Here is a 57,671-nt window from a genome sequence, read left to right on the forward strand (position 1 = left end):
GATCACGTGGCTGTCACTGTTCATGGTCTGGCCGGGTCTCTCTGGCAGAGGGGCGCGAGCGGCGCCGGGGGCCGGGCGTCGCGACGGATACGGACACGCTACTCAGCCGGCGACCCGGGTGAGGGCGAGGAACTCGCCGCGGGAGCGCGAGTCGTGGCGCAGCCGCCCCTGCGGCGCCGGACGTGAGCCGGCTGCCCCGACGCCGCGCAGGGCCCTGCCGCGCCGCACGACGCCCGCCCCGGACCGCTCACACCGAGGGGATGAGCCCTGTGCGGTCCGCTTTACACACCGCGTCCGCGGGGTGTGACGGCCCGGTAATGCGGCCCTCCTACGATCTTGGTCGTGGGAGCCTCCCACCCCTGTCGCAGCTCACCCGGTGTGCGTGGGGCGACGACTGTGATCCTGGGGGAGGGAGTCCCGGTGACGACGACGCCAGGCTCGAAGGCGGAGGGCATCCGGACGGTCTGCTCGTACTGCGGCGTCGGCTGCGGCATCGTGCTCGACGTCGGCCGGGACCCCTCCACCGGCAGGCGTACGGCCACCAGGGCCTCCGGGGACAAACTCCACCCCACGAACTTCGGGCGGCTCTGCACGAAGGGGTCGACCAGCGCGGACATGATGGCCGCGCCCGGACGCGCCGCCAAGGCGCTGATCCGCACCGAGCGGGGCACCGAGCCCGCCGAAGCGGATGTGGACGCGGCGATCACGGCCGTTGCCGGGCGGCTGCGCGCGCTCCTGGACGAGCACGGCACCGACGCCCTCGCCTTCTACGTCTCCGGGCAGATGTCCCTGGAGGCCCAGTACTTGGCGAACAAGCTCGCCAAGGGCTTCGTACGCACCAACCGGATCGAGTCCAACTCCCGCCTGTGCATGGCCAGCGCGGGCTCCGGCTACAAGCTCTCACTGGGTGCCGACGGACCCCCCGGCTCCTACCAGGACTTCGACCGGGCCGACGCCTTCTTCGTGATCGGCGCGAACATGGCCGACTGCCACCCGATCCTCTTCCTGCGGATGATGGACCGGCTCAAGTCGGCCGGGGCGAAGCTCATCGTCGTCGACCCGCGGCGCAACGCCACCGCCGACAAGGCCGACCTGTTCCTCCAGATCAAGCCGGGCACGGACCTCGCTCTCCTCAACGGCATCCTCCACCTCCTCGTGGAGAACGGGCACGCCGACGAGGCCTTCATCGCCGAGTTCACCGACGGCTGGGAGGAGATGCCCTCCTTCCTGGCGGACTACCCGCCGGCGAGGGTCGCCGAAATCACCGGCCTGCCCGAGGCAGACATCCGGCAGGCCGCCCGGTGGATCGGCGAGGCGGGCGAGTGGATGAGCTGCTGGACGATGGGACTGAACCAGTCGACCCACGGCACCTGGAACACCAACGCCCTCGTCAACCTGCACCTCGCCACCGGGGCGATCTGCCGCCCGGGCTCCGGCCCGTTCTCGCTGACCGGCCAGCCGAACGCGATGGGCGGACGCGAGATGGGCTACATGGGCCCGGGTCTGCCCGGCCAGCGCTCGGTCCTCGTGGACGAGGAGCGGGCCTTCATCGAGGACCTGTGGGGTGTGGAGGCGGGCACGCTGCGCACCGAGGTGGGGCGCGGGACGGTGGAGATGTTCGAGCAGATGGCCGCCGGTGACATCAAGGCGTGCTGGATCATCTGCACCAACCCCGTCGCCTCGATCGCCAACCGCAAGACCGTCATCGCCGGTCTGGAGGCCGCCGACCTGGTCATCACGCAGGACGTGTTCGCCGAGACCGAGACGAACGCCTACGCCGACGTCGTACTGCCCGCCACCCTGTGGGCCGAGTCCGACGGCGTCATGGTCAACTCGGAGCGGAACCTCACCCTCGTCCAGGGCGTCCTCGATCCGCCCGGCCAGGCACTGCCCGACTGGCAGCTCATCGCCCGCGTCGCCTGCGAGATGGGTTTCGCCGACGCCTTCACCTACGCGAGCGCCGAGGAGGTCTTCGAGGAACTCAAGCGCGCCTGGAATCCGAAGACCGGCTGGGACCTGCGCGGCGTCAGCTACCGGCGCCTGCGCGAGGCCCCCGTGCAGTGGCCGGCCCCGTCGGCGGACGCCGGCGACCGCAACCCGATCCGCTACCTCAACGACGGCGTGAGCCAGACCCTGCTGGAACGCGCCGACGGCACCCGCCCCCGGCTGGTGTTCCCCACCTCCTCCGGCCGGGCCCGGTTCTTCGCCCGCCCGCATCTGCCCGCCGCGGAACTCCCCGACGACGACTACCCGTTCGTCCTGAACACGGGCCGTCTGCAACACCAGTGGCACACCCTCACCAAGACCGGAAAGGTCGCCAAACTGGGCAGGCTGAACCCGGGCCCGTTCGTCGAGCTCCATCCGGACGACGCCGCCGCGATGGAAGCCGAGGACGGGGACCACATCGAGGTCGCCTCCCGGCGCGGCCGCGCCGTCCTGCCCGCCGTCGTCACCGACCGGGTCCGCCCCGGGAACTGCTTCGCACCGTTCCACTGGAACGACCTGTTCGGGGAGTACCTCAGCATCAACGCCGTCACCAACGACGCCGTCGACCCGATCTCGTTCCAGCCCGAGTTCAAGGCCTGCGCCGTGGCGCTGCGCGTGGTGGCCGCCCCGGAGCCCGAGGAGAGCGCCTCGCTGCCCTCGGCGGCCGGCCCCGACCTCCCGGCGCGGCAGCCGCAGGACCCGCCGCCCACTGACGTGGCCCTGGCCCCGGCCGCGGCCGGCCAAGGGGTCACGGCCGTCTCCGCTCTCGCCACCCTCTTCGGCCTGACCGACGTCACCGGACCGGCCCTGGCAGAGCCGGAGCGCAGATACCTCTCCGGATACCTTGCCGGTCTCGCCGCGGCGCCGCCCGGCGGTGTCCCGGTACTGCCCGCGTCCGCGCCCTTCGCCCCCGGGGCGGCGCAGTGGGTGGACGGCGTGCTGGCCGGAATGTTCTCCCGCACCGCCGCGCCCGGCCCTCCCCCCGCCGCCCCGGGCCAGGCCCCCTCGGCCCGCGAGGCAGCCCCGTCCCGGCAGCTGATCGTGCTGTGGGCCTCGCAGACCGGCAACGCCGAGGAGTTCGCCGCCGCCGCGGCAGCCCGCCTCACCGAGACCGGCCACACCCCGGCCCTGCTCGCCATGGCCGACACCACCCCCGCGCAGCTCACCGCCGGTACCGACCTGCTGATCGTCACCAGCACCTTCGGCGACGGCGACAGCCCCGACAACGGCGCCGGCTTCTGGCAGGCGCTCACCGCCCCCGATGCCGCCCGGCTGGACGGCCTGCGCTACTCCGTCCTGGCCTTCGGCGACTCCAGCTACGACGACTTCTGCGGCCACGGCCGCCGCCTGGACGAACGCCTCGCGGAGCTCGGCGCCGCCCGCCTGCACCCGCGCACCGACTGCGAGCCCGACTACGAAGAAGCCGCCGGGCAGTGGCTGGACCGGATCGCCACCGCCCTCGCCCCAGCGGCCGGCCGCCAGTCCGCGACGGCCCTGCCGGACACGGCGGTCACCGCGGCGCCCCCGACGGCGAAGCCCGCCGCCGCGGCGACCGCGCCCCGGCCCGCGGCATCCGCCGGCTACTCCAAGGCATCCCCGTTCGCGACGCTCCTGATCGGGAACCGGCTGCTCAGCCTGCCCGGATCACAAAAGGAGATACGGCAGTTCGCCTTCGACACCCGCGGCGGCGAGCTCGCCTACGAGGCCGGAGACGCCCTCGGCGTATGGCCGGCCAACGGCTCCGGACTCGTGGCCGAGTGGCTCGCCCTCACCGGCCTGGACCCCGACGAGAGCATCGCCCTTCCCGACAGCGGCGACGTCACCCTCGGCGAAGCCCTGCGGACCCGCCTCGACATCGCCCGCATCACCCCGGACCTCCTCAAATTCGTCGCCGCGCGCACCGGGGACCGCGACCTCCAACGGCTGCTGCGCCCGGACAACAAGGGCGAGCTGGCCAAATGGAGCTGGGGCCGGCAGGCCGCCGACGTCATCGGCGCCTTCCCGGTCCGGGCCTCCGCGACCGAGTGGGCCGGAGTCCTCAAGCGACTCCAGCCCCGCCTGTACTCCATCTCCTCCAGCCCGCTGGTGCACCCGGGCGAGGTCCGCCTGACGGTGTCCGTCGTCCGCTACACCAACGGCCTGGGCCGGGACCGCGAGGGCGTGTGCTCCACCTACCTGGCGGACTGCGCCGACGACGGCCCGGTCCAGGTGTTCGTCCAGCGCTCGCCGCACTTCCGCCCGCCCGCCGGCCCCGCCACCCCGATGATCATGCTGGGTCCGGGTACCGGCGTCGCGCCGTTCATCGGCTTCCTGGAGGACCGCCGGGCCCGCGGTCACACCGGCCCCAACTGGCTGTTCTTCGGCGAGCAGCGCGAGGCCACCGACTTCTACTACCGCCAGGAGCTGGAGGACTTCGTCTCCTCCGGGCACCTGGACCGCCTCGACGTCGCCTTCTCGCGCGACCAGCGCAACAAGATCTACGTACAGGACCGGATGCGTGAGCACGGCCCGCGCCTGTGGCGTTGGCTGCGGGACGGCGCCCACTTCTACGTCTGCGGCGACGCCGGCCGGATGGCCAAGGACGTGGACCGGGCCCTGCACGAGATCGTCGCCACGCACGGCGGTATGGACGCGCAGTCGGCTGCCGCGTACGTGCGGCAGTTGGCCGCCGACAAGCGGTACGTGCGCGACGTCTACTGATCGGTCCCTTCGTACGACAAGGTGGTGTGCCCGGTGCAACCGCCACGAAGGAGGGCCGTCCACATGCCCGTGGGAGACGCCGCCGACCGTCCCGAAGCAAGCCCCAGCAGGCCGGCGCAGGTGCCGCCCGCCGCGGTCGCGGTGCCATGGAGGGAGACGTCCGACCCCCGCGACATCGCCCATCGGTACGGTGTGATCACCACGCTGCTGGAGGCGGGTGTCGACGCGGCCCGGATACAGGTGTTCGACGACCTGGAGGGCGGTGCCTACTGGGTCGTCACCCTGGACGGCGGGCGAGCGGTCGTACTGACCGACGACACGGAGGAGCACGTGGGCCACATCGAGGGACCCTGGCCGTTCAAGGCGGTGTTCCTCGGCCCGGACGGTGTCCGAACGAGGATCACCTACTCGATCGACGAACTCAAGGCCCGCGTCGTCACGTGGTACACCGAGGCCGAGGGCCCCGCGGACGACTCCCGCTGACCGGGGCATGTCTCCAGGGCGCCCCCGGCACCATCCTCGGGTCGCGTTCCCCGACCTGCCCGTAGGGGGGGGCGGCCCCGGACGGTGGGCCTCCCGGGAGCGTCACGAACGGCGGCTGACCGCGAAGTTCGTACAGCTCCCCACCGAGCTGATGACCGCACCGGACAGGACCGCCGGACGTTCCCCGACGACCACGGCGTCGAGGTCCACCGTGAGGTAGTCGGGCGGGCGGACGATCCAGCGGTCGCCGCGCAGGGTCATCCGGCCGCCGTCGAACGAGCCGATCATGGTGAAGGAGCCGTTGGGCACGCCGGGGTTGTCGGGGTGCGCGGAGAAGGTGAACACCGCTTCCAGGGCCCGGCCGCCCGGCGAGGTGATCGTGAGGTCGAGCCGGGTCAGGCCCTGGCCGCACCGATAGGTCCCCTGCCACGAACCGACGACCGGGAGCGGCAGCGACGGGGCGCGTGACACCGGAGTGCTGGGCGTACGGGTGGTGCCGGGGGTGCGGATGGCGCCGGAGGCCGTGCTTGCGGGACCGCCGCCCCGGCCGACGGACGCCCCGCCCGTCGGCCCGGTGGCCGGCCCCGCCGAGGAGACCGAGCCGCCCTTGCCGCTGGTGTTGCCGGCGTCACCGGAGTCGATCGCCCGCGGGACCAGCCAGGCCAGCAGGCCGACCACGACCACGGCGGCCCCGGCGGCCGCCAGGGCGCCCCGCCGGGGCCGAGGCCCGGCCAGGGTCGGGGGACCGTATCCCCGAGGTACGTCGGCGACCACCGGAGGCTGCGGCGGTGGCGCGGTCCAGGTCGGAGCCACCGGGTCGACGGTCGTCGGGGTGCGCGGATCGGCCGGAGCCTTCGCCGCGTCCGGCGCACCGCCCGCCCCCGGCGAGCCCGACGGCCGGGCCGGATGCGGCGGCAGCCACGTGAAGGCGGCCGAGGTGTCCGCTGCCCCGGCGAGCTCGTCGAGGAGCGCGGAGACGGTCGGGCGCCGTTCCGGGTCCTTCGCCAGGCACCGGGCCACGAGCGCGCGCGCCCGGGCAGGCAGCACGCCGAGGTCCGGCTCGTCGTGGACCACCCGGTACATCAGCCCCGAGGCGGTTCCGGTGCCGAAGGGCCCGGTGCCGGTGGCCGCGAACGCCAGGACGGCGCCGAGGGAGAACACGTCGGTGGCCGGGGTGACCCTGCCTCCCGTGAGCTGCTCGGGGGCCATGAAGCCGGGCGTTCCGATGAGGGTCCCGGCACGGGTGAGTTCGGTGACGGCCTCGGCGACCGCCGAGATCCCGAAGTCGATGACGCGCGGCCCGTCCGACGAGAGCAGTACGTTGGACGGCTTCAGGTCCCGGTGCACCACCCCCTGGACGTGGATGGCCTCCAGGGCCTCGGCGACTCCCGCCGCCAGCGCCAGGACCCGCTCCTCGGGCCAGGGCCCGTGGTCCCGTACGGCTTCGCTCAGCGAGGGCCCGGCGACATAGGCGGTGGCCAGCCACGGCGGATCCCCGTCCGGGTCGGCGTCGACGACCCCGGCCGTGTACACGCCGCTCACCCGCCGTGCCGCGCTGACCTCGCGGGCGAACCGCATCCGGAACTCCGGCTCCTCGGCCAGCTCCGGCCGGATCACCTTGACCGCGACGGAGCGGCCGCCGCGCGAACGCCCCAGGTAGACGGTCCCCATGCCTCCGCTGCCCAGCCGGGCCGCGATCCGGTACGGGCCCACCTGCGAGGGATCCCCGGCCCGCAACGACTCCATGTCCCGTTCCACGCCGCACCCTTCCGGCCAAGTCGGCAATCGCGCCAACCGCTGCCGCGCCATGATGTCAGCGTCGCCCCCGTGCCGACAGCCGATCCCGCATCCCGGACACCGGCGGGAGGTGACAAATGTAATGGCCTGTCAAGGTGTCCCTCCGTCTGGAGGCTGATGCCCGGTTCGTCCTGGCGGAGGAAGTGGCGCGGTGGGCCGGCGGCGAGACTCGAAGGTGTCCCAGAACGCCGGGCCCCCGACGGGCCATCGACGAGGAGCCGCCGTGCCCCACACCCGTACCGCCGACCGACCCGCGGGCCGACCCCTGCGCCGGCTGCGCCACGCCGCCGCGGCGAGCGCCGTGGCCGTCGCGCTGCTGGCGGGCCTCGCCCCGGCCGCGAGCGCCGCCGGACAGGGCCCGCCGCCCGCCCCCGCCCCGGCCGCGGGCGGCCGGCACCTGGACCGGGCACAGCTCCAGGCAGGACTGGACGCGATCCGGCAGGCGGGCATCTACGGCGTCTTCTCCGCGGTCCGTGACGGCCGCGAGCGCTTCGACGGCGCCGCCGGACTCGCCGACGTCTCCACCGGCAGTCCGGTCCGCCCCGACCTCCAGCACCGCGTCGGCAGCATCACCAAGACGTTCACCGCCGTCGCCGTGCTCCAGCAGTCCGCGAAGGGCCGGATCGGCCTGGACCGGCCGGTCGGCGACTACGTGCCCGAGCTGCTGCCCGGCGAGCGCGGCCGCAAGGTGACCGTCCGCATGCTCCTCAACCACACCAGCGGCATCAACGACTACATCGGCGACGCCTTCCCCTCCCTCCTGCAGGGGACCACGGCCAGCCTGGACGACCACCGGCTGCGCACGGTGCGGCCCGCCGAACTGATCGGGTACGGGGTGGCCCGGCCCCCGCTCTTCGAACCCGGGACGGACTGGTCCTACTCCAACACCAACTACCTGCTGCTGGGCGAGGTGCTCCGCAAGGTGACCGGCCAGGATCCGGAGCGGGTGATCACCCAGGACGTGATCCGGCGGGCCGGCCTGCGCAAGACCTACTTCCCCGGCGCCGACCCGCGCATCCACGGCCCGCACGCCCGGATGTACGAGAACTTCTACGGGCTCATCGACCCGCCGCGCGACTACAGCGACTACAACATGACCTGGGCCGGTACCGCGGGCGCGCTCGTCTCCACCCCGCAGGACCTCAACACCTTCTACCGCGCCCTGCTGACCGGTGACCTGCTGCCGCGCCGCCAGCTGGACCAGATGCGCACCACCGTCGACGTCAAGGACCCGACGGGAGCGGTGGTCATGCGCTACGGCCTGGGCCTCTACTCCCTGGACACGCCGTGCGGACCGGCCTGGGGCCACGACGGGGGCGTCTGGGGCGCCGGTACGTGGGCCATGTCCAGTCCGGACGGCTCCCGGCAGTTCGCGCTCGGGTACAACCTGATGAAGTACCAGCGCCTCGACGAGAGCGGCACCCGGTTCCTGCCCCACCCGGCCGACGCCGCCCTGACGGACTACCGCGACCGGTCCCTGTGCGGCACCACCGCGCCGCCTACGGCCGTACCCCGCGTGCTGCCCCAGGCCGTCCCGGCGCTCCCCGCACCGCCGGCGGGCCCCCTCCGCTGAGGACCCGCTCTGCTGACGGCCCCCTCCGCCGAGGTCCCGCTGGCCGGGGGCCCGTTCCGGCCGGGGCCGGGCACGACACCGCGGCCCGCCCCCCGGCCGGGCCGCGATGCCGTGCTCCGGGTCACCCGTGGCGGCAGCCGCCCTCGCCGCGCGAGGCCTGACAGCGCGCCACGGGTGTCCCCCCCCGTTGGCCTAGAGCCTCCGGATCAGGCCGCCGGGTACCACACGGTCCCGCTGCCGCCGTGGTGGGTGAGGGTGGTCTCGATGATGCTGCCGGCCTGGAAGTAGCGCGGGTGCTGCTGGAGGAAGCCGGCGAAGGAGTCCAGGGACGTCGCGTCACAGACGCCGTCGGTCTGGATGCAGAAGCGCTGGACCGGGACGCCGGGGAACTCCTCCGGACCGGTGCCGGGGGAATACGCCACGAACGGGATGAGGACCCCCTCGGGGACCAGGTGCCAGAAGCCGGTGCCGGGCTGCATCGGGTCGGAGTAGAGCATGCCGTCGACCTGCTCGCGGGGCACCGCGGTGCCGTTGTTCGCGATCGTCTGGAGGAGCAGGTCGCCGACCCAGGCCCCCTGGGAGTAGCCGGCGATCGTGAAGCGCGCCGTGGGATCGGCCCGGTAGGTGCTCTCCAGTGCGGCCAGGGCGTTCCAGTAGCCCTGGTTCACGCTGTCGCCGAAGCTCATGGTCCCCCAGGGGGCGGGCTGCTCGTTGTGACTCCCGACGAACGGGCCACCGCTGGCCGGATAACAGACCGGAACCGCGATGCCGCCGTTCAGATGCTCGTTCGCGGCCGCGAAGCTCGTGGTGCAATCGGGCGCGTCGGCGGCCGCGCCGGTCCCGCCGATCTCGATGTAGTAGTGGTTCACCGGATCGGCGTGCGCGGCGGGCGGCACGGCGGCGGCGCAGGCGAGCACCAGGGCCGTCGAGGCGAAGACGGACTTGAGGCGGCGGGCGAGCCCGTTCGGCTTCCGGGTGGACATACCGGTCAACTCCCTTGGGTCGGGGGTGAGCGCCGCGTCGGTGCGGCGACCGGTACCCATCGTGGTGTTCGCGCTGGTCGGCGGACCATGCCAGCGACCGGCCATATGTGGCCGGTCGCCCAAGTAGAGTGATTTGACGGGGATCTGACAGGAATTCCGGCACACGTGGCAGGCCGCGGCCGGGGGAGAGGCGTGCAAGTGACCAGCCAGTTAGGTGCGTTTGTCCGCGGGTTGCGGCTCGAGGCGGGGATGACGCAGGAGCAGCTGGCCGAGCGGTCCCGGCTGGGGGTGCGCACCATCCACCGGCTGGAGACCGGCAAACCCACCGATGCCCGGATGGGAACGGTGAAGCGGGTCGCGCACGCCCTGGCCGACGCGCTGCGGCGCGACCGCGACGACGTCTGGGCGGACCTGCTGGCCGCTCACCGCGGCAAGGAGGACGCCGCCGAGGACGCCCCCGCGACACGTGCTCCCGTACCCGAGCCGGCGCAGCCCGCTCAGCCGGTCGAGTCGGCCCAGCCGGTGCAGCCCGCGCCGCCGCCGTCCCGGGGCGCCCTGGCCGAGGTCGCCGAGTCGCTGGCGCACGACGTGTACAGCCGTTGCATTCGCGAGGAGGAGCAGCGCCGCGTCCACGACCCGTTCCCGCTGCCCGTGCGGTGGCGGTCGGCGCCCGAGGCACTGCTGGACCACTGGGACAACATCCGCGGCACTCCCCCCGGAACCGTCTCCGGACCCCTGTCCCTGGACGGCGGCCTGGGCGACATCGCCGACGTCTACCGGAGCATCCGGTCCGGGCGGCTGGTGGTGCTCGGCCGGGCCGGTTCCGGCAAGACCGTCCTGATCCTGCGGTTCGTGCTCGACCACCTGGGCAAGCGGTCCGACGGCGAGCCCGTGCCCGTGATCTTCAGCATCGGATCGTGGGACCCGACCGTCACCACGCTGCGCGACTGGCTGATCGACCGCCTGCTGCGCGACCACCCGAACCTCGACGCGCGCGCACCCGGCGGCTCGACCCTGGCCGCCGCCCTGGTGGACGCCGGGTGGATCCTGCCGGTGCTCGACGGGTTCGACGAGATCGCCACCGGGCTGCTCGGCCTCGCCCTGCAGGAACTCAACGCGAGCTCGCTGCCGCTTCTCGTGACGAGCCGCACCGAGCAGTTCGCCGAAGCCGTCACGGTCGAGGTGCTGCGCAGGACCGCCGGCATCGAACTGATGGATCTGAACCCCGACGACCTGGGCCACTACCTGCCCCGCACCGCGCGCCCGACCGGACCGCTCGACCGGGACGGACGGGCCGCCACCTCGTGGGACCCCGTTCTGGAGCGGCTGCGCGCGGACCCGGACGGCAAGGCCGGCGCCGCCCTGGCGGCCGTACTGAGCACTCCGCTGATGGTCCTGCTCGCCCGGACCGTCTACAGCGACACCCCGGCCCAGGACCCGGCCGTACTGCTCGACACCACCCGCTTCCCGACCCCCGAGGCGATCGAGGAGCACCTGCTGGGCCGCTTCGTACCGACCGTCTACCGCAGGCTCCCCGCTTCCGCGCCCAGTGCCGGCCGCCCGCGCCGGGCCCGTACCTGGGACCCGCAACGCGCCCAGCACTACCTGGGCTACCTCGCCGAACACCTGGACCGGCCCGAGCAGCACGAACGCCAGGACCTCGCGTGGTGGCAGCTGCGCGACTCCCTGCGGCTGTCCTCGCGCATCCTGGCCGTCGTCCTGGCCTGTTCCCTGGTCACCGCCCTGGCCGACTGGCTGGTCTTCCCGGCCAAGAACCTCGCCGCCGGTCGCGGCGCCGCGTTCACGCTGAGCGCGGGCCTGCTGGACGCGCTGCTGTTCGGCCCCGCGGTCGGCCTCGCCTTCGGGCTGGTCTACGGGCTGCTGTCCGGGTTCCGGATCCGGGCGTTCGAGCCGTCCCGCGTACGGATGCGGCTGCCCGGCCGCAGCCGGCGGGCGGCCGGACCGTCCCCCCGCAGACTCGCCACCCTGTTCTCGGCCGGACTGCTGGGCGGCTTCGTGATGGGCCTGGGGTGCGGGCTAGGTGTCACCGCGGGACTGGCGCTGACCGACGAGCACATGAGGGTCGACGCGGCGGTGGTCGAGGCGACCGTCGTCAACTCCCTCGTGTACGGGCTCACGTTCGGCCTGGCGGGCGGCCTGGTGCTCGGGCTCGTGGCAGCCCTGGAGACGCCCATCGACCTCGGCTCGGCCGCCACCCCGAAGGACCTGCTGGCCATCAACCGCAGCATCGTGGTGCGCCAGGCCCTGTTCCTCGCGCCGATGCTCACCCTGGTGATCGCCCTCGGCGGCCGACTGATCACCGAACTCCTCCAGGGACTCGCCGGGCCCCTCGCCTGGCCCATGGCCGACGGGTTCGCGCTGGGCGCCGTCGGCGGGCTGGCCGGCGCGCTCTCGTACGCCCTGGCGTTCACCGCCTGGGGGCAGTGGGTACTCCTCACCCGCATCTGGCTGCCCCTGACCGGCCGCCTCCCCTGGGCGACGGTCGCCTTCCTCGACGACGCCTACCACCGCGGCGTCCTGCGCCAGGTGGGCGCCGTCTACCAGTTCCGCCACGCACGCCTCCAACGTCACCTGCGCGGACGGCTCGTCGCTCCGGCCCCGTCGCGGCCGTGACGGCCGAACCATGAAAGGCGCGTACTGCCGCTTCGCGCCCCTGCCGAACGGGGCGTGGCCCGTGGGCCGTTCCGCCCGCTCACCTCACACCCCCAGCCCCGGAGCCGGTCGGTATCGTGAGGCCTCCGGGCTCCCGTACAGGGACCGCCGCGACATCCGTCGCAGCGGTCCCTGCGCTGCTGTGTACCTCCTTGCCGGGACGGGGCGAGGACCAGTCGGGAAGCCAACGCCCGGTACGAGGACGGATGGTGTTCTGTGGAGGGTTCCTTGAGCGGGTCACGTGCTGCCGACGTTCCCACTGCCGCGGCCGTGTGCGTCATCGGTGCCGGCCTGTCCGGGCTGGCGACCGCGCACGCGCTCTCGGTCAGGGGAATCGACTTCGTCTGTCTGGAGTCGGCGCCGGACGTCGGAGGGATCTGGCGCCGGCCGGGAGCCGGCGAGCCGGGTCCGGCCTATCTGTCGCTGCACCTGAACAGCGCCAAACAGCTCACCGCACACTCCGAGTTCCCGATGCCGTCCGAACTGCCCCTGTACCCCCGGCACGACGAGGTCGCCGCCTATCTGCGGTCCTTCGCCGAGTGGGCCGGGTTGCTTCCCCGCATCGAACTGGGCACCGAGGTGGTCTCCGTACGACAGGATGGCGGCGACGGCCCCTGGACGGTCACCAGCCGCGACGCACGAGGAGGGACGAAGGAACGGCGCTTCGAGCAGGTGATCGTCGCCTCGGGTCACAACACGCAGGCGGCTCCGCCGGATCCGCTGCCGCCGGGCTCCGGCTCCTTCACCGGACGGATCCTCCACTCGATGGACTACCACGACGGCAGTGAGTTCGCCGGGCAGCGGGTCGTCGTCGTGGGGATGGGGGCGTCGGGGGTGGACATCGCGGCGGACCTCTCGCGGCACGCCGCGCAGACCGTGCTGTCCGTCCGCCGGGGACTGCACGTCGTGCCCAAACAGCTCTTCGGCATGTCCGTGGACCTGATCGCCGAAGCGCCGTGGTGGAACGAGATGTCCTTCCCCGAGCAGCGGCGCTTCGTCGAGCAGGCGCTGTTCGTGGCGAGGGGGAGGCTGGGGGACTACGGCCTGCCCGAGCCCGACCACCCGGTCTTCTCCTCGGCGGTGACCATCTCGGACGAGATCCTCAGCCGGATCCGGCACGGCGCGGTGCTCCCGAAGCCCGCGATCGACTCACTCGACGGAAGCAGGGTGTGCTTCACCGACGGAACCGCCGTCGAGGCGGACGCCATCGTCTACTGCACCGGATTCCGCATGGCCTTCCCCTTCCTGCCCGCCGGATGTCCGGCGGGGCCGCGGCAGGAGGCGGTCGAGTTGTACAAGCGGATCGTCGCGCCGGACCGGTCCGGCCTGTACTTCGTCGGTCTGATCCGTCCCGTGGGCTCGATCACGCGCCTCGTGGAAGCCCAGGCGCGGTGGGTGGCGCGGGTCGTGGACGGCGAGGTGACCCTGCCGTCCGCGGACGCCATGCGCGAGGAGATCAGTACGCACCTGAGCGGCATAGAGGCACGCTACGGGCTGACCGCGGGCACCTCCGTCCAGGTGGACGTCGGCCCTTATCTACGGGACCTGCGGGAGTTGCAGGACGCCTGGACGGCCTAAGGGGCGGCTCGCCGGCCGGAGGGGCCCGTGACCGGCGGCCTGACCGTGTACGCCTCCGAGGAGATGTACGCGGTCACCCGCGGCGGCCGGCCCTGCTGGTGGGCGAGCCCCAGGTAGGCGATGAGTCCCACCCCGTCGTGCAGGTGCCGGGAGGTGACGGCGGACAGCGACCGCAGGAGCGGAGCGGCGTCCATGCCGTGCCGGCCGAGTACGGCCACCGCCCGGTCGAGGGCCTCGCCGTCGTGCCGGAGGTAGTCGCGGACCGGGACGTAGAGCGTGAAGCCGCTCGGCCGGTCGGTCGCCGTCTCGGTGAAGGAGTGGCAGGACTGGACGGGCCGGCGGTCGAGCCGGGGGCCCTGCCCGTCGCCGGCCCCCAGGGCGGCGGCGTCGGTGTCGTGCCCGGCCGCCAGGCGGAAGAACGTCCGCGTCTGGGCCGGTTCGGGGCCGCCGTCCATGCGGGACAGCCCGGCTGCCTCGGCGGCCGACAGGTCGTGGTGCGCGAGGTAGACCTTCACCCGGGGCTCGTCCCAGTCACCCAGGTCCAGGGCGAAGAAGAGGTGGCGGTCGCCCTCGGGCAGCGCCGCGAACGCCCGCCGGTGGCCGAGCCGGCCCAGGGCCTCGCGCACCGTCTCGGCGGAACGTTCCTGCCCGGACGCCGCCGGGTTCAGGTACACCTTGACCTTGGGAATTCCGCCGGGAAGCAGCTCCAGCGCGCACCAGAGCGCCAGGGGCCCCTCGGGGGACGGCGGGAAGAACAGGTCTTCCAGCTGGTCCAGCCGCCTTGTGCCGAATCCCCACCGCTGGGCCAGCTCACGGACGACCCGCAGCCCGACGCGCCCGTTGTCCTCCAGGCTGCCGGCTCCGTACCCGGGCTCCAGCAGCACCCGAAGGGTCGGTTCGGCGTCCGGTACGAAGGAGAGCGAGAACTCCACCGGCGTGTGGTCGTCGGAGAGGAAGGACCTCTCGGGGGGCGGCAGGTCGAGCGGCCGCTCGGCCGCGGGGCCCAGCACCGCGAGCAGCGTCCGCGCGTACTCCGCGGAGTCGGCCCCGTTCAACCCCGCGGCCTCGCACAGCCGCAGGACCTGTCTCGCCGCGTGGCCTCCGAGCGTTTCCCCCCGGGGCGCCTTGCGGACACCGGTCCTCGAAGCGGCCGCTGCGCCCGCCCCCGGTCGGAGCGCCCGGGAAGACACCCGCCTGGAGAGGCGGGTGTCGAGGGAATCCGGCTCGGTGGGGAGCAGGTACATGACAGCGGCGTCGTCGGACATCTGGTCCACGACTCCTCCTTCGCCTCGTGGGTAGCCGGAAACATCGCGTTGGTCACTACCCTCGAGGCCGATCATTCACGCAAGGGCGGAGGAGCCGCCGGGTGTGGAGTGGATCACCTGGTGAGCCAGTTGAGGAACTGGCTCCACTTCCCGTTCCGTTCACGCTTGGCCCCCGCCTCGGCCGACTGGGGGAGCGTGGGCTCCCCGGGGGGCGCGTGCGGGACGTTCCGGCCTTCCGCCCTGACCGGGGTGAACCGGGCGGGCAGCGTGGCAAGGCCCCGGTTGAAGGGGCCGGGACGCCAAACGAGACTGTCTTCCGGCACGGCGAGTTCGACGTCGGCGAGCTGGTTGAGCAGGTTCTCGATGGCGGTCACGGTGATCTGCCGGGCGGGCTCCTTGGACGGGCAGGCGTGCGGGCCCGCGCTCCACGCCAGGTGGGCCCGGTTGCTGCCGGCCTGACGAGCGGCCGCCAGGGCCGGACCGGTGTTGGCGGCGGCGAAACTGACCAGCACGAGTTCGCCCGCCCGCAGCTTCTGCCCGGCGAACTCCATGTCGGCCGCCGGATAGTGGGGGGCGAGGTTCTGCATGGGCGGGTTCTCCCACAGCGTGTCGTCGATCGCTTCGTCGATCAGACCGCCCTTGTGGGCGTACGCGTCGTGGGTGAGCAGCCGGTGCAGGGTGTTGCCGATGAGATTGCGCAGCGGTTCGTTGCCCGCCACCAGCAGGAGGGCGAGCTGATGGACCATCTCCTCGTCGGTCAGCGCCGCCTGGTGCTGCATCAGCCATGAGGTGACGTCGTCACCCGGCCGGGCACGCTTGAGCGCCACCAGCTCGCCGACGGCTCCGAACAGCACCTCCACCGCGCGCTCCGCGTTGACGCCGTCGAACATGCCGCTGATGCCGAACAGCACACGGTCGCCGATGTCGGCGGGGCAGCCGAAGAGCTCGTTGAACACGAACAGCGGCAGCTGTTTGGCGTAGTCGCCGAGCAGGTCGGCCGACCCGCGTGAACCGAACTGTGAGATCAGGTAGTTGGAGGCCTGCTCGGTGGTACGGCTCAGCCGGCGCGGGTCGACGCGGGCCATGCTGTCCGTCACCGCCTGACGCAGCCTCAAGTGCTCCACGCCGTCGCTGAACATGCAGTTGGGCCGGTACGCCAGCACGGGCACGACCGGGTTGTCCGGGCCGACCCTGCCTTCGGCGAGGTCCCGCCAGCGGCGCGCGTCCTTGCGGAAGGAGCTGGAGTCCTGGAGCAGTTGGAGCGCCGTCGAGTAGTCGGTGACGAGGGTCGCCTCCACCCCCGGAGCGAGCTCCACGGGTGCGGTCGGACCGTAGTGGCGCAGGTAGTCGTAGTACGCCTGGGGATCGGCCGCGAAGCCCGGTCCGTGCAGCGGTACCCGGCCGCCGACGTCGTGGGCGGGGCACCCGGGCGGGGGCACGGGGGCGGTGGGTTGAGCGTCCATGTGGGGTCCTAGTGAGCGCGGTGGAGCAGATAGCGGACGAGTGTGATGAGCGCGTCGGCGGACGACTTCGCGTCGCGCGCGTCGCAGGCGACGATGGGGGTGTCGTCGAGCAGGTCCAGTGCCTCGCGCAGCGCCCGTTCCTCCCGGACCTGTGTGCCGTCGAAGCGGTTGACGGCGATCGCGTAGTCGAGGCCGTACTGCTCGATCAGGTCGATCACGGCGAAGGAGTCCGCCAGCCGCTCGGGGTCCACCAGCACCAGCGCTCCGAGAGCGCCGCGCGCCATGTCCTCCCACATCTGCACGAAACGCAGCTGACCGGGCGTTCCGAACAGGTACAGCACCACGCGGTCGCTGATGGTCAGACGGCCGAAGTCCATGGCCACCGTGGTGGTGGTCTTGCTGCGGACGCCCTTGAGGTCGTCGAAGGACTCGCCGGCGTGCGTCATCGTCTCCTCGGTGGACAGCGGAGGTATCTCCGATATCGCACCGATGAAGGTGGTCTTGCCCACGGCGAAGTGACCGACCACGAGGATCTTCACAGCGGTCTGCGTCGCTCCGCCACGGACGTACGCCTGCTCACGCAAACTTGGTGCGGAGCCCATTGAGCACCTCCTCGAGGATGTGCCGGTCCGTGAGCGGGGCGCGCTGCACGGGAGGACGGGTGATGAGGTAGCCGCCCTCGGTGAGGGCGGAGAGGAGGATCTTCACCACTCCCATGGGCAGCCGCGTGTGCCCCGCGATCTCGGCGACGGAGAGGTAGCCGGCGGTGCACAGGTCCAGCAGGCCCTGCTCCTCGGGAGACAACCGGGTCGGGCGCTGCTGCTCGTCACCCGCCGCGGTGACCAGGGTGATCAGGGACAGCTGCTCCTCGTCGGGCAGGCCGCGGCCCCGGGTGATGACGTACGGACGCACTAAATCCGCGGCACCGGGCTCCAGTTCGCCGTGGCCGGTCATGAGCGTATGCCGAGGTTCTCGCGCGGCGGCGTCGTCAGGGCCTTGCCCAGCTGGCCGACGAGCTGTTGCATCCGGAAGGTGATGTCCTGCATGTCGACGTCCGGCGAGGCCGAGACGCCGAGATACGCGCCCGCACCGGCGGATATCAGGAAGACCCAGCCACCGTCGAACTCGACCAGGGTCTGGCGCCACTGCAGGTTGCCCGTCTCGACGAAGAACCCGAGCGAGCGGCTGAGCGACTGCACCCCGCTCATCGCGGCGGCGACCGTGTCGGCGTTGTCCCTGTCGAAGTCCTTCGTCCGGGCCATCAGCAGACCGTCGGCGGAGACCAGGACCGCGTGCAGCGCCCCGGGAATCTCCAAGGCGCTGTCAAGCATCCATGACAGATCGTTGTTCACGGGATCTCATGCCCTTCGCTGCTCGCATCACGTGTGCTGCTCGTATGGTCCGCCGAGCCCGGACGTACGGCCCGTCCCGACTCCGTGCCCCGCTGGAAGGCCCCCATGACCGCCGCGGCTTCGGCGTCGGAGCGGGCCGTCGTGGGCGCCGCCGACATGCTGCCGGGCACGATGGCCATCGGCCGCTTGCGGCTGCGCTTCGGAAGACCGTCGATGGTCGAGGAGGTGGTCACCGCGGATTCCGGTCCGGTCGGCTCCGCCGCGGAGCCGCGTACGGCCGGCGCCGGGGCCTGCTTCTCCGGCATGGCGGTGAGCAGCTCGTGCGGCAGGAGGAGGACCGCGCGCACGCCTCCGTACGGTGAGCTGGAGTCCACGGAAACCTCGAATCCGAAGCGCTCGCAGAGCACGCCGATCACCGCGAAGCCGAACTGCGGAGGGCTGCCGAGTCCTGAGACACCGGTGACCCGCTCGCTCGACAGGAGCCTCGCGGCCCGGGCCCGCTCCTCGTCGTTCATGCCGACGCCGGCATCGTCGACGACGATGCAAATGCCCTTGGGCACGGTACGGATATTGATTTCGACCACGGTGTCCGGGCTCGAATAGCTGGTGGCATTGTCGAGCAGCTCGGCGAGAGCCAGCGCCACGGCTTCGACGGTCCGGTTGGTGATACCGAAGTCGACCTGCGAGAGGATCTCCACCCGCCGGAAGTGCCGGATCCTGCCCTGCGCGCTGCGCACCACGTCATAAACCGAGGCGACCTCGCGCTGTCGCCCCAGCCAGCCGTCGCACAACACGGCGATGGACTGGGCGCGCCGACCGAACTGGGAGTTCGTGTGGTCGATCTCCAGGAGGTCCTGGAGGATGACGGACTCGCCGTACTTGCTCTGCAGCCCGGAGATGACCGACTGCTGCTCGGCGGCAAGGCCCTGAAGTGTCCGCATGGCGGACTTGAGGACGGTTTTCGTCGCGTCCTGCGCCTGCTCCTTCTCGGCCTCGACGGATTTCGAGAAACTGTTCTCCAGGTCGGCGTAACGGGCCTTCATCCCGTCGAACTCCTGCCGTAGGACCCGGGCCGCCCTGCGTTGGCGGACGATGACGGCGACTGCGCCGGCGACTGCGACGAGCAGGGCCCAGAGCACTGGGTTCTGTATGTAATGCGTCATAAGACTCTCTTCAGGCGACTGACGGCCAGTTGCTGAATTCCGTCAATGCGGGTGGACCGGCGGACCGTCCGTGCCGGGGGTACCGCCTGGATGGCCGCAGTGGTCGGAGATGTCGTCGTGCGCCCATCCGCCGCTCCGCAAGTGCGATGATCGTATCACCGGCTGTGAGCAGATGATCGACCGTCAGCAGTGAGTTCCCTGGTGGATATTGACTCGATTTGGCCGACTTTCCTGGAAGTAATTGAAGTACGGAGAACCTCTCCCGGCAGGGCTTGAGTGCCGTCCCGGACATTCGCCGGATGGCCTGGAATTGCCGCAGTGCGGTGCGGATGCCGGGGTGGGCCCTGGGGGGTCGGTCCGATCTCGATCTGACGAACCGTCAATTTTGGTCCCAGGGGCCGGGGGAGAAGGGGCGAGCGGCCGACGCCGCGCCCAGAACACCCTCTTGACCAGGACGGATGTCGTCGATCGCCCGCCAAACATCGGGCCCGACAAGATCACTGCTTCGAGGTAATGCCACCGGCTTCTCATGGTCGACCGGGCTCACGGGCCGTTACTGTTCCCCGGGATCTGGACGGATTCCCGGATATTCGCCCTCTTTTTCCTCTTTCACCGGTGATACGCACGTACGCCGATCGCCGCCCTGACGAAGGAGCGCTCGCCCGATGACCGTTGACACCAGCCCGGAAGCGCAGCTGGACCCGCCCCGGCAGTCCAGCCTGGGCACTTCGGCTGCCCGCAACCTTGCCACCACGACCAAGTCCGCCCCGCAGATGCAGGAGATCACCTCCCGCTGGCTGCTGCGGATGCTCCCCTGGGTGGAGACCAAGGGCGGCGCCTACCGGGTGAACCGCCGACTGAGCTACACCGTCGGCGACGGGCGCATCGAGTTCGTCCAGGACGGCGCCCACGTCCAGGTGATCCCCCGCGAGCTCGGCGAACTGGCCCTGCTGCGCGGCTTCGACGACCTGGAGGTGCTGACCGCGATCGCCGGCCGGTGCGTCCAGCGCGACTTCCGCGCGGGCGAGGTGCTGGTCGAGCGCGGTACCCCGGCCGAGCAGATCTACCTCATCGCCCACGGCCGGATCAGCCAGTCCTCCGTCGGCAAGTACGGCGACCAGGTCGCCGTCGCGGTGCTCGCCGACGGCGACCGGTTCGGCGAGAACGCCCTGCTCGACGCCGACGCCCAGTGGGACTACACCGCCACCGCCGAGACCCCCGGCACCCTGCTCACGCTCTCCCGCGCCGACTTCGCCGCCATCCTGGGCACGGCTCCGCATCTCCAGTCCCACATCGAGCAGTTCAGCTCGATTCCGCATCAGCGGCAGAACCGCCACGGCGAGGCCGAGATCGCGATGTCGGCAGGCCACACGGGCGAGGCCGAACTGCCCGGCACCTTCGTCGACTACGAACTCAAGCCCCGCGAGTACGAACTCTCCATCGCGCAGACCGTGCTGCGGATCCACACGAGGGTCGCCGACCTCTACAACGGGCCGATGAACCAGACCGAGGAACAACTCAGGCTCACCGTCGAGGCGCTGCGCGAGCGCCAGGAGTACGAGATGGTGAACAACCGGGAGTTCGGCCTGCTCCACAACGCCGCCTTCAAGCAGCGGATCCAGACCCACTCCGGCCCGCCCACCCCGGACGACCTCGACGAGCTGCTCTGCCGCCGCCGCGGCACCAAGCTCTTCCTCGCCCACCCCAGGGCGATCGCGGCGATCGGGCGTGAGTTCAACGCCCGCGGGCTCTACCCGGACCACGTCGACGTCGGCGGGCAGCAGGTCCCGGCCTGGCGCGGGGTCCCGATCCTGCCGTGCAACAAGATTCCCATCAGCAAGGAGAACACCAGCTCGATCCTCGCCATGCGCACCGGCGAGGACAACCAGGGCGTCATCGGCCTGCACCAGACGGGTCTGCAGGAGGAGTACGAGCCGGGCCTGTCGGTGCGCTTCATGGGCATCGACGAGAAGTCGATCATCTCCTACCTGGTCACCACCTACTTCTCCGCCGCCATCCTGGTGCCCGACGCGCTCGGCGTGCTCGAGAACGTGCAGATCGCCCGCAGGCGCGACTAGGCCGTCTCTTTCGGATCTTGCCTCGCCCGCGCCGCCCGGCACCGCACCTCGCCGCGTTGTCGGGGCGCCGGAGTACGTCCAGTACTCCGGCGCCCCTCCGCCTTGCGATGCTTCCCCTCGGCCCTTCGGGCCTGGGGAGACCCCATGACACCGGGCGACGCGGGCTTCACCGGCAAGATCCGAAAGAGACGCCCTAGCCCACATCCGGGCCGAGCCGCCCGACGGCCATGAGAGCCCGGACCTTCCCGGGTCGGCCGAGCACGCCCGGGATCCGGGCCAGCCCACCCACCTCACCAAGGAGCCACGGATGCCCGATCCCGGGCTTTCCCCGCCGCAATCGAGCCTGCCCGCCGCTGCCGCCCGCTTCGGGGCCCACGTCCTCGCCACCGCCCACGCATCGGGCGCCGAGCCCGCCGTCGTCGCCGCGCCCGCCGTGCCCCCGCCGCCCGCGCCGCCTTCGCTCCCCGCACCGCCATCCCGCCCCGCGCCGCCTTCGCTCCCCGGCCCGCCTTCCCTCGCAGGCCCGTCCTCCGCCCCGGCCCCCGCCGCGGCGAGGCAGCCGAGCCCCGCCCTGGACCGGATCCTGCGGGGCCCCAGCGGAATCGGTACGGCGAGCCTGTACCCGGCCCGGCGGGAGGAACTCCCGGTGTCCCCGCCGCCCGAGGCGCCGGCGGAGGGCAACCCGATCCCGGGGCTCTACCACCACCCGGTCCCGGAGCCCGATCCGGTGCGCGTGGAGGAGGTCAGCCGCAGGATCAAGGACTGGGCGGTGGACGAGGTCGAGCTGTACCCCGAGGACTGGGAGGGGGAGTTCGACGGCTTCTCCGTCGGGCGCTACATGGTCGCCTGCCACCCCGACGCCCCCACCGTCGAGCATCTGATGCTCGCGACCCGGCTGATGGTCGCCGAGAACGCGGTCGACGACTGCTACTGCGAGGACCACGGCGGCTCGCCCATCGGCCTCGGCGGACGCCTGCTGCTGGCGCACACCGCCCTCGATCCCCTCCACACGACGAAGGAGTACCACCCGGAGTGGGCGCGGTCGCTCCATTCGGACGCCCCCCGCCGCGCCTACCGCTCCGCCATGGAGTACTTCCTCCAGCAGGCCAGCCCCTCCCAGGCCGACCGGTTCCGGCACGACATGGCCCGTCTGCACCTGGGATACCTCGCCGAGGGGGCCTGGGCCCAGACGGACCACGTCCCCGAGGTGTGGGAGTACCTGGCGATGCGCCAGTTCAACAACTTCCGCCCCTGCCCCACCATCACCGACACCGTCGGCGGCTACGAACTGCCGGCGGACCTCCACGCGCAGGCCGCCATGCAGCGCGTCATCGCGCTCGCCGGCAACGCCACCACCATCGTCAACGACCTGTACTCCTACACCAAGGAACTCGCCAGCCCCGGCCGGCACCTGAACCTGCCCGTGGTCATCGCCGACCGCGAGGGCTGCTCCGACCGGGAGGCCTACCTGAAGGCGGTGGAGGTCCACAACGACCTCATGCACGACTTCGAGGCCGCGGCCGCCGACCTGGCCGGCACCTGCCCGGTCCCGAGCGTGCTGCGCTTCCTGCGGGGAGTGGCCGTGTGGGTCGACGGCAACCACTACTGGCACCAGACCAATACCTACCGATACAGCCTGCCCGATTTCTGGTAAAGATAGGACTTATTGATGGCCACCACCGATCTCGCAGCCGCCACCGCCTCCGCCGGCACCTCCGTGTTCATCCCCGCTCCGACGACGCCCTACCAGGGTGACATCGCCCGCTACTGGGACCACGAGGCCAGGCCCGTCAACCTGCGTCTCGGCGACGTCGACGGCCTTTACCACCACCACTACGGCATCGGCGACGTCGACCACGCCGCCCTCGGGGGCGCCGACGACAGCGAATCCGAGAAGAAGCTGATCGCCGAGCTGCACCGTCTGGAGTCGGCGCAGGCCGAGCTCCTCCTCGACCACCTCGGCCCCATCGAGCGCACCGACACCCTCGTGGACGCCGGCTGCGGCCGCGGCGGCTCGATGGTCATGGCCCACCAGCGCTTCGGATGCAAGGTCGAGGGTGTCACCCTGTCGGCCAAGCAGGCCGACTTCGGCAACCAGCGCGCCCGCGAACTCGGCATCGAGGACCACGTCCGCGCCCGTGTCTGCAACATGCTCAGCACGCCCTTCGAGACCGGGCAGGCCGCGGCCTCCTGGAACAACGAGTCGAGCATGTACGTCGACCTGCACGACCTGTTCGCCGAGCACTCCCGCGTGCTCGCCGTGGGCGGTCGCTACGTGACCATCACCGGCTGCTGGAACCCGCGTTACGGCCAGCCCTCGAAGTGGGTCTCCCAGATCAACGCGCACTTCGAGTGCAACATCCACTCCCGCCGGGAGTACCTGCGGGCCATGGCCGACAACCGCCTCGTACCGCAGGCCGTCATCGACCTGACTCCCGCGACCCTGCCCTACTGGGAGCTGCGGGCCACGTCTCCGCTGGTCACCGGGATCGAGGAGGCGTTCATCAACTCCTACAAGGACGGCTCCTTCCAGTACGTCCTGATCGCGGCCGACCGCGTCTGACCGAGTCTGCCGCGTCCGACCGGCCTCCGACCGAGAGGGCCCGGCCCGTCACCCGACGGACCCGGTCCTTTCGGCGTCGGCACCCCGAGTGCCGCTCACCCGCCCCAGATCTTCCGGTACGCCTCGCGGTAGCCGGGCGGATCCCAGGACGTGGCGCCGCCGCTGTTGGCGGCCGTGGCGATGTGGACGGGGGCGACGTAGCCGCTGGCGGGCCGGCCGGCGAAGGCGCGGTTGAACTCGTCGACGATCTGCCAGCCCTGCTCGACGAGCGGTTCGGGAACGGTGGCCGCCTGGAACTGCTCGTGGTCGATGCGCTGGAAGGCGGAGGGGTCGCCGTCGCCCGCGCCGATGTTGAAGGGCGGTCCGGAGCCCGGCTTGCCGGCCGCACGGAAGGCCGGGGCGGCGTCGGCGAAGTAGAGGTCGTTGATGGCGACGGAGTGGGTCCATTTCTTCTGGAAGCGGGACAGCAGCGAGGAGACCTCCTGGGGGGTACGGCTGCTCGCGTCCGGGATGGGGATGTTCTCGTACGCCAGGAGCGTCACGCCCGGGCAGGTGGCGAGCTGCCGCTTGATCAGTTCGGCCTTGTTCCTGGCGAACGGGATCGAGTCGTCGCTGAAGAGGACCACCCCCGCGTCGCCGTCGGACTGGGCGATGACCCAGTCCGCGCTGATCCTCGCCACGTCCTCCACCTTCGTGGTGACGTTGGTGAACAGGGCGGGGTTCTCGCTCGGGCCCGGGGTGCCCACCGCGTGCCAGCCGATGACCGGGATGTGCGCCGCCCGCGCCTGCGCCATCTGCCGGGCGGTCAGCTGGGGGTCGAAGCCGCCGATGACGATGCCCGAGGGCCTGAGGGTGACGGCCTGGCTGAGCGCCGCCTGGATGCCCGCGGGAGTACCCTCGCCGTCGATCACCCGGAGCTTCCAGCCGATGGTCTTCGCCGCCTCCCCGACCCCCTTCGCGACGCCCGCGACTCCGGGGTTGGTCATGGTCTGCGCGACGTAGACCAGGGTCTTGTCGGCAACCGCCGCGGGGCCGTCGGTGGGGCCCTTCCACGATGCATCGGGGTTCTCGGCCCGCTGGACGGCTGCCTCGGCCTTCGCGAGGGCATCGGGACAGCCGGCCCGCGACGGTCCGCTGCCGGCCGACGAGCCGGACCCGCAGCCCGCCAGGAGGGCGGCGGCCGCTGTCAGCAGGGCTGCGGCGGTGAAGGTGGCCTTGTGGTGTGCGTACATGGTGCTCCTGACGCGGGTGCGCGTACGAAGTGTCCTAGGGGGTGTCCTTCGCCTGTGCGGCCGGCGGCTCCGCGGGGGCGCTGCGGGTCGCGGTGGCACCGGCGCGCAGGCGGCGGCGGGCGGAGTAGCCGGCCAGGCCGACGGCGATGAGCAGGGTGCCGCCGTTGAACAGGGGCGTGGCCCAGAACTGCGCGCCGAGCTGGCCGATGCCGGCGAGGCCGATGGCGAGGACGGCGACGGCGACGACGGTGCCGAGGGCGTTGGCACGGCCGGGCCTGATCGTGGTGGACCCGAGCAGCGCCCCGACGAAGGCGGGCAGCAGGTAGTCCAGCCCGACACTCGGGTTGCCGGTCTGCTGCTGGGCGGCGAGCAGGACTCCGGCGAAGCCGAAGACCAGGCCCGATCCGGCGAAGGCGTAGACGGAGTACCTGCGGGTGGGGATGCCGAGGATGCCGGCGGCACACGGGTTGGAGCCGATGACGTACAGGTACCGGCCGAGCGGCAGCCGCTCCAGCAGCAGCCAGAGGGCGGTGGCGACGGCCAGGATGTAGAAGGCGGGCAGCGGCAGCCCCAGGAACCGGGAGTCGTAGAGGCCGGTGAACGCGGCGGGCAGGCCGTCCGGGCCGGGGACGATGCGGGCGCCGTCGGTGATCCAGCCGCTGCAGGCGTACATCATGCTGCCGGTGCCGAGGGTGGCGATGAAGGAGTCGATCTGTCCGAACTCGACGATGACGCCGTTGAGGGCGCCGACCGCCGCTCCCGCGCACACCACGACCAGGCAGGCGAGGGGCCAGGGCCAGCCTTGGTCGACGATGAGCCACATGACCATGACGTGTGCCAGGCCGAGACCGTAGCCGATGGACAGGTCGAACTTGCCGGCGGCGATGGGGAGCGTCGCGCCGAGCGCCAGGATGGCGGGGATCGACTGGTTGGAGAGGATCGAGGAGACGTTGTCCTGGGTGGGAAAGGTGTCCGGCAGGGCCAGCGAGAAGACCAGGAAGAGCAGGGCGGCGAGGACCAGGAGGCCGTAGGTGCCGATGAGGTGGTGCCCGTGAAGGCGATCCGGTACGGATCGGGGCGAGGGGGAGTCGGTCATCGGCTTGTCGCAGCTCCGGTGATGGGGGGCATGGCCGAGGCGGTCCGGGTGAGTTCGGTGACGGTGAGCGCCGCGCCGGCCAGCTCGGCGCCCACGGTCCCGCGGACGAACACCAGAGCGCGGTGGCACACGCCCGCGACCTCCTCGAAATCGGTGGAGACGAGCAGTACGGCCAGGCCGGAGGCCAGCGCGTCGTCGAGCAGCCGGTAGATCGTGGCCTTGGCGCCGACGTCCACGCTGGCGGTCGGCTCTTCGAGGACGAGCAGGCGCAGTCCTCCCCGGAGCCACCGGCCGACCATCACCTTCTGCTGGTTGCCGCCGGACAGGGTGGCGATCGGCACCTCGCTGTCGCGCGGGTGCACCGAGAACCGGTCGATCAGGGTGGCGGCCTCGGCGCGCTCTCGGCGGGGGCTGATCCAGTGCGGCGCCGGAGCACCGGCCGGCCGGGGGTTGGCCAGGAAGTTCTCCCGTACGGTCAGCTCCGCGGCGCAGCCCTCCTCCTGACGGTTGCCCGCCACGAAGCCCACGCCGGAGGCGAGGGCGGCGCGGACCGTGCGGGGGTGGTACGGGCGGCCGCCGAGCAGCACCCGCCCGTCGAGGACGGGCCGGGCGCCGGCGAGGGCGCGGCCCAGGTCCATGTGGCCGGCGCCGGTCAGGCCCACCATGCCGAGGATTTCGCCGGCCCGCAGGTCAAGGCTGACCGGTCCGGCGTACGCGGTCCTCACGCCGTCGAGGCTCAGCAGGGGCGGGCCGGCGGAGGGGGTGGTGGCGGGTCGGTGGCCGGCCGGTTCGCGGCCCGTGATGGCGTGCACCAGCCGGGCGGGACTGTGGCCGGCGAGCGGACCCCGGTCGGCCACGCGGCCGTCACGCAGGACGGCGAACGTGTCGGCGACCTGGTACACCTCGTCGAGCCGGTGGCTGACGTAGAGGATGCCGTGCCCGCGGTCGCGCAGGGCGTGCAGCACGTCGAAGAGCCGGCCGCAGTCCGCGGCGGGGAGGGTCGCGGTCGGCTCGTCGAGGACGATGAGCTCGGCCCGGGTCGCCAGGGCGCGGGCGATGGCGACCAGCGAGCGCTCGGCGGGGGCGAGGTCGGCGACACGGGCGTCGGCGTCCAGGTGCCCGGCGACCAGCCGCAGGGCCTGCGCGCAGCGCTCGCGGGTCCGCCGCCAGGAGATCAGTCCGCGGCGGCGTGGGTAGCCGGTGCCGAGCGCGATGTTCTCGGCCACCGTCATCCATTCGACGAGGCCGAGATCCTGGTGGATGAAGGACATGGTCCCGGTGGCGGCGTGGGAGCCGAGCGGGTGCCCCGCCACCGTCACCTCGCCCTCGTCGGCGTGGTGGACCCCGGCCAGCACCTTGATGAGGGTGGACTTCCCGGCGCCGTTGGGACCGAGCAGGGCGAGGACGCTGCCCCGGTGGATGTCGAGGTCGACCGCGGCCAGCGCGAGGGTGCCGCCGAACCGTTTGCTCAGACCGCGGATGCGGACGAGGGGTTCGCCGCCGGAGGGCGGGGGCGGGCTCGATGGGGTGTCGGGAGCGTCGTGCACGGGCTTCTCCGGGGGTCGGCCTCCGAGTTCTTCCCGACTACACGGGGGATTCTATGGGTGTACCGCCCCATCTGTTCGGATTTGCCTCTTCCGGCTGCGCCGGTCATGGATCACGCCGCTTCCAGGGTGCACTCGGCCCAGATGACCTTGCCGTCCATGGTGTACCGCGTGCCCCAGGCCTGGGCGAGCTGGGCGACGAGGAACAGCCCGCGGCCGCCCTCGTCGGTGCTGGCCGCGTGGCGCATGCGCGGGGCGGTGGCACTGGCGTCGTACACCTCGCAGATCAGCGTGCGGTCGCGGATGAGACGTACCCGGATGGGACCGCTGCCGTAGCGCAGGGCGTTCGTGACCAGCTCGCTGAGCAGCAGTTCCGTGGCGAACGCGGTCTCGTCCAGCCCCCACCGGCTCAGCTGGGCCGTGGCGGCGGCGCGGACGTGCGAGACGTGGGCGGGGTCGGCGGGCACCTCCCAGGTGGCGATCCGTTCCGAGGGCAGCGCGTGGGTGCGGGCGACGAGCAGGGCGATGTCGTCGGCGGGGTGGTCGGGCGCCACCGCGTCGAGGACCGCCCGGCAGGTGTCCTCGGGGGCGCGGTCGGCGTGGGCCAGCGCGCGGCACAGCTCTTCGAGGGACGCGTCGATGTCGCGATGGCGGTCCTCGACGAGTCCGTCGGTGTAGAGGACGAGCTGACTGCGTTCGGGAAGGTGGATCTCGACGGATTCGAAGGGCAGGCCGCCGAGTCCGAGCGGGGGCCCGGCGGGCAGGTCGAGGAGGGTGACGGTGCCGTCGGGCAGGACCAGTGCGGGCGGAGGGTGGCCGGCGCGGGCGATCGTGCACTGCTGCGAGGTGGGGTCGTATATGGCGTACAGGAAGGTGGCGCCCACGATGCCGGTGCTGTCGGCGGCGGGGCTGTCGCCGCCCTCCTCGCGGTCGAGGCGCACCATGAGGTTGTCCAGGTGGGTGAGGAGCTCGTCGGGGGCGAGTTCCAGTTCGGCGAAGTTGCGGGCGGCGGTGCGCAGCCGGCCCATGGTGGCGGCGGCGTGCAGTCCGTGGCCGACGACGTCGCCGACGAGGAGGGCCACGCGGGTGCCTGACAGGGGGATGACGTCGAACCAGTCGCCGCCCACCCCGGACTCGGCGGGGAGGTAGCGGTGGGCGACCTCGACGGCGTTCTGTTCGGGGAGGCCGCGCGGGAGCAGGCTGCGCTGCAGGGCCAGGGCCAGGGTGTGTTCGCGGGTGTAGCGGCGGGCGTTGTCGATGCACAGGGCGGCTCGGGCGGCGAGTTCCTTGGCCAGCGAGCGGTCGTCGTCGCCGTAGGGGGCCGGGTCCTGCGAGCGGTAGAAGCTGGCGATTCCCAGGAGGGCGCCGCGGGCGAGCAGGGGGACGGTGATGAGCGAGTGGATGTTGTGGGCGAGGAGCAGCTCGGCGTGCTCGGGGTCCTGGGCGATCCAGCCGAAGGCGGCCTTCAGATCGGGTTCCAGCACCGGCTGCCCGGTGTTCAGGCAGCGCATGTGGGGCGTGGTCGGGCTGAGGCTGACCTGCTCGCCCACCGGGTAGAAGGGGCAGTCCTCGCGGATGCCGTGGACCACCGTGCGGTGCATCTCGGTGGTGGGGCGGGGCGACTCCTCGCCGCGCAGTACGGCCTCGGGCAGGTCGATGGTGACGAAGTCGGCCAGGCGCGGGACGGCCGTCTCGGCGAGTTCCCAGGCGGTGCGGCTCACGTCCAGGGTGGTGCCGATGCGGTTGCTCGCGTCGGCCAGCAGCTCCAGGCGGCGCCGTGCCGCGACCGCGTACTTCCCCACTTCCGGCTCGCCCACCAGCACCAGCCCTCGGACCCTGCCGTCGGCGGAGGCGGAGGCGGAGGCGGAGGCGGAGGCGGAGGCGGAGGCGGAGGCGGCGGGGGCGACGGAGGCGGCGCCGGCCGGTGCGCCGGTCGTCCGGACCGTCGTCGGCGGCGGAGCGGAGGTGACGGGAGGACGGAGCCCGGGCGGCGCACCGGCGCGTGCGGGGGTGGGGGCGGGGGCGTGCCGCTCGGTGTCCTCGGGGATGAGCGCCTCGATCACGATGCCCTCCACCCCCGAGGAGCTCGTCACCGTACGGCTCACGAGGGTGACCAGCCGGCCGTGGGACAGCGGCACGTCGGCAGCGGCCCGCTGGGCCGAGGACATCAGCTCGGTGGCCTTCTCCTTGAGGATCCATTGGTCGGGCTGGTCCAGCTCGCTCTGGAGCAGCTCGTCCATTCCGATCGGGTGCCCGTCCAGACCGCCCTCGCCGGACCGGGCGTGGCTGCCGGCGTCGAGGTACGCCTGGAGCAGGCCGCGCTCGCGCGCCGAACTCTGCTCCATCAGCCGTCGTTCGACGGCTTCGGCCGCCCTGCGCACCAAGGGGACCAGCGCCGGGTCCGCATCGGTGTAGGGATAGCCCAGGCACAGGACGCCCTCTATGTGCCCGCTGAGCTGGTCGCGCACCGGGATCGCCGTACAGGCGCTCGACTGGGACCGCTCGGCGAAGTGCTCGGCGCCGTAGACCTGGACGAGCCGCCTCTCCGCGAGCGTGAGGCCGATGCCGTTCGTCCCCGCGACCCGCTCGGCGAACACGAAACCGGGCATGGTCTGGATCGGGGCGAGATGCCTGAGCAAGGACGTGTCCCCGAAGCGTCGTTCCAGGACCGTGCCGTGTCCGTCGGCGAGGCAGATGTTCATCTGGCTGCCCGCGAACAGCGATTCCAGCCGGTCGAGCACGGGCCCGGCGGCGCGGACGAGCGGACCCTGCGGGTCGAAATCCTCCGTGAAGGGGAGCTCGGACTGGTCCGGCGACAGCCCCAGCAGCTGGCAGCGCTGCCACGAGCTCAGGATCGGACTGCGCACGCTCCCCTGGACCGATTCGGCCGAACCGCCGTGCAGGAATCGGTCACGGGAACGCGCGGGGCCGATGCGGTCTCCCATGACCCCCATCTGCACCACTTCCCTCGCCGGAACGCTCTCGATCACCCTAGATCGCCCGATTTGAGTATATTCCTCACATTTTAAGGGTGGCTGGGGGAGGACGGAGGGATCAGCGGGCGGCGCATCACAGGACGGCGACCGGATTGACCGGCGAGCCCGTCCCGCCGGGGACGTTCAGCGGCGTCACGACGAGCAGGAACTCGTAGCGGCCCGCCGCCGCGCAGGCGGCGGCGAGGGGTTCGAGATCGAGGTTGTCCAGCAGGGGAACCCCCATCGCGGCGATGGCCAGCGCGTGCACGGGGGAGTGCACGCCCTCGACCGGCGACGGCCGTACGTCGCTGTCCCCGTCGGCGCCGAGCAGGGCGACGGCGCGCTCGGCCAGCAGCGGCAAGGCGTCAACGTGCCAGCCCGCGCTCGCCGCGGCAGGGTCCCAGGGGCCGGCTTCCCGGCGCCGGCGGAGGCTGCCGGAGCGCAGGAGCACCGCATCGCCCTCCCCGATCGTCACCCCGAGCGCCTTCTCGGCGAAGACGGCGTCCCCCGCGCGCACCGCCCGCCCGGGCTCCAGCCAGTCGACCCCGAGGACGGCGGGCAGGTCGAGCAGTACGCCCCGGGTGACGAGCGGGCCGAGCGCCGACACCGCGCCGAACCGGGCACCCCCGGCATCGACGGCCTCGCGCGCCGCCCGGCCGTCGAAGAGTCGCCCCCGGTAGGCGATGTGTGACAGTGCGTCGAGGTGGCTCACGCCCTTGCCGTGATAGTCCACGGCCAGGAAGTCCTTGTACGTGGACGGCTCCGGGGCCTCCACGTCGCCCAGGTCCGACATGTAGTGCAAGGCGGGCTTCGCGTTGTCCGGGCCGGGCAGGGTGTCCCAGGGCCGCCCCATCGGGACGACCGTGCCGGACCGGACCAGGGCGGCGGCCCTTCGCGCGTGGGCCGGTGTCACCCTGTTCCAGGCGCCGCGGTCGGCCGCATCCCAGCGGCCCCAGGTACGGACCGCCTCGAAGAGCGCGTCGAACTCCTGGCGGGAGACGGCTGCCCCGGTCCCCGCCCCCGTCCCGGGGCCGGGTGGTGGGGGAGCGGGGGCGCCGGCGGGGTCGCTGCTCATGCGTGCTCACCGCTCCCGGGTCTGCGGACGGCTGATCTCACCCCCGCCAGGATTCCCGATGATGCCGCCGGGCGCACTGTCTGAGCCCCGGTGCGGATACGGTGCGTAACCGCGCGCGGCCGAAGGGTACGCCGCTACCGGCCGGGGGACGTCGCCGTCCGCAGCCGGGCGCGCAGGACGGCCAGCCGGATGCGCAGCCGCCGCAGCGGGGTGGGCGGCAGGCCGCGGGAGGTGCCGCGCGCGTAGTGCCGCTCGACGTAGTACTGGCCCGCGCTCAGCACCGAGGTGACGGCGATGTACCAGAGGGTGGCGACCATCAGCAGGGGGATGACCTGGTAGTTCTGGTTGTAGACCAGCTGGACCGAGTACAGCAGGTCGTGCACGGCCAGCACGCTGACGATGCTGGTGCCCTTGAGCGTGCCGATCAGCATGTTCCCGGCGGTCGGCACGATCGAGCGCATCGCCTGCGGAACGACGATCCGGCGCAGGGTGCGGCGCCTGCTCAGGCCGAGCGCCTGCGCGGCCTCGGTCTGGCCGGGGTCCACGGAGAGGATGCCGCCGCGCACCACCTCGGCGGCGTACGCGGTCTCGTGCAGGGTCAGGCCGATGAGGGCGGTGAGCGTCGGGCCGAGGAGGTTCACCGTCTTGAGGGTGAAGAGCTGGGGGCCGTACGGGATGCCGAGGCCGAGCGTGGGGTACAGGGCGCCGATGTTGAACCAGAACAGCAGCTGCACCAGCAGCGGCGTGGACCGGAAGATCCACACGTAGCCCCAACTCAGCGTCCGCAGGACCGGATTGGCGGAGAGCCGCATCACCGCCAGCACGGTGCCCAGCAGGAAGCCGAGGACCATCACCGCGCCGGTCAGCCACAGCGTCAGCAGCAGCCCGTCGAGCACGGCGGACGTGGTGAAGTACCGGCCCACCACGTCCCATTGGAAGGCGTCGTTGCGGACGACGGATGCCAGCACCATCGCGAAGACCAGCAGCGCGGCGGCGGCCGACAGCCGGCGGCCGATGCGCCGCCGCGGCACGATCGGCGGCAGCTCGGCTTCGCAAGCGCCGACCGCCTCGGGATGTTTCGCCACGGGGTCGGCCGGCGGGGCGGCGGCCGCGGCAGGGGTGTCGGACACGTCGGACGTGGTGACCATGGGGAGGCTCCTGGAGAGGGATCGCGGGCGTGGGCGACCGTCCGGCGGCACGGCGCGTGGAAGCGCGGCGCAGGGCTCCGCCTGGAGGCGGTGCGGCCGGGAAACCGGTACTCGTGTCGTCACGTCCGCCGCGTCCCTCAACGCGGCCGGAGGGGCCTGCGCGCAAGGCGGGGCCGATCCTGCGTCGATCGTATGTGCCTGTGGCGGGGCTGTGTCAACCAGGCGTTCTCCGGCCGGACGAGGCCGTCCGCCATCCGGGCCGTTGCTTGACGTACAGCAGCATGTACTGCTCAATTAGGCGCATGAATGCCCATCAGCGCCTCGTCTCGCGCGACTACATCGACTTCGGTCGGGTGTGGTCCGCGGCTTGTTGCGCCTGATGCGGCAGCGGGCTGTCTGACCGGCCCTTCCCTCCCTCGGTGACCCCGTCGCGGGCCGAGTTCTCCCTTCGCGCCACCACCCCGTGCGGATGACCGCCCGCGCACGGGCACGGTGACGCGCACCCGGACGTGCGCTGCCGCACCCCCGATTCTCCCGACGCCCCCGCGTCGTCACGCCCGCCTTCATGACGCCCAGCCTCATTTGATCGGCCATCACATTCCGCTGTACGGGCGGCTGTTCAGCCATGCCCGTACGCGACCCGCCCCCTGCGAAAGGCCTCCCATGCCCGTGGAATTCCTCGGCATCGCCGCCACCAATGACGGATCCGAAACCACCGCCCGCTCCGGCGCCGCCTTCGACAAGGACTACACGCTCCGGCTCGCCCGGGCGCACGAGGACCACGGCTGGGACCGCGTGCTGTTCGCCTACGGCTCCGGGTCCCCGGACCCCGCGCCGGCGGCCGCGTACATCGCGAGCCGGCTGGACCGCCTCCAGATCCTGCTGGCCCACCGCCCCAACGTCTCGTACCCCACCTACGCCGCCAAGACCTTCGCCACCCTCGACCAGATCAGCGACGGCCGGCTGACCGTGCACTTCATCACCGGCGGCAACGACCACGAGCAGGGCCGCGAGGGCGACACCCTCACCAAGGACGAACGCTACGCCCGCACCCGCGAGTACATCCGGATCGTCAAGAAGATCTGGACCACCCACGAGCCCTTCGACCACGAGGGCGAGCACTACCGCTTCCACGACTTCGTCAGCGACGTCTTCCCCGTCCAGCAGCCGCGGCCGGCCGTCTCCTTCGGCGGCTCCTCACCCGCCGCGTACGCCGCCGGAGGCGCGGAGGCCGACATCTACTGCCTCTGGGGCGAGCCGCTGGAGAGGACCGCCGAGCAGATCGAGGCCGTGAAGGCCGCCGCGCGGGCGGCGGGCCGCACCGACGTGCCGCGCATCCAGGTCGCGTTCCGCCCGATCATCGCCCCGACCGAGGAGCTGGCCTGGGAGAAGGCGCACCGTACGGTGGGCGCGATCCGCCGGCGGCGGCAGGCAGGGCCCGCACGGAACCAGCGCAACGGCGTCCTGGAGGCCCCGGCACCCCAGAACACCGGATCACAGCGGCTGATCGCCATCGCCGAGGCGGGGGAGCGCTACGACCGGGCGCTGTGGACCCCGACCGCCGCCGCCACCGGCGGCGCGGGCAACTCCAACGCCCTGGTCGGCACCCCGGAGACGGTGGCCCAGGCGCTGCTGGACTACTACGACCTCGGCGTCGACATCCTCTCGGCCCGCGGCTACGACCTGCTGGACGACGCCGTCGACTTCGGCCGGTACGTGATCCCGCTCGTCCGCGAGGAGGTCGCCAAGCGCGACGCGGAGCGCGAAGCCGCGCACGCGGCAGGCCCCCGCCACGGGACCCTCACGGCGGTGCACGGGTGACCTCCGCGACACGGACACCCCGCCCCGCCACCAGAGCCCGCCCCGCCACCACACCCCGCCCCGCCACCACACCCCAGCACGCCGTCACGCCCCGCTACGGAAAGGCCTCCCCGCTGTGAACCTCCCCGGGAACGGGACCCGCACCCGCCTGCGCACGGCCGTCGCCCTCGCCGTCCTGCCCCTCGTGGCGCTGACCGCCTGCGGTTCCGGTGGCGGAGCCCAGGCGGCGGTCGGCGCCCAGGCCTCGCCCGCGCCGGCCGACGATCCGGTCGCCGGCGTACGGACCGTGGACTCGATCGCCGCCCTGCTGCCCGCCGACGTCCGCAAGGCGGGCACCCTGCGGGTCGGCAGCTCCGTGGGAGCCCCGCCCTCGGCGTACTACCCGAACGGACAGGACAAGCCGCCCGCCGGCCAGGACATCGACATCGCCGAAGCGGTGGCCAAGGTCCTCGGCGTGAGGCTGGAGCGGCAGGACGCCTCCTTCGAGACGATCCTTCCCGCCCTCGGCAGCGGCAAGTACGACTTCGGCACGGGCAATTTCGGCGTCACCGCCGAACGCCTGAAGACCATCGACTTCGTCACCTACATCAACGACGGCCAGGGCTTCGCGGTCAAGACCGGCAATCCCACGCTGACCACACAGGTCTCCGACCTCACCCAGCTGTGCGGACTGACCATCGGCACCGGGGCGGGCACGACCTTCGAGAAGACCCTCACCGCGCAGCAGGGCGTGTGCGCCGCGGCCGGCAAGAAGCCGTACGAGGTCAAGGTGTTCGCCGAGACCGGGGCCGTCACCACCGCGCTCCAGCAGGGCCGGATCGACGTCGTCATGTCGACCATCAACGGCCTGCGCCACCAGGCCGCGCAGCCCGCCGCCAAGACCACCTTCCTCGGCGAATACCACCGCCTCGACGTGGGCTTCGCCCTCAAGAAGGGCTCCCCGCTCGCCCCCGCCTTCCAGGCCGCCGTCAACGAACTGATCAAGGACGGCACCTACGCGCGGATCCTCAAGAAGTGGGGCACCACCGCCTCCGCGATCGACGCGTCGCGGACCAACCCGGCCGAGCACGCGTGAGCGCCCGCGAAGGAGCACCCGTGAGCGGCACGGCGGCCGACGTCATGGTCGACGTGCGCGGTGTCCACAAGAGCTTCGGGCCGCTGGAGGTGCTGCGCGGCGTCGACCTCCGGGTCCGCGCCGGCGAGGTCACCGTGATCCTCGGCCCCTCCGGGTCCGGGAAGTCCACGCTCCTGCGCACCATCAACCACCTGGAGAAGGTGGACCGCGGCCGGATCAGCGTCGACGGCGAACTCATCGGCTACCGAAGCCTGCGCGGCAAGCTGCACGAGCTGAAGGAGAAGGAGGTCCTGAAGCAGCGCACCCACATCGGGTTCGTCTTCCAGAACTTCAATCTCTTCCCGCACCTGACCGTCCTGGACAACCTCATCGAGGCCCCGGTCTCCGCGTTGCGCCGCCCCCGGGAGGAGGCCGAGGGGGCGGCCCGCCGGCTGCTGGAGCGCGTCGGTCTCTCCGACAAGGCCGACGCCTATCCGCGGCAGCTGTCGGGCGGGCAGCAGCAGCGCGTGGCCATCGCCCGCGCGCTCGCCCTCGAACCCAAGGTGCTGCTCTTCGACGAGCCCACCTCGGCGCTCGACCCCGAGCTGGTCGGCGAGGTCCTGGACGTCATCAAGGACCTGGCCCACGCCGGAACCACCATGATCGTCGTGACGCACGAGGTCGGCTTCGCCCGCGAGGTCGCCGACACCGTCGTGTTCATGGACGGCGGGACCGTGGTGGAGCAGGGGACGCCCGCGGCCGTCCTGGACGACCCGCGGCACGCCCGTACCCGCTCCTTCCTCTCCAAGGTCCTGTGATCGCCGGGCTACGACGTCACGCGCCGCTCCCGAACGTCCACACCGCACGCGCCCCCGGGCCGACGACGAGCGTCGAGTGCCCGATGCGTTCCTCGTGGCGGTACGTCACGGGGTGGTTCAGGGACATCTCCACCTGGCGCAGTCCGGCCTCGTCGCGCGCGACGGCGTCCAGCCGGATGGTGGTGCCGCCGCCCTGCGCCACGACGCCCCCGCCCGGCAGCTGCCGGACGGCGAACCCGCCCGCCCGGAGCAGGGGCACCGTGTTGGCGAGGTCGCGTGCGGTGACCCCGAGGCGGATCGAGGTGACGTCCCGCATCAGGTGGTCGCGGTAGTCGTCGGACAGGTACCGCTCGCGACCGACGTCACCCGGCCGGGAGGGCGGCTCGGTGTTGCCGCGCGGATCGGCGAAGTACTCCGGCAGGTACTCCATGCCCCAGGCGCCGAAGGCGTCGTACTGCTCGGAGGTGAGGACGGCGTCGAACCACGGCACCGGCACCCCGTCGCCGAAGTCGCGCGTCTGGCGGAAGGCGACGGGATCGGGCACGCCCTGCTCGCGAAGGCGCGCGGTCACGGTGGCGAGGTCGCCGGCGCGTTCGGCCGAGATCCCCATCCCGCCGGCTCCGAGCGTTCCGTCCTGGCCGGGGACGTCGCCGACCCCGAACAGTTCCAGGTAGGTCTCGCGCCCCATCAGGTAGCGGCCGGTCCAGGTCTCCCCACCCGAGCCGGTCGTGGTGCGGACCTGGAAGTTGGCGAAGTCCCGCAGATAGGAGGAGTGTTCGATGGCATCGGCGGTCTCGCGGTCGAGGACCCCGTAGGCATGGTTGTAGAACAGCAGTTGCCGGCCGGCCGGCGATCCGTTCCCGTCGGCCCACGCGGCGCTCGTGGCGCCGCCGGCCAATCCGGTCAGGGTCACGGCCAGGACCATGAACATGTGCAATACACGGCGAAGCGACATGCGGGTGATCGTAGGTCGCGGAGCGGGTGTCCGCCGCCTGTTCGAAGGATCCCGGAGCAGGACCGCGCACCGGCGGGAGCCCGGCCGAAGTCCCGTACGGGGGAAGGGGCGTTCGTGCGTTCGACGGCATCGCCCACACGGAAAACGCTTGGACGGCGCGAGCGCGCTCGCGGGACACTGCGGTCTCCGCATCCACCTGACGACGTCACAGGGTTGCCATGGAATCGTCTGCCCCACGAGGGGTTCCGCCCGGCAAGGGCCCGGTGCTCCTCGCACTTCGCTACTACGGACGGGAGCTGGCGCGGCTGCGGTGGCTGACCGTGCCCACCATGCTGCTGCCGGCCCTCGGCAACATCGGCATCTTCTACATCGCCCCGCTGGTCGTCGCGAAGCTCGTCGGCCGCATCGCCGACGACACCGCTCCCGCCGTCGGCCCGCTGCTCCCGTACGTCCTCGGATTCGCCGGCGTCCTGCTGTTCTCGGAGGCGGTGTGGCGCATCGGCCTGCACTGCCTGAACCGCCTCGACGCCCTCGGCATCGAGCGCCTGTACGTGGTCGGGATGGACGAACTGTTCGCGAAGGACGCCGCGTTCTTCCACGACAACTTCGCCGGATCACTGACCAAGCGGGTCCTGAGCTTCGCCTCCCGCTTCGAGGAGTTCGTCGACACGCTGACCTTCTCGGTCGTGGGCCGCTTCCTGCCGCTGCTGTTCGGGTCGGTGGTGCTCTGGCGCTACGACCCGCTGTTCGTCGTCGTGCTGCTGGCCATGATCGCGGTGACGGGGGTGTGCGTGCTGCCCCTCATCCGTCGCCGCCAGGCGCTCGTCGACCGGCGGGAGGAGGCGATCGCCCGGGTGTCGGGGCACGTCGCCGACAGCCTCATGAACATGGACACGGTCCGCGCGTTCGCCGCGGAGGAGCGCGAGGCCGCCGAGCACCGCTCCCGGGTGGCCCAGTCGCGGAGCCTCATGCTGCGGTCGTGGGACTACGGCAATCTGCGCATCGACACCGTCGTCGCGCCGATGTCCGTACTGACCAACGCGCTGGGCCTGCTCCTCGCGGTAGCGGTCGCCGGGGACGGGCACGGTGTGGAGGCGGTCGTGGTCGCCTTCACGTACTACTCCAACGCCACCCGGATCATGTTCGAGTTCAACCAGATCTACCGTCGCCTGGAGAGCTCGATGACGGAGGCCGCGCAGTTCACGGAGCTGCTGCTCAAGCCGCCGACCGTACTCGACCCGGAATCGCCGGAGCCGCCGCCCACCCGGGCCGCCGACATCCGCTTCGACCGGGTGACCTTCGCCCACGCGGGGGCCCGGCCGCTCTTCGAGGGACTGGACCTGGCCGTGGCCAGCGGGGCGAAGATCGGGCTCGTGGGGCGCTCCGGCGGCGGCAAGACCACCCTCACCCGGCTGCTGCTGCGGATGACGGACATCGACGCGGGCCGCATCCTGATCGGCGGCCGGGACATCAGCAGGCTGCGCCAGAACGACCTGCGCGGACTGATGGCCTACGTGCCGCAGGACCCGGCGATGTTCCACCGCACCCTGCGGGAGAACATCGCGTTCGCCCGGCCCGACGCCACCGAGGCCGACATCCGCCGCGCGGCCGAGGCGGCGCACGTCACGGAGTTCGCGGACTCCCTGCCGTGCGGCCTCGACACCATGGTCGGCGAGCGCGGGGTCAAGCTCTCGGGCGGACAGCGCCAGCGGGTCGCGCTCGCCAGGGCGATCCTGCGCGACGCGCCGATCCTGCTGCTCGACGAGGCGACCAGCGCCCTGGACTCCGAGAGCGAGATCCTCGTCCAGGAGGCCCTGTGGCGCCTCATGGAGGGGCGGACGGCGCTGGTGGTGGCGCACCGGCTCAGCACCGTCGCCCACATGGACCGGCTCGTCGTCCTCGACCGCGGCCGGATCGTCGAGCAGGGCACGCACCAGCAGCTGCTGGCCTCGGACGGCGCCTACGCGAAGCTGTGGCAGCACCAGTCGGGCGGTTTCCTCGACGACACCCCGGCCCCCTCCGACCTGCACTGACGGCCGCGTCCGTCAGCCGATGCCCACCACGACCGGGCCGCCCGCCCGGTCGACCCGGGCCGTCCACCCCGGCGGCAACCGCAGCGAGCGTGCCGGTGACACACGGCCCGGGAACCGGCGGCGCCACAGCGGCCGGCCGTCCTGGCACACCGTCACCACCGGTCCGGTCAGCGGCTCCCCGGACCGCAGCAGCAACGGCCGCCCCGCGATGCCCGTGACCCGGTTCGGCGTCACCCACACCAGCGGAGCCCGGACGAGCAGCGGCGGCCCGGGGTCCGGCCACGGGGCGCCCGACAGGTGAGCCAGCACCGGGGCCGCGGCGGCGGCGCCCTCGGCAGCCGCGGTGCCGGCCCGCTCGATGCCGCGCAGGGCGTTGCCGACCGCGAACACACCCGGCGCGGACGTACGGAACGACGCGTCCACGCAGGGACCGCGGCTGCCCGGGTCCAGGACGAGGCCACCGCGCCGGGCCAGTTCGTGGTCGGGGATCCAGTCGCCGGTGAAGACCACCGTGTCACAGGCCAGGACTGCGGACCGGCCGTCCTCGTGACGGACGGCCACCCCGGACAGCCGGCCCCGGCCGCGCAGCTCGCTCACCGTCGTGGCCGTGAGCAGCGGAACCCCCGGCAGCGCGGCGCCGCGCGGGCGCTCCGTGACCATCGCCACCACCTCCGCACCCGCCCGGCGCAGCGTGCGCACCGCGTGCCGGGCCACCGGCTCGGCCCCCACCACCACGGCACGCCGGCCGACGGGCCGGCCGTACAGGTGGACCGACTGCTGCAGCTCCCCGGTGGTCAGCACGCCCGCCGGACGGGAGCCCGGCACCAGCCGGGCGCTGCGGGGGCGCTCCCGGGCGCCGGTGGCGAGGACGACGGCCCGGGCCGTGATCCGCTCCAGGCCCGCCGGGCTCGTGGTCTCCAGGGACAGCGGGCCGGCCCAGCCGGTGGCGGTGACACCCGTACGGACCGAGGCCCCCGCGCCCAACGCGGCCTCCACGCACTGCCGCGCGTACGCGGGTCCCCGGAGCCAGGGGCGCAACGGCCACCCGCCGAAGCCGCCGAGCCCGCCGAAGCCGCCGAGACCCCCCAGATCGAAGAGATTCCCCGGTTCGAAGAGGCCCCCCGGTTCGACGAGACCCCCGAACCCGCCGTGGTGGCAGTGGCGCGGCACCCCGCCCGCCTCCTGCTCGCGTTCCAGGACCTCGACCCGCCCCGCGCCCGCTTCCGCGAGGCGGGCGGCCAGGGCCAGCCCGGCGGGGCCGGCGCCGACGACCAGTACGTCGACCAGCACCTCCGTACGGTTCACCGGCGCGCGTCCTCGAACAGCGCACGGACGGCGGCCCCGCAGTGGAAGCCCTGGCAGCGGCCGCCCCGGGCGCGGGTGCGCCGCCGCAGGCCGTCCAGCGAACCGGGCGGGACCGTCCCCCCGAGCGCGTCGCGGATCTCCCCGCGGGTCACGCGCTCGCAGTGGCAGACGATCCTGCCGTACTCGGGGTCCGCGGCGATCAGCTCCGCGTCGCGGTAGGGCCGGGGGAACGCCTCGCCCAGGTTCGGCATCCGCAGCGGCTCCAGCTCCCGCGCGCCGGTCACCGGCAGACCGCCCTCGGCGAGCAGCTCCACCACATGGGCGGCGATCGCCATCGAGGCCGTCAGACCCGTCGAGCGGATCCCGCCCACGGTGACGTACCGCTGGGCCGGATGTGCCCGGATCGCGTAGTCCTCCTGCCCCGTGGCCGCCCGCAGCCCGGCGTACACGGCGGTGACCTCCTCCTCCAGCAGCGCCGGCAGGATCCGCCGGCCCTTCTTCCGCAGCAGCGCGAGCCCTTCGGCGGTCGATCCGGTGGCCGTCTTGTCGTCCAGGTCCTCGGCGGTCGGCCCGAGCATCACGTTCCCGTACACCGTCGGCGAGACCAGCACCCCCTTGCCGAGCGCGCCCGGCACCGGCAGCAGAATGTGCCGTACCAGGCCGCGGGCGAGTTCGTCGAAGACGATCAGCTGTCCGCGCCGGGGCCTCACGGTGAAGTCCGCGTGCCCGAGGAGCCGGTCGATCCCGTCGGCGTACAGCCCGGCCGCGTTCACCAGGTGGCGGGTGCGCAGCGGGCCCCGGCCGGTGGCCAGCGTATGCGGATCGCCTGGATCACCCGAATCGCCCGGAGCGACCGAGCGCACCGGGCAGTTGAGGTGCAGGTCGACGCCGGCGCGGACGGCCTGCGTCGCGTAGGCGAGGGTGGTCGTCCAGGGGCAGATGATCGACTCGCCCGGCACGTCGAGCGCACCCAGCACCCCCGGCCCGAGCTCCGGCTCGCGGGCCCGCACCTCCTCGGCCGGGACGATCCGGGCCGAGCGGTAGCCGTTGCGCACGGCCTTGTCGGCGAGGCCCGGCAGCACGGCCAGCTGCTCCTCGTCCCAGGCCACGAGGAGCGCTCCGAGGGGTTCCACCGGAATGCCGCTGTCGGCGGCGTACGCGGCGAGCAGCCGCTGTCCCTCCCGGACGAGCCGGGACTCCAGGGAGCCGGGCACCGCGTCGAAACCCGTGTGCAGGATGGCGGTGTTGGCCTTGGAGGTGCCGTCGCCCACGTCGTCGGACGCGTCGACCAGGGCGATCCGCAGGGGGAGCCGGGCCAGTTCGCGGGCGATGGCCGAGCCCACCACCCCCGCGCCGACGACCGTCACGTCGTACTCCCCGCCGGGCAGGGCGCCGCCGGTGGTGACGGTCACGCCGGGCCGTCGAGCAGGGCCGAGACCGCCGTCCGGAACCGTGTCCGGCGCTCCGCGGCCTGGCCGGCGCCGGCCCTCGGCTCGTAGACGGCGGACGGCTTCCACTCCGGGACGGCCTCGTGGACGCCGAGCGAGGGGTCGAGCCCGAGCCGGGCGACCGCGCCGACGCCGAGCGCGGTCACGTCCGGCAGCGCCGACACCTCGACGGGGATCTGGAGCAGGTCGGCCTGGGCCTGCATGAGCAGCGCGGACCGGGTCAGACCGCCGTCGACGCGCAGGGTGGCGAGCGGAGCGCCCAGATCTGCGGCGACGGCGTCCGCGAGCTCCGCCACCTGGGCGGCGATGCCGTCGCACAGGGCGCGCACCAGGTGCCCGGCCGTGGTGTCGAGGCCGAGACCGGTCACCGAGCCCCGCAGGTCGCCCCGCCACCAGGGGGCGGCGAGCCCGGCGAGCGCGGGGACGAAGGTGACCCCGCCGGAGTCCGGGGCGCTCCCGCCCACGGTGTCGAGGTCCTCGGCGCCGGAGATCACGCCGAGATCCGTGAGCCAGCGCACGGCCGAGGACGCCGTGTACACCTGCCCGTCCAGGCAGTAGCTGGTCCGCCCGGCGAGCCGCCAGGCCACGCAGCCGACCAGTCCGGAGGAGCTGCGCAGGGGGAGCGGGCCGGTCTGTGCGAGCAGGAACGCGCCGGTGCCGTACGTGCACTTGGCGGCGCCCGGCTCGGTGACGCCCTGTGCGAGCAGGGCGGCCTGCTGGTCGACGAGCAGCCCCGTCAGCGGCAGCCGGGGCCCGAAGGCGGTGGTGGTGCCGACCCGGGTGTCCGCGTCGACGATCTCCGGCAGCCGCTCGCCCGTGAGGCCGAAGGCGTCCAGAGCCGCGTCCGACCAGCCGACGGTGTCGAGGTCGAGCAGCTGGGTGCGGCCCGCGGTCGCCGCGTCGGTGACGAACGCGCCGGTGAGGCGGTGCACCAGCCACACGTCGCTGGTCGTCACGACGCCCTGCCGGGTCAGCCGGCGGCGTATCCAGGCCATCTTGGGCGCGGCGAAGTACGGGTCGAGGGGCAGACCGGTGCGCTCCCGCAACAGGTCTCCGTGAGGGGCGAGTTCGGTGCAGAGCTGTTCGGCCCGCCGGTCCTGCCAGACGATCGCGTCGGTCAGCGGCTCCCCGCTCACCGGGTCCCAGGCGAGTACGGTCTCGCCCTGGTTGGCCAGACCCACCGCCACCACCGGCTCGCCGGCCGCCGCCAGTGCGGCGCGCCCCGCGTCGACGACCGAGTTCAGCAGCTCGCGGGGATCGACCTCCACCCGGCCGCCCGGCAGGTACCGGGGCCGTACGGGAGCCGAGGCGGAGCCGATGACACCGCGTCGCGGGCAGACGACGAGCGCCTTGGTTCCCGACGTGCCTTGGTCGACAGCGAGGACCGGGCCCGTCATCACCACTCCGTCCCTGGCATCTGCATCGTTGATCGTCGGTCGGAAGCCTTCACCAGCCGGCGTCGCTCGTCAAGATCCTCCGGTGCCCGCGCGAGCGACTGACGCAAGATCACCCTCCGTTCATGGCCGGATACTTGCGTTCGAACAAAGATCGGGATGCGAAAGCTCACACTCGCTCTATAGTGATCGCCGATCAACGGGCGCGAAGGACGCGCGGCCGTCGGTCAACGGCGGGGGTTCGCCGAACAGTTGGCGCATGGTTCACGCATCCCTGGTACTGGCACGGCTGCAGTGCGGCAGTCGAACGCCGGATGGACCCGACCCTCCATGCGATCCGAGGACCTGATGACCACGACCACCGCAAGACGCGCCCGTCCCCACCTCCCGTCGACCGGGACGAGGTGATGGCGGGCGGCGATTTCCGGCCTGTCTACCACCCCGCCGGGCACGACAACGAGTTGCGTGTCGCCGTCCAGGACCTGCGCACCGGCCGCTGGCTGTCGATGGCGCACTTGCTGGAACGGACGCACGGCTGGGGGCTGTGGACCCAGCGCACCCAGGTCCTCGCCGCGGTCGCCGCCGGATCCGATGTGGTCCAGGCCTGGCGGGCCGAGCAACCGCACAGCGTCGCCGCGACCGTGATGCACACCCGCGTCACCGTCGAACGGGCCGTCCGCGCCCACCGCGCCGGGCACCCCCGCACCCACGAGCTGTGGCAGGAGGCCTGGGAGGCCTGCCGGGACACCGCCGACATCAGCCCCGCCGACCCCGTGCCCTGGGTCTGCCTGCTCGCGCTCGCCCTCCTCGACGAGGGCCGGCAGATGGACGAGCACCGGCTCCCGCCGCCCGGCCTCATGCTGCCCCCCGGGCCCTGGGGCATCCTCGCGCAGGCGGACAAGCGGGACCCGTACAACCGCGAGGCGTACCACCGGATGCTCCAGTTCCTGTACGCGGGCACCACCGGACCGCTCTCCGAGGCCGCCAACTTCGTCCACTGGGCGGCCGGATCCGCACCCCCCGGGTCCGCCGTCCACGTCCTTCCGCTCTACGTACGGGTCGAACGCTACCGTCGCGAACGCGGCCAGGAGCGCGCCCTCGACCTGCACTGGGTCGCCGAGGACGCCGTCCGGGACGCCACCCGCGCCCTGGACACCTGGTTCCGCTACGCCGACCCGCAGCACGCCTCGCCGCTCGATCTGAACCATCTCGCCCATGCCCTGTGGGGAGCCCTCCAGTTCGACGAGGCGGCCCGGGTCTTCGACGCGACGGGCCGGTACTGGACCACCCTCCCGTGGGCCTACCGGACCCGGGACCCGGCCGACCAGGCACTGGCCGAGGAGGTGTTCCTGCAGGCCAGGTCCCGCAGCCTGGCCGGCCGGGACTGACCTTCCCTTCCCCCCGCCGAGTCCCGCCCGACTCCCCGCTCCACCGTCCCCCGTGCTCCACCACCCCCCGGAGGTACGCCCATGTCCAGAACCACGCCGGCAGCTCGCCCGGACCGCAAGGCACCACCCCGGCAGGACGAGGAGGAACGGCTCAGGGAGCTCGGCTACCAGCCCGTCCTCGCCCGCCGGATGGGCGGCTTCGGCAACTTCGCCATCAGCTTCTCGGTCATATCCGTCCTCTCCGGCTGCATGACCCTGTACGGCTTCGGACTCGGCACCGGCGGCCCGGCCGTGATGATGTGGGGCTGGGTCGGGGTCGGCCTCTTCGTGCTCTGCGTGGGCCTCGCACTGGCCGAGGTGACCAGCGCCTACCCCACCTCGGGAGCGCTCTACTACATGGCCGACCGGCTCGGCGGCCGCCGCTGGGGCTGGTACACGGGCTGGCTGAACCTGCTCGGCCTGCTGGGGGCGATCGCCGGGATCGACTACGGCGCCGCCCTGTTCACCGGCGCCTTCCTCAACCTCCAGTTCGGCTTCGTGCCCACCTCCGGCTCGACCTTCCTGATCTTCCTCGCCATCCTGCTGCTGCACGCCACGCTCAACCTCTTCGGCGTCCGCCTCGTCAGCGTGCTCAACTCCGTCAGCGTCTGGTGGCACCTGGGCGGCGTCGCCGTGATCGTCGGCGCCCTTGCCTTCATCCCCGACCACCACCAGTCGCCCTCGTTCGTCTTCACCGAGTTCGTCAACGACACCGGCTGGGCGAACCCGTTCTACGTGGCGGCGGTCGGCCTGCTGCTCGCCCAGTACACCTTCTCCGGGTACGACGCCTCCGCCCACCTCTCGGAGGAGACCTCGAACGCCTCCGTCTCCGCCGCCAAGGGCATCGTCCGGGCCATCTGGGTATCCTGGATCGCCGGATTCGCCCTGCTGGCGGGCCTCACCTTCGCCATCCAGGACTACGCGGCCGTCCAGGCCAGCGCCACCGGCGTACCGCCCGCCCAGATCCTCCTCGACGCCCTGGGCTCCGGGGGCGCCACCGCCCTGCTCCTCGTCGTCATCGTCGCGCAGCTCTTCTGCGGCAACGCCGAGGTCGCCGCCGCCAGCCGGATGGTCTTCGCGTTCAGCCGCGACAACGCGCTCCCCGGCTCCGCCCTGTGGCGCAAGGTCAGCAGCCGTACCCAGACGCCGGTCCCGGCCGTCTGGTTCTCGGTCGTCGTCGCGGGCGTCCTCGCGCTGCCGTCGCTGTACTCCGCCACCGCCTACGGGGCCGTGACCGCCATCAACGTCATCGGCATCACGCCCGCCTACGCCATCCCGATCTACCTGCGACTGCGCGCCGGCAACCGGTTCGAGCCCGGCCCGTGGAGCCTGGGCCGCTGGAGCAGGCCCGTCGGCTGGATCGCCGTCGTCTGGGTGGCGGTCGTCACCGTCCTGTTCTGCCTGCCGCAGAAGTCCCCGGTCACCGTCGACTCGATGAACTACGCGGTGATCGCCCTGGCGGTGGTGCTGGTCCTCGCCAGCGTGTGGTGGTACGTCGCCCGGCGCTCCTACGGAACCCCGTCGGCCTACGGGAACGCCCGCGAACAGGCCGAGATCGCCGAGGGCATCGTCTGAGCACACCCACGCGCGCCCGCGCCGGTCGCCCGCCCCGCCGGCGGACGGCCGGGCGGGCGCGCGTGCGACGGGAGCCGCCGAGCCGCTGACAGGCGCCGGCGCGCGGTGGACAATCGGGGTAACCGACGTCGGGGGGCGCTGATGGGCCGGGCACTGCGGGTGGGGATACCGGTACTTCTGACAGGTCTGGCACTCTGGTACGCCTCGTACGTCACCACGATCCTGGCCTGGGAACTGCGCAAGATCCTGTCCTGGCTGGCCGCCCCGCTGCTGGCCGCCGTCTTCGTCGCGGGGCTGTGGCAGCTGGTGAAGCTGCTCAGGGGGAAGCGGGCCGGAACCGGCGGGGGCGGCGCGGCGGTGGCCCTCGGTTGGCTGGTCGGCGTCCTAGGGCTGGGGCTCACGGTCTGGTGGCTGGTGTACGGCTCCTACCTCCAGGACCGGGCGTACATGGAGAACGTACGGGTCGTCTCCGAACCGGTCCCCGAGCTGGCGGCCCGCGCCCCCTACCTCGTCGGGAAGGCGCAGGCCGCCCCGCACCTGGGGGACGTCACCGGCGAGATCGCCGACATCACCTACCTGCCCGACTCGGACCGGTTCGCGACCCTGGTCGAACGGCGCGGCTGGCTGTCCGGGTACGAGGTCGGCCTCGTCCAGGACATCCCGCTCGGCGGCAACAGCCGCAACCAGCAGCGCTGCGCGTTCGACGTGGAGGCCGCGGACGCGCGGATCGGCGGCTGGTTCCACCACAACCTCGGCCGGAAGATCTCGGCCCTGCAGCGCTGGGTGCGCTTCGACGCCGGTGACGCCTACGTGACCTGCTCGGGCGACACCCCGGTCGTGGTCGTGCCCCTCAAACGCCAGACCGGGATCCTGGTGGTGACCGAACGCCCCGCCGGACTTGCCCTCTACAACGGGCGGACCGGCAAGCTGACGATCACCTCCGACACGGCCGCGGTACCCGGCCCGTCCTATCCGCTGAGCCTCGCGTCCCGGCAGCGGGAGGGCACGGCCGCGGTCGGCAGCTTCACCGACTGGTGGTTCGAACGCAGCGGCTGGGACGCCTCCGAGGACGGCGCGAACGAGGGCAACGAGTCGGAGTTCACCCTGCAGTACCGCGGGGCGGGCGGTGGCAGCGCGTACGTCACCCCGCTCACCCCACAGGGGGAGGCCAGCTCGGTCGTGGCCGTATCGACCGTGCCGACCCGCCATCAGGGCGGCGGGCTCGCGCCGATGACCGTCCACCGCCTCACTCCGACGTGGTCCTCACCGAAGGCGCTCGTCGCACTGATCAAGGCCGAGTACCGGGACGTCTGCTGCTACAACGAGGACAGGGTGTTCGAGGTCGTCCCCACCGGCGGCAGCACGTGGACCGCCACGGTGGGCAGCGAGCAGAACATCCGGTACCGGGTGGAGGGCAGGGGCCAGGTCGCCGGCCGCGAGGCGACCTGTCTGAAGACCGCCGACGGCGCGCTCATCCGGTGCGCGTACGCGGCACCGGGCTCGCCGGAGGAACAGGAACTCGCGCGCCGGGAACAGGAGAAACAGAAACAGAAACCGAAGGAGGAGGGCCCCGCGGCCCCCGGAGAAGTCGGCGACCTCACGGCGTACACCCCCGAGCAACTCGCCGAGCTGCAAAAACGCCTGTCCGAGGAGGTCGTCCGCCGGCTGAGGAGCGGCCAGGGCTGATCCGATCGGGCACCGCCCGGCAAGGCGGCATTTGACGGGTTTTCAGCCCTTTCGCCGCTACGTTGATCCGGTGACCGCCCCCGCACAGCACGCCGCGCCGCCCCCGGCCGCCCCCGCCAGGGCCCTGCTGCCCCTCGTCCTGCCCGCACTGCTGATCGGGGTGGGTTCGAGCCTGCTGCTGTTCGGCGTGAGCGAGGCCGCCGACCTGCTGAAGAACGTGCTCTGGGAGACCCTCCCCGACGCGATCGGCGTCGGGCGATGGTCCGTCGCCTGGATGATGGCGGTCCTGACGGCGACCGGCGTCGCGGTGGGCCTCGTGGTGTGGAAGGTCCACGGGCACGCCGGGCCGGATCCGGCCACCACCGGGCTGGTGGACGCCCCCCTGCCGGCCGGAGTGGTCCCCGGCCTGCTGCTGGCGACCGGGCTGTCCCTGGCCGGCGGGGTGAGCCTGGGACCCGAGAACCCGATCACCGCCGCCAACATCGCCCTCGCCTTCTGGCTGGGCCGCCGGCTGATGCCCGGCAGTCCGGCGCAGGTCTGGGCGGCACTGGGCGCGGCGGGCACGGTCGGGGCGCTGTTCGGCACCCCGGTCGCAGCCGTGCTGATCCTCACGGAGTCACTGGTGGCCGCCCCCCGGCCGGCCGGGGCGGCTTCCCCCGGCGGGCGGGGCCCCACCCTGTGGGACCAGCTCTTCGCCCCGCTGATCGCGGCGGGTGCGGGCGGGGTGACGAGCAGGCTCCTCGCCGCGCCCGCTTTCGGTCTGCCCCTGCCGCCCCTCCAGGGCCCGCGCTGGCCCGACCTGATCGCGGCCTTCGTGATCTCCTCGGCCGGAGCCGCCGTGGCCCTCGCCGCCGTCTACGCCTTCCCGTACGTCCACCGCGCCTTCCACCTGCTGCCGCATCCGGTGCTCGCGCTGACCCTGGGCGGTGTGGTGCTGGGTCTGCTCGGCGCGCTCGGCGGCCGGCTCACCCTCTTCAAGGGGCTGGAGGAGATCGGCGAGCTGGCCGCGGACCCGGCGGCGTACTCCGCGGGCGGGCTCCTGCTGATGACCGTGGTCAAGCTGGCCGCCGTACTGGTGGCCTGCGGGTCGGGATTCCGCGGCGGCCGGATCTTCCCGTCCGTCTTCGTGGGGGTCGCGCTCGGTTTCGCGGTACACGCCCTGGTGCCGCAGGTCCAGCCGGCGGTGGCGGTGACCTGCGCGGTGCTCGGCGTACTGCTGGCCGTCACCCGCCAGGGCTGGGTGAGCCTGTTCACCGCGGCGATCCTCGCCCCTGACCCGGGCCTGCTGCCGCTGCTGTGCGTGGCGCTCCTGCCGGCCTGGCTCCTGGTCACCGGCCGCCCGCAGATTCAGCTGGACGACTCGGGCGTGCCCCTGCGCTGATCCCGGAAGGATCGCGCGGGCGCCCTCGTTCACTGCCTGGCTAGGCGCCGGCCGCGGGCGCGATGTTCTGGTTCGCGTGGAAGAAGTTGTCCGGGTCGTAGGTGCGCTTGATCTCCGCCAGCCGGTCGTAGTGGTCGCGGTACGTCGCCCGTACCCGGTCCTGGCTCTCGCCCGCGCCGATGAAGTTCACGTACGTGCCGCCCATCGAGTGCGGTCGCAGTTCCTCCGAGTAGTCCACCGCCCACTGCTTGACCAGCTCGGCGTTGGCGGGGTCGGGGTCGATGCCGCCGATCACCCCGGACCAGGTCGCGTCGCGGTAGGCCCACGCCGTGTCGTCCTTGCCCACGCGGCCGGCCGCTCCGTCGATCGGGTAGAGGTGCATCGTCGACAGGTCGGTCGGGAGGTTCTCGCCGTACTTGAGGTGCACATCCGCGGACGCGTCCGTGATCTCGTCGAAGAAGGCGCCCCGCCAGTACCACTGGAGGCCCTTGGGGATCAGCTCGTCGAACATGGTCTGCAGCGCGGGGTAGGGCATCGGGGCCGTGAAGTGGAAGGCGGGCAGCCCCGGTTCGTTCACGGAGGTGAGGACCTCTCCGAGCGCGGCCAGGTCACCGGTCCAGCACCATACGACGCCGCACATCTTGTGGCCGTGGATCTCCTCGGGGAACGGCGGGCCCGGCGGCACGGCCAGGAGGGCGAAGAAGCCGTTGAGCTCCACCGGCGCGGCCGGAAGGAACTCGCGGTACCAGCGCAGCACTTCGCGCGTGGCCTCGACCGGCCAGAGTGTGACGGCGACGCCCACGGTGTCGACCGGATGCAGCCGGAAGGTGAAGGACGTGACCACGCCGAAGTTCCCGCCACCGCCCCGCAGCGCCCAGTACAGGTCGGGGTGCTCGGACTCGTTCGCCGTGACGAAGCTGCCGTCGGCCAGGACGACGTCCGCGGCCAGCAGGTTGTCGATGGTCAGGCCGAACCTGCGGGTGAGATGGCCGTGCCCGCCGCCCAGGGTCAGGCCGCCGATGCCGGTCGTCGACATGATGCCGGCGGGCGTGGCCAGCCCGAAGCCGTGGGCGGCGTGATCGAGGTCTCCGAGCTGGGAGCCGCCGCCGACGATGGCGGTCCTGGCCGCGGGATCCACGCGGGCCCAGCGCATCGGTGACAGGTCGACCGTGACCCCGTCGTCCAGCAGGCACAGGCCGGGACCGCTGTGCCCGCCGCCGCGTACGGCGATCTCCAGGCCGTGGTCACGTACGAAGTTCACCGCGGCCCTCACGTCCGCCGCGTCCGTGCACCGCACCATCGCGGCAGGGCGGCGATCGATCATCGCGTTGTAGAGCTTGCGGGCCTCGTTGTACTCAGGGTCTTCCGGGCCGATGACCGGACCGCGCAGCGTGGTCCGCATCGTCTCCAGCGTCGAACCGTCCATGGCGATCTCCTGACAGGGGACCCTTCCAGCGTCCCGCCGCCCGCCGGGTCTCGCAATACGTGCCGGGTCCCGCCGGAGGGCCGCCCGGGGCCGGCCCCGCAGCCGGCGGGGGCGCCCTGGAGGCCGGACCCGGGAAGACCGGCCGGCCGCTCCGGCGCCGGACACCCGCCGGGTCACAGGCCGCCGGCGGCCTCGTCCCCGTCCAGCTCGAACGACAGGTGCCCGGACAGCGCGCGCAGGAACCCGGGGGCGTCGAAGATCTCCCCCGCGGCGGCGACCCCGACCCTCCCGACCTGGCCGGCGAGGACCCGGGCGACGGCCTCGACGGCGAGCGGGGCGCTGATCGCGTAGATGTCCTGCCCGCGGGCCACGGCGCGGCGCCGGGTGTCGCCGGAGCGGACGACGACGTCGACGAGGAAGGTCTGGGCGGAGCGCCCCCGCTCGTCGACCGGCACGGGCGGCGCGGCATCCGGTGCCAGCACCTCCGTGACCGCCTCGACCGTCATGTACGTGTGGATCGCCGAGGTCTTCACATGCCGCGGGATGGTCACACTGTCGGCGGTGGTGAACTCCCCGAGCACCGCGCGCTCGCCGATCGGAGCGGGGAAGGACCAACGGCCGGTGGGCGCCTGGTCGGTACGCAGCTCCATACGGCCGTCCGCGAAGACGAGGCGCTGGTTGTCGCGCCGCCGCCGGGAGACCTGGCTGGCCTTCCGGGTCCCGGCCGTGGGGTGCCAGCTGCTCAGCGCGAAGGCGAGGGACACCTCGTCGGCCCGCGACCGGGCACCCAGCGCCGCGGTGGCCAGCAGGTCGCCCAGGCCGCCGTAGAAGGCCATCGCGGGGACGACGAGGATCCCGGCGTCACGGGCCCGCTCGCCGAACTGCGTGAACGTGTCGGACACCGCCTCCACCTCCGCCGCGACGTCGACGTAGGGGATCCCCGCCCGCAGCGCCGCCTCGACCACCGGCGCGGTCGTCGCGGCGAAGGGGCCGGCGCAGTTGATCACGACTGCCGCGCCGGACAGCGCGCGGTCGAGCGAGGCCGCGTCGTCCACCGAGGCCGTCCGCACCTCCAGACCGGGGTACGAATCCCCGAGCGAGCGGAGCTTGTCGGTGTCACGCCCGGACAGGATCGGGGTGAACCCCCGTTCCAGCAGCTCCGCCACCACGAAGCGCCCGGTGTGCCCGTAGGCGCCGAAGACCGCCACCGTCTGAGTCGATCCCATCAGATCCCCCTGTTCCGCTGCTTCCGCTGTTCCGCTTCTCCGATGTGCCGCTGTTCTGCGCCACCGATCCGCTGGGAACCATCCTGCTGGCACCGGCCCTCGGCCCGGCAGTGGCGGCATTGCCACAGCCCGTACACTTTCGGACATGAAGACCGTCGCACTGGCCGTCACGGCCGGCGTACCGCACTTCGAACTCGCCGCCGCCTGCGATGTGTTCGGCGTCGACCGCTCCGACCTCGTCGATCCCTGGTACGAGTTCGCCGTCTGCGGCCCGGCCGCCGTGCCGGTAGGGGACCGGTTCCGCCTCGAACCCGACCACGGGCTCGACCACCTCGTCCGGGCCCATACGGTGATCGTCCCCGCCTGCGCCGACCCCGACGGGGACCCGCCCGCCGAACTGGTCGACGCCGTACGCGCCGCGCACGAGGCCGGCGCCCGGATCGCCTCCCTGTGCACGGGCGCGTTCGTCCTGGCCGCCGCCGGCCTGCTGGACGGGCAACGCGCCACCACCCACTGGTGGCACGCCGCGGCGCTGGCCGCCAAGTACCCCCGCGTCCAAGTCGACCCGGACGTCCTCTACGTCGACAACGGCCGCGTGCTCACCTCGGCCGGCAAGGCCGCCGCCATGGACCTGTGCCTGCACCTGGTCCGCCTCGACCACGGCTCGGCCGTCGCCAACCAGGTCGCCCGCCGGCTGGTCGTCCCGCCCCACCGGGCCGGCGGCCAGGCCCAGTTCGTCGCCACCCCGCTGCCCGAACCCCGCGACGACTCCCTCGCCGCCCTGCTGTCCTGGGCCGTGCGGCGCCTCGACCAGCCGCTCACCGTGGAGCAGCTGGCCCGCCAGGCGAACATGAGCTCACGCAACCTCGCCCGCCACTTCACCGCCACCACCGGGACCACTCCGTTGCGGTGGCTGCTGACCCAGCGCATCCACCGGGCCCAGGAACTCCTCGAAACCACCGGCGACACCATCGACGCGATCGCCGCGGCCACCGGCATGGGCACCGCCACGACCTTGCGCCGGCACTTCAACCGCACCGTGGGCGTGCCTCCGGACGCCTACCGGCGCACGTTCCGCAGCGCCTGCCCCGACGGCGTCGGGTGAAGGGCAACGCCGAGCCGGAGGAACGGGGGCCGGAGGAACGGGGGCCGGAGGAACGGGGGCCGGAGGAACGGGGGCCGGAGGAACCGGGGTCCGCAAGGACGGGGTTCCGTCAGAAGGGGTTGCGTCCCCGGCCCGCGGGCTCGCCGTTCGCGGGCGGGTACGCGGGCTTCACCGGTGCCGGCGGCGGAGGCATCGGCGGCAGCGACGGCTCGTACAGCCAGGCCGAGAACAGGTCGTCCACCGGCTCGGCCGCGTAGCGGGCCACATGGGTGGTGAAGGCGGCGGTGGTCACCACCCCGTGCCGGTGCACCGAGGCCCAGTCGCGCAGCATGGGGAAGAACGCGCCGTCCCCCAGGGCGCAGCGGATCGCGTGCACGGCCAGCCCCCCGCGCTCGTAGAGGCGGTCGTCGAACATCAGCTTGCGGCCGGGGTCGACCAGCCGCAGGTCCTGCGGCTGCGAGCCCAGCAGCCGGTGCGCGGCCGCCGCCAGCTCGTGCGCGCTGCGCCCGCCCGAGCGCTCCGACCAGAGCCATTCGGCGTACTTCGCGAAGCCCTCGTTCAGCCAGATGTGCCGCCAGTCGGCGATGGTCACGCTGTTGCCGAACCACTGGTGCGCCAGCTCGTGGGCGACGAGGCGCTCGGAACCGCGTACGCCGTCCACGTGGTTGGCGCCGAACAGGGACAGGCCCTGGGCCTCCACCGGGACGTCCAGTTCCTCGTCGGCCACGACCACCGCGTACTCGCCGAAGGGATAGGGCCCGAAGAGTTCCTCGAACAGCCGCATCATGGCGGGCTGCCGGGCGAAGTCGCGGGAGAACCGGGGCAGCAGGTGCGCTGGCACGTGGGCGCTCTGCGGAACCCCGCCGAGCCCCGGGTCGCCGAGCAGCACCGTCTGGTACACGCCGATGGACAGGCCGACCAGGTAGCTGGAGGTGGGCGCGGACTGCTCGTACACCCAGGTGGTGGTGCTGGCCCGGGTCGTCCGGGTGAGCAGCCGGCCACCGGCCACCACCGTGTAGGCGGAGGGGGTGTTGACCGAGATCTGGTACGAGGCCTTGTCGTCGGGCCGGTCGTTGCACGGGTACCAGGAGGGCGCCCCGACCGGCTGGCTGGCCACCAGCGCGCCATCGGTCAGCTCCTCCCAGCCGAGGCCGCCCCACGGGCTGCGCACCGGCTTGGGATTGCCCGCCCAGTGGACCTCCACCGTGAAGGCGGCGCCGGCGGGCAGCGGCTTGGCCGGCCGGATGCGGAGCTTGCCGCCACGGTGCGTGTAGTGCGGGGCCCGGCCGTTGACCAGGACCCGGCCTATTCTGAACTCGGCCAGGTTCAGGTGGAACTCGGTGAGCGGGGCCCGCCCGGCGATCGCGCTGAGCCGGGCCGTTCCGGCCAGCCGGTTGGGGCCGGGCCGGTATTCCAGAGCGAGTTCGTACCGGTGCACGCGGTAACGGGGGTCGCCGTTGGCCGGGAAATACGGGTCCGATGCCGCTGTTCTCTGGCCGCTCATTGCCGCTTCCGCTCCCTGCGCTGTGCTCCGGCCCTGCTCAGGTCCGCCACGCCTCGATCGGGTTGCCCAGCCAACGGGTGTCGGCGGGGACGGATTCCCCGGCCATCACGAGCGAGGCGGGACCCAGCGTGCTGCGGGCCCCGACCGTGCTCCCGGGCAGGACGATTCCGCCCGGGCCCAGGGTGGCGCCCTCGCGGAGGACCACAGTATCCGTCCTCAAGATCCGGTCGTGGAAGAGGTGTGTCTGCAACACGCAGCCGCGGTTCACACTGACCGCGTCACCCAGCACCACCAGGTCCGTCTCGGGCAGCCAGTAGCTCTCGCACCACACGCCCCGCCCGATCCGGGCCCCGAGCCCGCGCAGCCACAGGGCCAGCACGGGCGTACCGGGCACCGATCCGGCCAGCCACGGCACGGCCAGTACCTCGACGAAGGTGTCGGCCAGCTCGTTGCGCCATACGAAGCCGCTCCACAGGGGGTGCTCTCCGGCCCGGTGCCGGCCCACCAGCAGCCACTTCGCGGTCACCGTGACCCCGCACGCGGCCGCACCGGCGGCGAGCAGGACAGCGCCGGACAGCAGCCCGGCTCCCCAGGCCCCCAGCCCGCCCACCGTCGCCAGAGCGCAGAGCGCCGCCACCGTCAGTACGGCCAGCGCGGCCGAGCAGAACACCGGGACGAGCCGGCACAGCTCCACCAGGCCCCGCGCCCACAGCAGCCGCGCGGGCGGGTCGTACGTCCGGCTCCGGTCGGAGTCCGCGGCGGACCGCGGCAGCCGCACCGGCGGCAGACCCAGGTAGGAGCTGCCCTTCTTGGCCTTCTTCGGAGTCGCCGACAGTACGCCGACCAGCCCGTCGTCCGGCACCGTGCGGCCCGGCGCGGTCATGCCGGAGTTGCCGAGGAACGCCCGGCGGCCGATCTCGGAGTGTCCGATCCGCATCCAGCCACCGCCCAGTTCGTACGGGGCGGTCAGGGTGTCGTCGGCGAGGAACGCGCCTTCGCCCACGGTGGTGAGGCTGGGCAGCGCGAGCACGGTGGACACCTCCGCGCCCCGGCCGATCTTCATGCCGAGCAGCCTCAGCCACACCGGTGTGATCAGCCCGGCGTACAGCGGGAAGAGCGTCTCCCGGGACAGGTCCATCAGCTGGGTGACCGTCCAGGCCTGCCAGCCGACCCGGCTGTGCGTCGGGTGGATCCCGGTCCGCAGGCCGAGGCTGAGCAGGCGTACGGAGGCCAGCAGAAGCAGCGCGTACGCGAGCCCGAAGGCGAGCGCCCCGGGCACCACGGCGAGCAGGGCTCCGCGGAGCGCCTCGACCAGCCCCGCACCGGCGGGCACGAACCGGCTCACCACGAGCAGGGCGGGCAGCGCGGAGAGGACGGGCAGCGCCGTGAGGCAGAAGCCCGCCGCCCCGTACGCCGCCCGCCAGGGGAGCCCGCGCGGCGGGCGCTCCTTGGGCCAGTTCCGCTTGGCCTTGCCGAGCTTGACGGCGGGCGCTCCGGCCCAGCGCTGCCCGGTGGGGATCTGGCCGACCACGGCCGAGCCGGGGGCCACCTCGGCCCGCTTGCCCACCCGGGCGCCGGGGAAGAGCATGCTGCGGGTGCCGACGACCGCACCCGCACCGACCTTGACGGGGCCGATCTCCAGCCGGTCCCCGTCCAGCCAGTGCCCGGAGAGGTCCACCTCGGACTCCACGGCGCAGCCGCGGCCGAGCTTGAGCATGCCCGTCACCGGCGGCAGCGAATGCAGGTCCACCTCGGGGCCGATCTTGGCGCCCAGGGCCCGCGCGTACCGCTCCAGCCAGGAACCGGTGAGCGAGGTCGCGCCGGCGCACTCGGCCAGCCGCTCCGCCGTCCACAGCCTCAGGTGCACGCTCCCGCCGCGCGGGTGGCGTCCCGCCTTCACCCCGCGCAGCAGCAGCCGTGCGCCGCCGGCCGCGATCGCGAGGCGGCCCGGCGGGCTGAAGAGCAGCGCCGCACCGGCGGCCACGAGCCACCAGGAGGCGGTGGGCGCCCACGGATACGGCCCGAACCGGTGCAGTACGTTCCCCAGGGCCAGCAGCGCCACCGTCCAGCGCAGCCCGACCAGGGTGAACAGCGGGAGCAGCAGGAGCGTCTGGATCGCCTGGGAGAAGACCGGGACGGGCGCGACGGTCCGGGCCGCGCCGTCCTCCCGTACGGATTTCTCCAGCCGCCGGGCCAGCTTGCGCAGGGTGGGCTGCTGGTAGATGTCCAGTACGGCCGCTCTCGGGTAGCGGGTGCGCAGCCGGGTGGTGAGCTGGGCGGCGGCGAGGCTGCTGCCGCCGATCGCGAAGAAGTCGTCGGCGGCTCCGGTGACGGCCACGCCGAGGGTCTCGCTCCACTGCTCCGCCAGCCAGGCCTCGGTGCCGTACAGCTGCTCGGTGGGGCCGGCGCCCTCCAGTTCGGGCAGCGGCCAGGGCAGCGCGTCCCGGTCCACCTTGCCGGAGGTGCGGGTCGGCAGTTCGTCGACCGGCGCGAGCAGGGGTACGAGGGCCGCGGGGAGTTCGGCGCGCAGCCGCGTCACGGCCGCCGCGTGGTCCCAGCCCTCCTGGGCGACCAGGTAGCCGACGAGCAGCTGGTTGCCGCTGCGCGCCGTGCGTACGGCCGCGGCCGCCCCGGCGACTCCGGGCAGGGCCTGGAGCGCGGCGTCCACCTCGCCCAGCTCGATCCGGCGGCCCCCGAGCTTGATCTGCTCGTCGCCCCGGCCGAGGAAGACCAGCCCCTCCGGTTCCGCGCGCACGAGGTCGCCGCTGCGATAGGCGCGCTGCCAG

Annotated in this window: 41 protein-coding genes (2 of these 41 cut by a window edge); 17 read left to right on the top strand and 24 right to left on the bottom strand. The window is 72.6% G+C overall.

From position 1 onward, the window contains the following. A protein-coding gene (locus ACZ4TG_RS18880; protein WP_468164051.1) for an NAD(P)/FAD-dependent oxidoreductase crosses the window boundary here: on the bottom strand, window positions 1-24 show its 5' portion. It extends 1,206 nt beyond the left edge of the window; only the first 24 of its 1,230 coding nucleotides appear in the window; the start codon lies at window positions 22-24; its stop codon lies beyond the left edge, outside the window. Between the two features lie 78 nt (window positions 25-102). Then, entirely contained in the window at window positions 103-228 is a 126-nt protein-coding gene (locus ACZ4TG_RS18885; RefSeq protein ID WP_468164053.1) for a hypothetical protein, read from the bottom strand. 192 nt (window positions 229-420) lie between these two features. Between ACZ4TG_RS18885 and ACZ4TG_RS18890 the strand changes: the two genes are divergently transcribed. Then, on the top strand, window positions 421-4,686 hold the full coding sequence (locus ACZ4TG_RS18890) for a molybdopterin-dependent oxidoreductase (protein WP_468164055.1): 4,266 nt from the start codon (window positions 421-423) through the stop codon (window positions 4,684-4,686). A 63-nt stretch (window positions 4,687-4,749) separates the two neighbouring features. Further along, on the top strand, window positions 4,750-5,169 hold the full coding sequence (locus ACZ4TG_RS18895) for a hypothetical protein (protein ID WP_468164057.1): 420 nt from the start codon (window positions 4,750-4,752) through the stop codon (window positions 5,167-5,169). A gap of 102 nt (window positions 5,170-5,271) precedes the next feature. Here the strand turns inward: ACZ4TG_RS18895 and ACZ4TG_RS18900 are convergent, their stop codons facing one another. Then, entirely contained in the window at window positions 5,272-6,927 is a 1,656-nt protein-coding gene (locus ACZ4TG_RS18900; protein ID WP_468164059.1) for a serine/threonine-protein kinase, read from the bottom strand. Between the two features lie 262 nt (window positions 6,928-7,189). Between ACZ4TG_RS18900 and ACZ4TG_RS18905 the strand changes: the two genes are divergently transcribed. Next, window positions 7,190-8,539: a serine hydrolase domain-containing protein gene (locus ACZ4TG_RS18905; protein WP_468164061.1), complete on the top strand. Its 1,350-nt coding sequence runs from the start codon at window positions 7,190-7,192 to the stop codon at window positions 8,537-8,539. Window positions 8,540-8,745: 206 nt separating this feature from the next. Here the strand turns inward: ACZ4TG_RS18905 and ACZ4TG_RS18910 are convergent, their stop codons facing one another. Continuing rightward, complete coding sequence (locus tag ACZ4TG_RS18910; protein ID WP_468164063.1) at window positions 8,746-9,522, bottom strand: PE-PPE domain-containing protein; 777 nt, start codon at window positions 9,520-9,522, stop codon at window positions 8,746-8,748. Between the two features lie 198 nt (window positions 9,523-9,720). On the opposite strand from ACZ4TG_RS18910, the gene ACZ4TG_RS18915 reads away from it, so the two are divergent. Together ACZ4TG_RS18915 and ACZ4TG_RS18920 are read left to right on the top strand one after the other, a co-directional pair. Further along, on the top strand, window positions 9,721-12,156 hold the full coding sequence (locus ACZ4TG_RS18915; protein ID WP_468164065.1) for a helix-turn-helix domain-containing protein: 2,436 nt from the start codon (window positions 9,721-9,723) through the stop codon (window positions 12,154-12,156). Window positions 12,157-12,423: 267 nt separating this feature from the next. Continuing rightward, a complete protein-coding gene (locus ACZ4TG_RS18920) occupies window positions 12,424-13,773 on the top strand; it encodes a flavin-containing monooxygenase (RefSeq protein ID WP_468164067.1) in 1,350 nt (449 codons plus the stop codon). On the opposite strand, the gene ACZ4TG_RS18925 is transcribed toward ACZ4TG_RS18920, so the two are convergent. From ACZ4TG_RS18925 to ACZ4TG_RS18950, 6 genes are all read right to left on the bottom strand, one after another. Next, complete coding sequence (locus ACZ4TG_RS18925; RefSeq protein WP_468164178.1) at window positions 13,770-15,038, bottom strand: tryptophan dimethylallyltransferase family protein; 1,269 nt, start codon at window positions 15,036-15,038, stop codon at window positions 13,770-13,772. The genes ACZ4TG_RS18920 and ACZ4TG_RS18925 overlap by 4 nt on opposite strands. 113 nt (window positions 15,039-15,151) lie before the next feature. Further along, window positions 15,152-16,501 carry a cytochrome P450 gene (locus ACZ4TG_RS18930; protein WP_468164069.1) on the bottom strand — a complete coding sequence of 450 codons (1,350 nt, stop codon included), beginning with the start codon at window positions 16,499-16,501 and terminating at the stop codon, window positions 15,152-15,154. A gap of 8 nt (window positions 16,502-16,509) precedes the next feature. After that, window positions 16,510-17,103, bottom strand: a complete 594-nt coding sequence (locus tag ACZ4TG_RS18935; RefSeq protein ID WP_468164071.1) for a GTP-binding protein — start codon at window positions 17,101-17,103, stop codon at window positions 16,510-16,512. Continuing rightward, window positions 17,078-17,455 carry a DUF742 domain-containing protein gene (locus ACZ4TG_RS18940; protein ID WP_468164073.1) on the bottom strand — a complete coding sequence of 126 codons (378 nt, stop codon included), beginning with the start codon at window positions 17,453-17,455 and terminating at the stop codon, window positions 17,078-17,080. The genes ACZ4TG_RS18935 and ACZ4TG_RS18940 overlap by 26 nt, the downstream gene beginning before the upstream one ends. Then, window positions 17,452-17,853: a roadblock/LC7 domain-containing protein gene (locus ACZ4TG_RS18945; RefSeq protein WP_468164075.1), complete on the bottom strand. Its 402-nt coding sequence runs from the start codon at window positions 17,851-17,853 to the stop codon at window positions 17,452-17,454. The genes ACZ4TG_RS18940 and ACZ4TG_RS18945 overlap by 4 nt, the downstream gene beginning before the upstream one ends. Beyond that, window positions 17,850-19,016: an ATP-binding protein gene (locus ACZ4TG_RS18950; RefSeq protein WP_468164077.1), complete on the bottom strand. Its 1,167-nt coding sequence runs from the start codon at window positions 19,014-19,016 to the stop codon at window positions 17,850-17,852. Before ACZ4TG_RS18950 ends, ACZ4TG_RS18945 begins: the two co-directional genes overlap by 4 nt. Window positions 19,017-19,681: 665 nt before the next feature. On the opposite strand from ACZ4TG_RS18950, the gene ACZ4TG_RS18955 reads away from it, so the two are divergent. From ACZ4TG_RS18955 to ACZ4TG_RS18965, 3 genes are all read left to right on the top strand, one after another. Further along, entirely contained in the window at window positions 19,682-21,094 is a 1,413-nt protein-coding gene (locus tag ACZ4TG_RS18955) for a family 2B encapsulin nanocompartment shell protein (RefSeq protein WP_468164079.1), read from the top strand. A gap of 307 nt (window positions 21,095-21,401) precedes the next feature. Continuing rightward, the gene (locus ACZ4TG_RS18960; RefSeq protein WP_468164081.1) at window positions 21,402-22,748 is read left to right on the top strand and encodes a family 2 encapsulin nanocompartment cargo protein terpene cyclase; all 1,347 of its coding nucleotides are present in this window, start codon (window positions 21,402-21,404) and stop codon (window positions 22,746-22,748) included. Window positions 22,749-22,763: 15 nt separating this feature from the next. After that, window positions 22,764-23,657 carry a geranyl diphosphate 2-C-methyltransferase gene (locus ACZ4TG_RS18965; RefSeq protein ID WP_468164083.1) on the top strand — a complete coding sequence of 298 codons (894 nt, stop codon included), beginning with the start codon at window positions 22,764-22,766 and terminating at the stop codon, window positions 23,655-23,657. Window positions 23,658-23,752: 95 nt separating this feature from the next. Here ACZ4TG_RS18965 and ACZ4TG_RS18970 read toward each other — a convergent pair whose 3' ends face one another. The 6 genes from ACZ4TG_RS18970 to ACZ4TG_RS18995 all read right to left on the bottom strand — a co-directional run bounded on the left by ACZ4TG_RS18970 (window position 23,753) and on the right by ACZ4TG_RS18995 (window position 32,727). Then, the gene (locus tag ACZ4TG_RS18970) at window positions 23,753-24,889 is read right to left on the bottom strand and encodes a substrate-binding domain-containing protein (protein ID WP_468164085.1); all 1,137 of its coding nucleotides are present in this window, start codon (window positions 24,887-24,889) and stop codon (window positions 23,753-23,755) included. A 34-nt stretch (window positions 24,890-24,923) separates the two neighbouring features. Then, entirely contained in the window at window positions 24,924-25,985 is a 1,062-nt protein-coding gene (locus ACZ4TG_RS18975) for an ABC transporter permease (protein ID WP_468164087.1), read from the bottom strand. Next, window positions 25,982-27,532: a sugar ABC transporter ATP-binding protein gene (locus ACZ4TG_RS18980; protein ID WP_468164089.1), complete on the bottom strand. Its 1,551-nt coding sequence runs from the start codon at window positions 27,530-27,532 to the stop codon at window positions 25,982-25,984. The genes ACZ4TG_RS18975 and ACZ4TG_RS18980 overlap by 4 nt, the downstream gene beginning before the upstream one ends. A gap of 110 nt (window positions 27,533-27,642) precedes the next feature. Next, on the bottom strand, window positions 27,643-30,483 hold the full coding sequence (locus ACZ4TG_RS18985) for a SpoIIE family protein phosphatase (protein ID WP_468164091.1): 2,841 nt from the start codon (window positions 30,481-30,483) through the stop codon (window positions 27,643-27,645). A gap of 115 nt (window positions 30,484-30,598) precedes the next feature. Continuing rightward, complete coding sequence (locus tag ACZ4TG_RS18990; protein ID WP_468164093.1) at window positions 30,599-31,579, bottom strand: cyclase family protein; 981 nt, start codon at window positions 31,577-31,579, stop codon at window positions 30,599-30,601. A 134-nt stretch (window positions 31,580-31,713) separates the two neighbouring features. After that, window positions 31,714-32,727 (bottom strand): amino acid ABC transporter permease, encoded by a 1,014-nt coding sequence (locus ACZ4TG_RS18995; protein WP_468164095.1) that lies wholly within the window; start codon window positions 32,725-32,727, stop codon window positions 31,714-31,716. Window positions 32,728-33,390: 663 nt separating this feature from the next. Here ACZ4TG_RS18995 and ACZ4TG_RS19000 point away from each other — a divergent pair. The 3 genes from ACZ4TG_RS19000 to ACZ4TG_RS19010 all read left to right on the top strand — a co-directional run bounded on the left by ACZ4TG_RS19000 (window position 33,391) and on the right by ACZ4TG_RS19010 (window position 36,420). Continuing rightward, a complete protein-coding gene (locus ACZ4TG_RS19000; protein WP_468164098.1) occupies window positions 33,391-34,548 on the top strand; it encodes an LLM class flavin-dependent oxidoreductase in 1,158 nt (385 codons plus the stop codon). A gap of 115 nt (window positions 34,549-34,663) precedes the next feature. Next, on the top strand, window positions 34,664-35,623 hold the full coding sequence (locus ACZ4TG_RS19005) for an ABC transporter substrate-binding protein (RefSeq protein WP_468164100.1): 960 nt from the start codon (window positions 34,664-34,666) through the stop codon (window positions 35,621-35,623). A gap of 44 nt (window positions 35,624-35,667) precedes the next feature. After that, window positions 35,668-36,420, top strand: a complete 753-nt coding sequence (locus ACZ4TG_RS19010; protein WP_468164180.1) for an amino acid ABC transporter ATP-binding protein — start codon at window positions 35,668-35,670, stop codon at window positions 36,418-36,420. Between the two features lie 16 nt (window positions 36,421-36,436). Here ACZ4TG_RS19010 and ACZ4TG_RS19015 read toward each other — a convergent pair whose 3' ends face one another. Then, the gene (locus ACZ4TG_RS19015) at window positions 36,437-37,351 is read right to left on the bottom strand and encodes a DUF5829 family protein (RefSeq protein ID WP_468164182.1); all 915 of its coding nucleotides are present in this window, start codon (window positions 37,349-37,351) and stop codon (window positions 36,437-36,439) included. A 242-nt stretch (window positions 37,352-37,593) separates the two neighbouring features. On the opposite strand from ACZ4TG_RS19015, the gene ACZ4TG_RS19020 reads away from it, so the two are divergent. Beyond that, window positions 37,594-39,408, top strand: a complete 1,815-nt coding sequence (locus ACZ4TG_RS19020) for an ABC transporter ATP-binding protein (protein ID WP_468164102.1) — start codon at window positions 37,594-37,596, stop codon at window positions 39,406-39,408. Between the two features lie 12 nt (window positions 39,409-39,420). Here ACZ4TG_RS19020 and ACZ4TG_RS19025 read toward each other — a convergent pair whose 3' ends face one another. The 3 genes from ACZ4TG_RS19025 to ACZ4TG_RS19035 are packed head-to-tail and all read right to left on the bottom strand — an operon-like array spanning window position 39,421 to window position 43,558. Then, window positions 39,421-40,713, bottom strand: a complete 1,293-nt coding sequence (locus ACZ4TG_RS19025) for an NAD(P)/FAD-dependent oxidoreductase (protein WP_468164105.1) — start codon at window positions 40,711-40,713, stop codon at window positions 39,421-39,423. Continuing rightward, the gene (locus ACZ4TG_RS19030; protein WP_468164107.1) at window positions 40,710-42,125 is read right to left on the bottom strand and encodes an FAD-dependent oxidoreductase; all 1,416 of its coding nucleotides are present in this window, start codon (window positions 42,123-42,125) and stop codon (window positions 40,710-40,712) included. The genes ACZ4TG_RS19025 and ACZ4TG_RS19030 overlap by 4 nt, the downstream gene beginning before the upstream one ends. Continuing rightward, on the bottom strand, window positions 42,122-43,558 hold the full coding sequence (locus ACZ4TG_RS19035) for an FGGY family carbohydrate kinase (protein ID WP_468164109.1): 1,437 nt from the start codon (window positions 43,556-43,558) through the stop codon (window positions 42,122-42,124). The genes ACZ4TG_RS19030 and ACZ4TG_RS19035 overlap by 4 nt, the downstream gene beginning before the upstream one ends. 404 nt (window positions 43,559-43,962) lie before the next feature. Between ACZ4TG_RS19035 and ACZ4TG_RS19040 the strand changes: the two genes are divergently transcribed. The 4 genes from ACZ4TG_RS19040 (at window position 43,963) to ACZ4TG_RS19055 (ending at window position 49,624) form a co-directional block, all read left to right on the top strand. Beyond that, complete coding sequence (locus tag ACZ4TG_RS19040) at window positions 43,963-44,943, top strand: hypothetical protein (RefSeq protein ID WP_468164111.1); 981 nt, start codon at window positions 43,963-43,965, stop codon at window positions 44,941-44,943. A gap of 81 nt (window positions 44,944-45,024) precedes the next feature. Then, window positions 45,025-46,557 carry an amino acid permease gene (locus ACZ4TG_RS19045; protein ID WP_468164113.1) on the top strand — a complete coding sequence of 511 codons (1,533 nt, stop codon included), beginning with the start codon at window positions 45,025-45,027 and terminating at the stop codon, window positions 46,555-46,557. Between the two features lie 141 nt (window positions 46,558-46,698). Continuing rightward, window positions 46,699-48,243 carry a hypothetical protein gene (locus tag ACZ4TG_RS19050; protein WP_468164115.1) on the top strand — a complete coding sequence of 515 codons (1,545 nt, stop codon included), beginning with the start codon at window positions 46,699-46,701 and terminating at the stop codon, window positions 48,241-48,243. A gap of 70 nt (window positions 48,244-48,313) precedes the next feature. Further along, the gene (locus ACZ4TG_RS19055) at window positions 48,314-49,624 is read left to right on the top strand and encodes an ion channel protein (protein WP_468164117.1); all 1,311 of its coding nucleotides are present in this window, start codon (window positions 48,314-48,316) and stop codon (window positions 49,622-49,624) included. 40 nt (window positions 49,625-49,664) lie between these two features. On the opposite strand, the gene ACZ4TG_RS19060 is transcribed toward ACZ4TG_RS19055, so the two are convergent. Both ACZ4TG_RS19060 and ACZ4TG_RS19065 read right to left on the bottom strand, forming a co-directional pair. Continuing rightward, entirely contained in the window at window positions 49,665-51,050 is a 1,386-nt protein-coding gene (locus ACZ4TG_RS19060; protein ID WP_468164119.1) for an FAD-binding oxidoreductase, read from the bottom strand. A gap of 173 nt (window positions 51,051-51,223) precedes the next feature. Next, a complete protein-coding gene (locus ACZ4TG_RS19065; RefSeq protein WP_468164121.1) occupies window positions 51,224-52,276 on the bottom strand; it encodes a saccharopine dehydrogenase family protein in 1,053 nt (350 codons plus the stop codon). A gap of 145 nt (window positions 52,277-52,421) precedes the next feature. Here ACZ4TG_RS19065 and ACZ4TG_RS19070 point away from each other — a divergent pair, with 145 nt between their 5' ends. Next, window positions 52,422-53,381 (top strand): helix-turn-helix domain-containing protein, encoded by a 960-nt coding sequence (locus ACZ4TG_RS19070; RefSeq protein ID WP_468164123.1) that lies wholly within the window; start codon window positions 52,422-52,424, stop codon window positions 53,379-53,381. A gap of 109 nt (window positions 53,382-53,490) precedes the next feature. Here ACZ4TG_RS19070 and ACZ4TG_RS19075 read toward each other — a convergent pair whose 3' ends face one another. After that, entirely contained in the window at window positions 53,491-54,885 is a 1,395-nt protein-coding gene (locus ACZ4TG_RS19075; RefSeq protein ID WP_468164125.1) for a M1 family metallopeptidase, read from the bottom strand. Between the two features lie 37 nt (window positions 54,886-54,922). Continuing rightward, window positions 54,923-57,671, bottom strand: partial view of a Pls/PosA family non-ribosomal peptide synthetase gene (locus ACZ4TG_RS19080; RefSeq protein ID WP_468164127.1) — the 3' portion only. Its footprint extends 1,157 nt past the window's final position; the window shows 2,749 of its 3,906 coding nt (coding positions 1,158-3,906); its start codon lies off the right edge, out of view — the gene reads right to left on this strand; the stop codon is at window positions 54,923-54,925.

The organism is Streptomyces sp. NPDC028314, assembly GCF_055565795.1.

Bases quoted from the DNA above. Each gene is read 5' to 3' on its own strand.
- ACZ4TG_RS18895 (WP_468164057.1), top strand. From the start codon at position 4,750: ATGCCCGTGGGAGACGCCGCCGACCGTCCCGAAGCAAGCCCCAGCAGG.
- ACZ4TG_RS18910 (WP_468164063.1), bottom strand. From the start codon at position 9,522: ATGTCCACCCGGAAGCCGAACGGGCTCGCCCGCCGCCTCAAGTCCGTC.
- ACZ4TG_RS18925 (WP_468164178.1), bottom strand. From the start codon at position 15,038: ATGTCCGACGACGCCGCTGTCATGTACCTGCTCCCCACCGAGCCGGAT.
- ACZ4TG_RS18930 (WP_468164069.1), bottom strand. From the start codon at position 16,501: ATGGACGCTCAACCCACCGCCCCCGTGCCCCCGCCCGGGTGCCCCGCC.
- ACZ4TG_RS18935 (WP_468164071.1), bottom strand. From the start codon at position 17,103: ATGGGCTCCGCACCAAGTTTGCGTGAGCAGGCGTACGTCCGTGGCGGA.
- ACZ4TG_RS18940 (WP_468164073.1), bottom strand. From the start codon at position 17,455: ATGACCGGCCACGGCGAACTGGAGCCCGGTGCCGCGGATTTAGTGCGT.
- ACZ4TG_RS18950 (WP_468164077.1), bottom strand. From the start codon at position 19,016: ATGACGCATTACATACAGAACCCAGTGCTCTGGGCCCTGCTCGTCGCA.
- ACZ4TG_RS18955 (WP_468164079.1), top strand. From the start codon at position 19,682: ATGACCGTTGACACCAGCCCGGAAGCGCAGCTGGACCCGCCCCGGCAG.
- ACZ4TG_RS18960 (WP_468164081.1), top strand. From the start codon at position 21,402: ATGCCCGATCCCGGGCTTTCCCCGCCGCAATCGAGCCTGCCCGCCGCT.
- ACZ4TG_RS18965 (WP_468164083.1), top strand. From the start codon at position 22,764: ATGGCCACCACCGATCTCGCAGCCGCCACCGCCTCCGCCGGCACCTCC.
- ACZ4TG_RS18970 (WP_468164085.1), bottom strand. From the start codon at position 24,889: ATGTACGCACACCACAAGGCCACCTTCACCGCCGCAGCCCTGCTGACA.
- ACZ4TG_RS18975 (WP_468164087.1), bottom strand. From the start codon at position 25,985: ATGACCGACTCCCCCTCGCCCCGATCCGTACCGGATCGCCTTCACGGG.
- ACZ4TG_RS18985 (WP_468164091.1), bottom strand. From the start codon at position 30,483: ATGGGGGTCATGGGAGACCGCATCGGCCCCGCGCGTTCCCGTGACCGA.
- ACZ4TG_RS18990 (WP_468164093.1), bottom strand. From the start codon at position 31,579: ATGAGCAGCGACCCCGCCGGCGCCCCCGCTCCCCCACCACCCGGCCCC.
- ACZ4TG_RS18995 (WP_468164095.1), bottom strand. From the start codon at position 32,727: ATGGTCACCACGTCCGACGTGTCCGACACCCCTGCCGCGGCCGCCGCC.
- ACZ4TG_RS19000 (WP_468164098.1), top strand. From the start codon at position 33,391: ATGCCCGTGGAATTCCTCGGCATCGCCGCCACCAATGACGGATCCGAA.
- ACZ4TG_RS19010 (WP_468164180.1), top strand. From the start codon at position 35,668: ATGGTCGACGTGCGCGGTGTCCACAAGAGCTTCGGGCCGCTGGAGGTG.
- ACZ4TG_RS19015 (WP_468164182.1), bottom strand. From the start codon at position 37,351: ATGTTCATGGTCCTGGCCGTGACCCTGACCGGATTGGCCGGCGGCGCC.
- ACZ4TG_RS19020 (WP_468164102.1), top strand. From the start codon at position 37,594: ATGGAATCGTCTGCCCCACGAGGGGTTCCGCCCGGCAAGGGCCCGGTG.
- ACZ4TG_RS19035 (WP_468164109.1), bottom strand. From the start codon at position 43,558: ATGACGGGCCCGGTCCTCGCTGTCGACCAAGGCACGTCGGGAACCAAG.
- ACZ4TG_RS19040 (WP_468164111.1), top strand. From the start codon at position 43,963: ATGGCGGGCGGCGATTTCCGGCCTGTCTACCACCCCGCCGGGCACGAC.
- ACZ4TG_RS19045 (WP_468164113.1), top strand. From the start codon at position 45,025: ATGTCCAGAACCACGCCGGCAGCTCGCCCGGACCGCAAGGCACCACCC.
- ACZ4TG_RS19050 (WP_468164115.1), top strand. From the start codon at position 46,699: ATGGGCCGGGCACTGCGGGTGGGGATACCGGTACTTCTGACAGGTCTG.
- ACZ4TG_RS19060 (WP_468164119.1), bottom strand. From the start codon at position 51,050: ATGGACGGTTCGACGCTGGAGACGATGCGGACCACGCTGCGCGGTCCG.
- ACZ4TG_RS19065 (WP_468164121.1), bottom strand. From the start codon at position 52,276: ATGGGATCGACTCAGACGGTGGCGGTCTTCGGCGCCTACGGGCACACC.
- ACZ4TG_RS19070 (WP_468164123.1), top strand. From the start codon at position 52,422: ATGAAGACCGTCGCACTGGCCGTCACGGCCGGCGTACCGCACTTCGAA.
- ACZ4TG_RS19075 (WP_468164125.1), bottom strand. From the start codon at position 54,885: ATGAGCGGCCAGAGAACAGCGGCATCGGACCCGTATTTCCCGGCCAAC.